Genomic DNA, 57,671 nt, shown 5'->3' with positions numbered 1-57,671 from the left:
GTTGAAAGATCAGTTCTCAGCTTATTTGCTCTCTTTATTGCCAGGACAAGGCCAGGAATACTGCCTGCAGTTCTGTGGCCCTTCGGGCGCAGACGCGGTTGAAGCCGCTCTGAAACTGGCGAAAAAGCACACCGGTCGTTCTGGCGTGATCAGCTTCTCCGGCGGATATCATGGCATGACCCATGGCGCGCTGGCGGTCACAGGCAACCTGTCACCGAAAGAAGCGATTAACGGCATGATGCCGGAAGTTCAGTTTATGCCTTACCCGCATGAGTACCGCTGCCCGCTGGGTATCGGTGGCGAAGCCGGCGTTAAAGCACTGACCTACTATTTTGAAAACCTGATTAACGACGTCGAAAGCGGCGTGCGCAAACCTGCGGCAGTCATCCTGGAAGCGGTTCAGGGTGAAGGCGGCGTCAACCCGGCTCCGGTCGAATGGTTGCAGCGCATTCGCAAAGTCACACAGGAACACGGCATTTTGCTGATTATCGATGAAGTTCAGGCCGGCTTTGCCCGTACGGGTAAACTGTTCGCCTTCGAACACGCCGGTATTGAGCCGGACATCATCGTGATGTCCAAAGCGGTCGGTGGCGGCTTGCCACTGGCGGTATTGGGCATCAAGAAAGAATTTGACGCCTGGGAACCAGGTCATCATACCGGCACCTTCCGCGGTAACCAGCTGGCGATGGCCACCGGTCTGACCACCCTGCAGCACCTTAAAGATAACAATGTGGCCGGTAAGGTCGCTGCACAAGGCGAGTGGCTGAAAGCCAAGCTGGCCGAGCTGCAAAAACGTTATCCGGCCATTGGCCACGTGCGCGGCCTGGGCCTGATGATTGGTATGGAAATCGTTAAACCGGACGAAGCTCAGGATCATATGGGGTGTTACCCGGCAGATCCTCAATTGTCTGCCCTACTGCAGAAGAAATGTTTCGAAGCCGGGTTGATCCTGGAGCGTGGCGGTCGTAACGGCAACGTGTTGCGTCTGCTGCCTTCGCTGTTGATCACCAACGACGAACTGGGCATTTTCCTGGATAAATTTGAACAGGCCCTGTTAGCCGCCGGCGTCAAGCCTGTAGGTATGGAGTGAATTCGATGTCCCGGTTAAACCCGATTCTGGCCGCTTCGGCGCAAAGCACCGAAGCCTACCAGCAAGCGATCGAGCAAAGTAGCCAGGCAGTAGTACAGTGGCTGCAACAACCCGAGATGTATCAGGGGAAAACCGTTGCCGAACTGCGTGAACGCATTACGCTTGATTTTAATCCTCAGGGCCTGGGCAACCAGGCGGCGATCGAACGCGCGATTGAGTACTTTTTAAAGGACAGCCTGTCGGTGCATCACCCACAGTGCGTCGCGCATTTGCATTGCCCAAGCCTGGTGATTAGCCAAGCCGCGGAAGTGCTGATCAACGCCACCAACCAGAGCATGGACTCCTGGGATCAAAGCCCGTCTGCCACCATCATCGAGATGAAGCTGATCGAGTGGTTGCGTACCCAGGTCGGCTATCAGCCAGGCGATGCAGGCGTATTCACCAGCGGCGGTACCCAAAGCAATCTGATGGGGCTGATGCTGGCTCGCGATGCCTTCTTCGCCAAACAGGGCCACTCTGTGCAGCAGGATGGACTGGTCGGTAACCTGCGCAAGATTAAAGTTTTGTGTTCTGAAAATGCCCATTTCTCGGTGCAAAAGAACATGGCGCTGCTTGGTCTGGGTTATCAATCCGTTACGCTGGTGAAAACCGATCAATTCGCACGGATGGATGTAAACGACCTGGCCGAAAAGCTGGCGCAAGCCAAGGCCAATGGCGAACAGATCCTGGCGATTGTTGCCACCGCAGGCACCACCGATGCCGGTGCTATCGACCCGCTACGTGCGATTGCGCAGTTGGCGGCAGAACACCAGATCTGGGTGCATGTTGATGCGGCCTGGGGCGGCGCGTTGTTGCTTTCCGAGAAGTACCGTGACTATCTGGACGGTATTGAATTAGTGGATTCCATTACCCTGGACTTCCATAAACAATTCTTCCAGACCATCAGTTGCGGTGCCTTCCTGTTGAAAGAAGCCCGCCACTATGAGCTGATGCGCTATCAGGCGGCCTACCTGAACTCCGAATTTGACGAAGCTCAGGGCGTGCCTAACCTGGTGTCCAAATCCTTGCAGACCACCCGCCGTTTTGACGCGTTAAAACTGTGGATGGGGCTGGAGGCATTAGGGCAACAGCAATACGCCGCGATCATCGATCACGGGGTGACGCTGGCACAACAGGTTGCCCACTATATCGGCGACCAACCGGCGCTGGAACTGGTGATGCAGCCTCAGTTGGCCAGCGTGCTGTTCCGCTACCGTCCGCAGTCATTAGCCGCTAGCGGCGATGCCGCCGTGGCGTTGCTGAACCAGCAAATTGGTGACGCATTGCTGGGATCCGGCCGTGCCAACGTCGGGGTAACCGAGTTTAATGGCGTAACCTGCCTGAAGATGACGTTGTTAAACCCAACGGTCAGCCTGGACGATATCAAAGTTCTGCTGGCACTGGTGGAAAAAACCGCGCAGCAGCTGCCTGCCGTCTAATCCCCCCTGACCGGCAGCGAAAAGCCGATAACCTTTACGGGTTATCGGCTTTTTATTTATTGATGAATACCCACTGTGAGATCAATGATGCCTATCAGTGAATTATTCTACGCCTAAATGTTCAACCAGCCATTAATCAGCGTGCAACTTTGCCCGCCAATCCATGGCTCATCGTAAATAAAATGAACGCTAAACCGGCCTTGCCGGCGAAAGATTGCGGAATTGCGGAAAGCGCAGCATTTGCACTTATAACATGCAGCAAACGCCTGCTTTCATTGATAGCTCAGGATGCCCGACATGACAGACCCCGATCTCAATTTACTGATTGCTCTCGATGCCCTGCTTACCCTGGGCAGCGTGGCGGGTGCTGCCCGCCGACTTAAGCTAAGTGCTTCTGCGATGAGCCGCACGCTTAGTCGCCTGCGAGCGGTCACCGGCGATCCCTTATTGGTGCGTGCCGGCCGCAATATGGTGTTGACACCCTATGCCGTAGAGATACGCGAGCGAACGCAAAACGCCGTGTTCGAAGCCCGCGCGGTACTTCGTCCTGCGGTATCGGATCTGAGTTTACCCAGCCTGGAACGAACCTTTACCCTGCGCGCCAACGAAGGTTTTGTCGAAGCCTTTGGCGCTGTGCTGATCGCGGCGGCGGCACAGGAAGCCCCTTTGGTGCGCCTGTGTTTTGCCCCCAAGCCAGAGAAAAGTTCCACCCATTTGCGCGAAGGTCTGGTCGATCTTGAGATTGGCGTGCTGGGGGTAATGGGGCCGGAAATTCGCTTGCAGGCCCTGTTCCGTGACCGATTTGTCGCGGTAGTCCGCAAAGGCCATCCGTTTGAACAACAGCCGGAGATTACTGCCCGACAATATGCCGCCTGGGGTCATGTGGTTGCCTCACGCCGTGGGCTATTAACCGGGCCGGTAGACCAGGCGCTGGCCGACCTGGGACTGGAACGCAAAGTCGCCGCAGTGGTACCGAGTTTTCCCGCCGCGCTGGCAGTGGCGCAGGCCTCTGATTTGGTGGCATTGGTCCCGGCCTCTTTCCTGCTCAATCACCCGGTGGGCTGTGACGCTACCGCTACACTCTTTGCTTTTGAGCTGCCGGTTAAAACTCAGGGCATAACCGTCTCGCAAATGTGGCATCCACGTTTGGAAGCTGACGCGGCTCATCGCTGGCTGCGCCAGTTAGTCTTGCGCGTGGTTAAACAGCGTTTTGAAATTCGGGAGTTTTAAGAAGGCGATCTCGGGGTCATTAATACCGGAGGGAACGTTGAGCTTATTGACTAACAATGGGCAATGGAGAAATAGGTTATTAAATCTACCCCTGGATTTTTACCCCTTCACTTTAAAGGGTTTCGGATCGGGGTAGCGTCCACTATGCAGTGCAGGTAAAACGATGACGCCCAATCAATCGAAACACATTACCGCCAAAAAGCAACATATCCTTAACTTGCTAACGAATCAAATGGTACAATGTGATTATTCCGTCGTTTGATCCTCGCTTTGCAACTCCGTTTTGATCGGGAGGACGCTGATCGTGGTCATCGAGGTAAACATGAAGAAAAACATTATCCTGGAGTCTATCAGCCATGCCTGAATCAAATACCCGTCCGGGTATAAAAATTAAACTATGGTGTTGTTTATTGGGAATAATCCTTACTCTGGTCGGCTTATTCTTTACCATTGCCGGTGGCAAACTGGCCTCGTTAGGGGGCAGCAGCTACTTCCTGATTGCCGGTATCGTCACCCTGCTTTGTGCGGTGCAATTCTTCCGCCGTAAATCTTCAGCGGTGGCGCTGTTCCTGCTGGTGTTTATCGGCACGCTGATTTGGTCGGTGTACGATGCCGGTTTCGATTTCTGGCCACTGGTTTCACGCTTAATGGTCCCTGCCGGTTTGACGCTACTGGCCTTGCTCAGTTGGCCGACACTGCGTAAATCGGAAGGCAAGGCACCGCTGGCGAAATTGTCCTACCTGCTCAGCGCGGTACTGGCGGTGTGCATGGTTGGTACCTTTGTGCAGATGTTCCAGCCACACCCTACCGTCGCTTTCAGCGGAAAACCCTTACCGTTGATCCCGGTAGATAAAGCCAAACAGCAAAAAGACTGGGACAACTACGGCAACACCCCAGGTGGCAGCCGCTTCGTGGCCCTGGACCAAATTACCCGCGACAATGTGAAAGAGCTGAAAGTCGCCTGGACCTTCCATACCGGCGATACCCCACTAAGCCCGGACGGCAATGGTGCAGAAGATCAACAAACGCCTCTGCAAGTCGGTAGCCGCGTCTTCCTGTGTACGCCGCATAATAATGTCATCGCCGTCGATGCCGACAACGGTAAAGAAATTTGGAAGCGTGAGATCAACGCGAAATCTCAGGTCTGGAACCGTTGTCGCGGTCTGGCCTACTTTGATGTCACCAAGCCAATACCGGCACCGACGGTGCCGGGTTCAACCCCAGCCATCCCTGCTACTCTGGCGGCCGGTGACAATTGCCAACGCCGTATTCTGATGAACACCATCGATGCGCGCCTGGTGGCGATCAACGCCGATAACGGCGAGTTCTGTCAGAACTTTGGCCATCAGGGTGTGGTTGATCTTAAGGCCGGTCTGGGGGATGCTGCAGATCCCAAATACCAACTGACCTCTGCCCCTACACTGGCCGGTACCACTATCGTGGTCGGCGGCCGCGTAGCCGACAACGTGCAAACCGATATGCCTGGTGGCGTACTGCGTGGTTTCGACGTGATCACAGGTGAAATGCGCTGGGCGTTTGACCCGGGTAATCAAGATCCAAATTCAGCTTTGAAACCGGGGCAGACCTTCGTGCGCAGCACGCCGAACTCCTGGGCGCCAATGTCCTACGATCCGGCAATGAATACCGTGTTCCTGCCAATGGGCAGCTCTTCGGTTGACCTGTGGGGCGCTAATCGCAACGCACTGGATCACAAATACGGTGCCTCTATCCTGGCGCTGGATGCCACCAGCGGTAAAGAAAAATGGGTTTATCAGACCGTTCATAACGACCTGTGGGACTTCGATCTGCCCATGCAGCCGAGCCTGATCGATTTCCCAATGAAGGATGGCACCAGCAAACCGGCGCTGGTGATTGGTGCCAAAACCGGGCAGCTCTTCGTGTTGGATCGCCATACCGGTAAACCCTTGACCGAAGTTAAAGAGCTGCCGGTGAAAACCCGCACCATCCCTGGCGAGCAATACTCGGACACTCAACCCTTCTCTGTCGGCATGCCGCAGATCGGCAATCAGAAACTCACCGAATCCGACATGTGGGGGGCAACGCCGTTCGATCAACTGATGTGTCGTATCAGCTTTAAATCGATGCGTTATGACGGGCTGTTCACCGCCCCAGACACCGATATCTCGCTCAGCTTCCCCGGTTCGCTGGGTGGCATGAACTGGGGTGGTCTGTCGACCGATCCCAACAACCACTATATCTTTGCCAATGATATGCGTCTGGGCCTGTGGGTACAGATGATCCCGCAGAAAACCGATGCAAACGCGCCAGCCAGCAACGGCGGTGAGTCGGTCAACGCCGGGATGGGGGCCGTGCCGCTGAAAGGAACCCCTTACGGCGTGAACAAGAACCGCTTTATGTCACCGCTGGGCATTCCATGCCAGAAACCGCCTTTCGGCACCCTGTCCGCTATCGATCTGAAAACGCAGAAAGTAGTGTGGCAAGTCCCGGCTGGTACGGTGCAGGATACCGGGCCATTCGGCATCAAAATGCGCGCACCAATGCCGGTGGGCATGCCAACGCTGGGCGGCACGCTAGCCACTCAGGGCGGCCTGGTGTTCATTGCGGGCACTCAGGATTACTACCTGCGAGCATTTGATTCTTCCACCGGCGAAGAAGTCTGGAAAGCACGTTTGCCTGTCGGCAGCGGCGGCACGCCAATGAGCTATGTTTCGCCGGTCACCGGCAAACAATACGTTGTGATCTCCGCCGGTGGCGCACGCCAGTCGCCAGACCGCGGCGACTACGTCATCGCTTATGCGCTTGATAAATAAATCCTCCCATAAGTTATCATTACACCAGCCCCCGCTAAATCACGGGGGCTTTTTTATATCCGCCGATATAACGGTTTTAATGATATTTAACAGTGAGAACACTCGGAGAAAATTGGATGAGTTAAAAACATAAATACGAGAGTATTCCTAATGTGTTACTCAGGATTATATCTCATTCTTTCTGGTGGTTTTTTATTGCACAGGCCAGGCTACATAATGATTTCCGCTGGCAAAAAATATTTTTGACGTGGATGCCGAGCGGTTTTCAGAGGAAATGACAAATGAGTGTTTTACCCGAGCGCAGTGATGGTAATCATCCTGTTGATATGGCTAATGAAATATTTGACGGCTTGCCGAATCTCATTGGCGTAGGTAATAGCCTCGGGGGACATTTCAATAGGTTATGGTGTGAATATACCGGCCTTGCTTCATTTGATAACCAGGACGCCTGCTGGTTGAAAGTGCTGCATCCGGATGACTATGCGCACATCGATTCGTTGTGGCAACAGTCGGTAACCTCCATCACCTCGTTCGTTTATCAGGCCCGTCTGCGCCATTGCAGTGGTGAGTATCGTTGGTTTTTACTGTCGTTCGGCGTTAGAAAAGCCCCAAAATCCTCACAGAATCATTGGTTTCTCAGCTGTACCGATATCCATCAGCAAATGCTGGAAAAACAAATCATTGCCGAAAAGCTGGCGGCGCAGAAAAACATGCTTGATGCCAGCGTCGACTGTATCAAAGTGATTAATAATGACGGCTCATTGCTGCATATGAACAAAGCGGGCAGCATCGCTTTGGGCGTAGATGAGAACCGGCAGCAGTTTGGCATGCCCTGGTTGAGTCTGTTACAGCCCGAAGTTCGCCAGCGTGGCAAAAAAGCGCTACGTAAGGTGTTAAGCGGGAGAAATGCCAGATTCGCCGGCCTTAGCGCCACCCCGGATGGCAGATTGCAGCATTGGGATAATATCCTCACTCCGGTGATCGACAAGGACTCCCGGATACAAAATATATTGTGCGTTTCGCGCGATGTCACCTCTCAACGGATAGCTGAAAAACGCTTACTGATCGCCAGTGAATATGACGAACTGACCGGTCTGCCCAACCGGCGGTTATTCAAGAAAAGATTAAAACAGGAAATGAAACGCTCGCTGGCCAATAATAAATCGCTTGGGCTGATTTTGCTGGATCTCGACCACTTTAAGCTGGTGAACGACACCCAGGGGCATGATGCCGGCGATCATCTGTTGCGTGTACTAGCCCGGCGACTCAAGACTGATTTAAACCCTAACTCATTCGTCTCCCGATTGGGTGGCGATGAGTTTGCCGTAGTGATCAGCGATGTAGAAAACGAGCAGGATATTTTCAAAATCGCTAATAACTTTCTGCTGCAGCTTGAAACACCGGTCACCTATGGCGGTAAAGCGCTTCATTGTGGCATGAGTATTGGCGGAGCCCTCTACCCGCAGGATGCCCGTGACGCGTCAGAATTGATGAAATGTGCCGATACCGCCCTGTACGAACTCAAAGACGGTGGCCGTGGCGGCGTTTATATGTTTAATCCGCAGATGATGGATAAAGCCAGGGAACGTGCGACACAGCTTAATCACGCCCGTCAGATTGTGCGTCACAACCAGATCCGCCCCAGCTATCAGCCCAAGGTCAATCTGGCAACCGGTACCCTTGTCGGCTTTGAGGCCCTGCTGCGCTGGTGTTGCCCGCAAAACAGCATCCAGACGCCGGATAGCGTCTGCGAAGCGTTTAACGACTACGAATTGGCAACCAAAATCGGCGAAGCCATGCAGATGAAGGTGTTTGCCGATATCTCGGCCTGGCTTGCTTCTGGCGCCGAAGTTTTGCCAGTGTCACTGAATGCTTCCCCTATCGAATTTTTACGCGATAGCTACGCCGAAACATTCCTGCAGCGCTTGCAGATGTTTAACATCCCTCACCATCTGATTGAGCTGGAAGTGACCGAGCACGCCTTCAATAAGCACGGTTCGAAGTATGTGCTGCGGGCTTTGCAAATGCTCAAGGAAATGGGGATCCGAATTGCGCTAGATGATTTTGGTACCGGGCACTCTTCCTTAACCCACCTGATGAACTACCCACTGGACTGCATAAAACTCGATCGCGACTTTATCCGCCGCATGAACAACGAAGCAGCTATTTTGGGCATTGTCGAAAGTATGGGTATTCTGGGGCAAAAGTTATCCATCGATATCATTGCCGAAGGGATTGAAACCGAACAGCAGCGGCAAACGCTGCGCAACTCCGGATATCATTTGGGCCAGGGTTTTCTTTTTAGCCAGGCCGTTGAGGCGCCCCTTGCGCTCAGTATGTTGTTAAAGAACCCCTCCTCCAAAATAACCGCTTGACCTTCCCGTGGTGGGAAGCTTTAAGCTTTCCACCAACAGACAGCATAAAGGGACAGCTCAATGACTTCCGTTTCTCTCAAACCCGACTCCACCCCGACAATGTCTCAGGTCACCCGACTGAGCCTGCCGGTCGATGGCATGACCTGCGCTTCGTGCGTAGGCCGTGTCGAACGTGCGCTGAAGACCGTACCCGGTGTGGATAGCGCTTCGGTCAATCTGGCCACCGAACGCGCCGATCTCACCTTCAGCGGCGCGGCTGACCCGCAGGCGGCGGTTCGCGCCATTGAGAACGCCGGATATAACGTGCGTGAAGAGACCACCGAGCTGGCAATAGAAGAAATGACCTGTGCGTCCTGCGTCGGCCGGGTAGAAAAAGCACTGAACCAAATACCCGGCGTGCTTGAGGCCAATGTCAATCTGGCGACCGAGCGTGCGCGGGTGCGTCACCTCGCCGGTGTCGTCTCTATTACAGACCTTGAGGCCGTAGTTGAAAAAGCAGGCTACCGACCACGCCGCCTGTCCACCGCCACTGCCAGCACAGAAGATCAGGATACCGAGCGACGTGAGCATGAGGCCCGTGGATTACGGCGCTCGTTACTTATTGCCGCCATCCTCACCTTGCCGGTGTTCATTCTCGAGATGGGGTCGCACCTGATCCCCGCCATGCATCACTGGGTGCTAGGCGTGCTGGGTGAACAAACCAGCTGGTATTTGCAATTTGTTCTCACCACCCTGGTGCTGTTTGGGCCGGGGCTGCGTTTCTTCCGCAAAGGGATCCCGGCGCTGTTGCGTGGCGCTCCCGACATGAACTCGCTGGTGTCGGTCGGCACGGTGGCGGCGTACGGCTATTCGGTGGTGACGACTTTTATTCCCGAGGTGCTGCCGCAGGGGACCGCCAACGTCTATTATGAAGCTGCTGCGGTCATCGTTACCCTGATCCTGCTTGGCCGGACTTTAGAGGCTCGCGCCAAGGGGCGGACCTCACAGGCCATCAAGCGGCTGGTCGGCCTGCAGGCCAAGACAGCCCGCGTCGAGCGTAATGGCGAAACCATCGAAATCCCGCTCGATCAGGTAACCCTCGGTGACATCGTGCTGGTTCGTCCTGGCGAAAAGGTGCCGGTTGACGGCGAAGTCGTCGAAGGAACCTCTTACGTAGACGAGAGCATGATCACCGGTGAACCGGTGCCGGTACAAAAAAGCATGGGCGCCGCTGTTGTCGGTGGCACCATCAACAAAACCGGGGCTTTCAGTTTCCGCGTTACCAAAATCGGTGCCAATACGGTGCTCGCGCAGATTATTCGTCTGGTCGAGGAGGCTCAGGGTTCCAAACTGCCGATCCAGGCGCTGGTTGACAAGGTCACCATGTGGTTCGTGCCGGCAGTAATGGCCGCCGCCGCGCTGACCTTCCTGGTTTGGCTGGTGTTTGGCCCGTCCCCGGCCCTGACCTTTGCGCTGATTAATGCGGTGGCGGTGTTGATTATCGCCTGTCCTTGCGCCATGGGATTGGCTACGCCAACCTCCATTATGGTCGGGACTGGCCGCGCCGCCGAACTTGGCGTGTTGTTCCGCAAGGGTGAAGCCCTGCAGGCACTGCGCGATGTCAGTGTTATTGCCCTCGACAAGACAGGTACCCTGACCAAAGGTCGTCCTGAACTGACCGATCTGGTGCCCGCCGAAGGCTTTGAATACGAGGAGGTTCTGGCTCTGGTGGCGGCGGTGGAAACTCGCTCCGAACACCCGATCGCCGAAGCGATTGTGGCGGCAGCCAGGCAGCAGAACATGACGCTCGCCGCGATAGAAAGCTTTGATGCCACACCGGGCTTCGGCGTCTCTGCCAGCGTCGCTGGGCGCACCGTCGCAGTCGGTGCAGACCGCTTTATGACCCAGCTCGGCCTTGACGTTAGCAGCTTCCAACAGTCCGCTAAGCGTCTGGGTGAACAGGGTAAAAGCCCACTTTATGCGGCCATCGACGGCCGTCTGGCGGCGGTGATAGCGGTCGCTGACCCGATCAAGGAAAGTACGCCAGAAGCAATCAAGGCGCTGCATGCGCTTGGCCTTAAGGTGGCGATGATCACCGGCGACAACACGGCTACCGCTGCGGCGATCGCCAAACAGCTGGGAATTGATGAAGTCGCCGCCGAGGTTCTGCCCGACGGCAAGGTCGCAGCGCTGAAGAAATTTCGCAGCGGCGGTGCCCGGGTGGCCTTTGTGGGCGATGGTATCAACGATGCACCGGCACTCGCCGAAGCCGACGTTGGCCTGGCCATCGGCACCGGAACCGATGTGGCCATTGAGGCCGCTGACGTGGTGCTCATGTCGGGCGACCTGCGCGGCGTCCCCAATGCCATTGCGCTCAGCCAGGCGACCATCCGTAACATCAAGCAGAACCTGTTCTGGGCCTTCGCCTACAACGTGGTGCTGATCCCGGTAGCGGCCGGCGCGCTCTACCCGCTGAACGGCACATTACTTTCACCGATCTTCGCCGCCGCGGCGATGGCGCTCTCCAGCGTCTTCGTGCTCGGCAACGCACTACGGCTCAAAGGCTTTCAGGCCCCGATGGCGGTTGAAGAAAAGATAAGCGCTGACACTCAGTAATCCCCCCTAACCGACCGCCCGGCAATGCTGCCGGCGGTCGGTTTTTTTATTGCAGCATTATTTCCTCTTCAAACACTCAATGACCAGCCCCCGCCAAGCCATCCTGCAACCTGACATTTCTAAAATTGGTTAGCCAATTTTGTTCGTTCACAGATTTAGCGGCATAAAGGATAGTGAGTCGACCGCCCCAACCACCTAATAATGCAGGTAATAATAATGATGTATAGCGCAAAACTCACCGTAGCGGTGGCACTCCTTAGTCTTTCTGCCCTGTCCCATGCCGCATCGGGCATTGACCTGGTTGCCAACGAAACGCCGATCCATACGCAAAAAAGCCCTGAAGCGGCGGCCAGGATCCCGGCCGGGTTTAAATTTGTCGAACCAGGCACGCTAACCGTGGCCGTATCGATACTGGGCAGTGGCCCACCGTTTGGGCTATACGCCCGTGATAATAAAACGGTGATTGGCAGTGAGTCGGATATTGCCCGCTTGGTGGCCGATGGCCTGGGGCTGAAACTCAAGCTGGTACCCACCTCGTGGGAAGACTGGCCCCTGGGGGTCACGTCAGGTAAATACGACGCGGCGATTTATAATATTACCGTCACCCAGGAGCGTAAAACCAAGTTTGACTTCGCCACTTATCGCCAGGATACGCTGGGGTTCTACGTCAAAACCGGCAGCAAAATCACCTCGATAAAATCGGCCCCGGATATTGCCGGCAAGAAGATTATCGTCGATTCCGGCACCAATCAGGAAGCCGTGTTGCTGGCCTGGGATAAAGAGAATCAGGCCAAAGGGCTACCTGCCCTACAACCGATCTACGTGACCGACAAGGCGGCCGCCACACTGGCCATTCAGTCCGGCCGGGCTGACGCAACCTTTGGACCGAACGTCTCTGGGGCTTATCAGGCAAAATTGAACGGTAAAACTACCTTGGTCGGCATTGTGCCGGGCGGCTGGCCACGCAGCGCCAACATTGCCGTTACGGTGAAAAAAGGCAATGGTCTGGTGGATGCGGTGCAGGCTTCGCTCAATAGCGCTATCGCCAATGGCAGCTACCTGAAGGTGTTGGATCGTTGGGCAGAAAGCGACGAGAAAATCGAACATTCTGAAATTAACCCACTGGGATTAGGCGACAAATAACACTCCGTCCAAGGCCCCTTAAATGGGCCTTGGCTTTTGGGCAGTCATTGTACTGTCCGCCCCCGGCTTTTCTCTATTTTGCGATAAAGCGTACTGCGTGAAACCCCCAGCCGTTTCGCCGCCAGGCTGATATTGCCATTAGCGTGACGGATAGCGTCCAGCATCTCCTGCGGCGCAGCGCGGGAGCCAGGGGCGGTCGATAAGACGCCAAACTGTTCGGGCAATGCGTCAGGCGTAATCAGCTCGCCATCATCCGCCAGGGCCAACAGCACCTTCAGCGTGCTCAACAACTGCCGAACGTTGCCGGGCCACGGATAGCGAGCCAGTGCCGCGACGGTCTCCGGCGCCAGCCGGAGACTCCTAGACTCGGCACCCAATTCACGCCACAGATTAAGGATAAAACCATCGACATGCGCTCGCTGACGAAGCGGTAAAATGCGCAGATTAAACTCCTGGATCCGATACATCAAATCCTCACGGAACGCCCCCGCAGCCACCTGCTGCGCCAAATCCTGATGGGTGGCGCAGATCAACGAAAAGTCGACGGCATAGCTGATACGGCTGCCGAGCGGCGTGACCGTTTTTTCCTGTAGCACCCTCAGCAGCCGGGTCTGTAAACTCAATGGCATATCACCGATTTCATCCAGGAACAATACGCCGCCATCGGCCTCTCTGATCTTGCCGAGGTACCCTTTGGGGTTGGCGCCGGTAAAAGCGCCGGGTGCATAGCCAAAAAGCTCGGATTCGATCAGGTTCTCGGGCAAGGCAGCACAGTTGATCGCCACGAAATTACCCTGCCGCCGGTGACTTTCCTCAAACAATCGCTGGCTAAAGTACTCTTTGCCGCAGCCGGTTTCCCCGCTAATGCACAGCGCTAGCCCAGCATTTAAAATACGTAATGCTTTTTGTCTGTCCGCACCGTCACGATCAATGGGAGACAGCAGCGGCCGGAACGTCTGCGAATGCAGTTTAGGCATCTGCAACTGCGAATAATAATGGCGATTATTAACTGCCAGCGTTTGACGTGGCGCGTTCAGCGTTTGCCGCTGCATTTCCGGGAACAGGCTGGCAAAATCCAGAGTGCCAAAACAGGCTGCGGTAAGATTGAACTCTTGCATTGCCAGCCGGTTGGCGGCGGTGAGGATCTCATCACGAAACACCAGTAGCAGCTCATGGGCGCTGCCGAGCATTCGCGCATCGCTGTGCAGGCGCAGCGTCCAGTGTTGAGCGGTGACGCACCCCATTACCCACTGATGCTCTATGTGCCTGACAGCCTGCAAAATCAGAGATCGTGCGTTATCAAAAGGGCGTTGCGCCGGCGTAGAAATGTCCAGCACGCCGGCAATCAGGCCGTCTGGCCGATAAATTGGCGCTGCCGCGCAGTAAAGCCCGGTGTTCTGATTAAGAAAATGCTCGTCGCCATTGACCTCGCACAAAGCACCGAGCGCCAGCGCGGTACCTATTGCGTTAGTGCCACGCTCCTGCTCGCCCCATAAATTGCCCGGTGCCAACGAGATACGCGACGCCTTACGCAAAAAATGGCTATTGCCGCAGGTTTCCAGCACCAGCCCCTTGGCATCAGAGATCACCACTATTGAGGGTTGTCGGTTAATTTCGCCGCCCAGACGCTCGATCAGCGGCTGCGCCAACTGTGCCACCCAGCCATTTTGCCCACGCACTTCATTAAGCAAAGTCGGCCGGATAAAAGGAACCAAATCATCGGCCCGGTTAAGGCCATAACCTTGGCTGCGTAGCCAGGATTCTGACAGTGGGCTGGATGCAGACTGGTTATCGCGCTCAGAGGCAAACCCGGCTTGGGTGGTCTGGTCTTTATGCAACATCCCCAACTCCCGCCAATAAAGTGTTGCATTTTTGTATCATGAATGTGTCGCATGCGTTGCGACATGGAACACAAAAAATAATAGAAATGGAGAGTAAGTCCTCGGTTTTATTGCTACTGAAAGCGTTTTTTAATATTCAACCTACTGATATGAATCATTTTTTGTTTTTACGCTTCGGTCATCGCCGCAATGTGGCACAGGCAATGCTTAGGATTACGATGATGGCGTCACTCAGTCAGGCGTCAACCCTACACAGTCTGTTCCCATAAGAGGTGTTTACATGAAATACGTTCATCCCGGTTTACCTGGCTCGCTGCTTTCATTCAAGCAACGTTATGGCAATTACATTGACGGTAAATTTGTCGCCCCCGTTTCAGGCAACTATTTCACCGACACCTCCCCGATAACCGGCCAGATGGTGGCCGAGTTTCCACGCTCCGACGCGAAAGACATCGAGCTGGCATTGGACGCCGCCCATGCCGCGGCCGAAACCTGGGGCAAGGCCAGCGTGCAGGAGCGCTCCAGCGTGTTACTGGCTATTGCTGACCGTATGGAGTCAAAGCTGGAGTTACTGGCGCTGACCGAAAGCTGGGACAACGGGAAGCCGATCCGCGAAACGCTGAACGCGGATATCCCACTGGCGATTGACCACTTCCGCTACTTTGCCGGTTGTCTGCGTGCGCAGGAAGGCACCGCCGCAGAGATCGACCAAAACACCGTCGCCTACCATATTTACGAACCGCTGGGCGTGGTTGGGCAGATTATCCCCTGGAACTTCCCGCTGCTGATGGCGGCCTGGAAACTGGCCCCGGCGCTGGCAGCCGGTAACTGCGTGGTGCTCAAACCGGCGGAACAGACTCCGCTCAGCATCTGTGTGTTACTGGAAATGATTGGTGACCTGTTGCCACCAGGGGTACTCAATGTGGTTCAGGGCTTTGGTAAAGAAGCCGGTGAGGCACTGGCGACCAGCAAGCGCATCGATAAAATTGCCTTTACCGGCTCCACCCCGGTAGGCCGACATATCCTCGCCTGTGCAGCGGAAAATATCATTCCCAGTACCGTCGAGCTAGGTGGCAAGTCACCGAATATCTTCTTTGAAGACATCATGCAGGCCGAACCGGAGTTTATCGACAAGGCGGTTGAAGGCCTGATCCTCGGCTTCTTCAACCAAGGGGAAGTCTGTACCTGCCCTTCACGCGCCCTGATCCAGGAATCTATCTACCCACAATTTATGGAGAAAGTGCTGGCGCGCATCACCACCATTCGCCAGGGCGACCCCTTCGATACCGACACCATGATCGGCGCGCAGGCCTCTCAGCAGCAGTTCGACAAGATCCTGTCTTATATCGAGATCGCCAAGAACGAAGGTGGGAAAATTATCGCCGGCGGCGAGCGTGCCAGCCATCAGCAGACGTTGCAGAGCGGTTTCTATCTCCAGCCCACGCTGATCACCGGTAATAACAGCATGCGTTTCTTCCGTGAAGAGATCTTCGGGCCAGTGATTGGCGTCACCACCTTCAAAGACGAAGCTGAAGCACTGGCATTGGCCAACGACAGTGAGTTCGGGCTGGGTGCCGGTCTGTGGACACGCGACGTCAACCGCGCTTACCGCATGGGCCGCACCATCAAGGCCGGACGGGTGTGGACCAACTGTTACCATCTCTACCCGGCGCATGCCGCCTTCGGCGGTTATAAAAACTCCGGCGTCGGCCGCGAAACCCACAAGGTGGCGCTATCGCATTATCAGCAGGTGAAAAACCTGTTGGTCAGCTACGATGCCAAACCGCTCGGGCTGTTCTGATTTGTTGTTGTGACAGGAAGGCCTGTTATCAATTAATGCCGGTCACTTAAGGTGATCGGCATTGGCCCAAAAGTGGCCTTAGTTTTGGCAGGATCAAGAGTTGGACAGATCGATAACCATACGGCCACGGATGGTGCCGGACTTCATCTCTTCAAAGATGGCGTTGATATCCCCCAGCGGTCTTTTGGTCACTTTCGGCGTCACTTTGCCTTCAGCGGCAAACTGGAAGGCTTCTTTCAGATCTTCCCGAGTCCCCACCAACGACCCCACCACCTGAATACCATCCAGTACCAGGCGCGGAATGCTCAGATCCATACTCTCTGGCGGCAGACCTACGGCTACCACCTTGCCCCCCGCGCGAACCGCATTCACCGCAGAGTTAAAGGCTGAGCAGGCTACCGCAGTGACCACGGCGGCATGGGCGCCCCCGGCTTTCTGCTGAATAATTTCTTCGGCGTTCTCGGTTTTTGAATTGATAACCAGATCCGCGCCAATTTCTTTGGCAAAATCCAACTGGCCCTGATTAACGTCAATGGCGATCACTTTGGCGTTGAACACGTTCTTGGCATACTGCAGCGCCAGGTTGCCCAACCCGCCCAGGCCATAAATCGCGATCCACTGCCCCGGTTTGATGTCGGAAATTTTTACCGCTTTATAGGTGGTAACCCCCGCGCAGGTGATACTGCTGGCGGCAAAAGGATCCAGGCCATCAGGCACCTTGACCGCATAGTCCGCCACCACAATGCACTCTTCGGCCATACCGCCATCAACACTGAAACCGGCATTTTTGACCGAGCGGCACAGGGTTTCGTTACCGTTGACGCAGTATTCACAGTGTCCACAGCCCTGATAGAACCAGGCGACGCTGGTACGGTCCCCGACTTTTAACGAGGTCACCCCCTCGCCAATGGCAGTAACAACGCCGACCCCTTCATGACCCAGGGTGATGCCGGGGACTTCGCCGAAATCGCCATTTTTGACGTGCAGATCGGTATGACAAACCCCACAACACTCCATCTTGAGCGCCGCTTCGCCATATTTCAGTGGGCGAAGCTGCTTTTCCTGAATATCTACGCTGTGATTTTTGGTGACTACGGCAGCTTTCATAGGATGTCCTTCCTCAGGTGAGTTGAAGTACAGTTGTTAATGTAGTGACTGTCCCCTCTGAGGGCAAGCGGTCTGGCGTTTTCTTTAAAAACAGAAAGTTAATTATTATTTCTTTCGACATAGTTAAACGAAATTCTTGAGCCGAAATAATGATTAACGCTTGGTTTTAGCGATTTTTATTGCCTTGGCGGGGTTACCGGCAACAAATTCCAGAGTGGGCGAATAGTAAAACGGCAACCAGGCGTGGAAACTGCTTTCCCACTCCCATTTGACCGGGCAAGGCCACAGAATATCTTCATGCAGAATATAGTAAACCCAACGTCCGTGTGGGCGACGTGGTTTGGCTGTGCGCATAGACCCTGACTTCTTTGGCACAGGTAGCCGTTTTTCCATATGAAATTCTCTTTGTCATCAGGGGCTACGGAGTGGCAAAGGTCAAATTTAACATGGACGACGGTCGGCAAGCCATCTTTCCCGCAGAGACATTCGCCAGGTACGACATACAACTGCCATTAATTATTCATACCAGATAAGTTCGGCCACTATACGCTGGCACCGGCCAATGAACACAATCTGTGGAACTGCGATGCGCTGGTGGTCCTGCTGTGCCGTTATCAGGTTCGCGACTACTTTGCCTTTGGGGGATTAGGTGCGGGTGGAAAACACCGACTTTATCACCCTAAAGGGCATGGTCGATGGTGACTATCTGCTGCCGTTCCGCCTGGCTGAGCAATCTTTTAAGATAGTGCAGCACCAACATACAGGGCAGTTCATCGGCATGCAGGTGAATTTTTTCGCCTTTACCCGGCTGGCCGAAATGAAAACTGGTGAATTGGCGCTGCCCACCCAGGGCATGTTCAGGTAACTTATGATGTTTACTTTTCATTGGACGCCCTATCTGTGGAAAAGAAAGCCCGGCTTGATCGCATCGACAAAAAAATCCTTGAAATACTGTGCCGGGATGGCCGAATTTCGTATCAGAAACTGTCCGAGCAGGTCAATCTGACTGCCCGCCCTTGCCTTGAGCGGGTTCGTGGGCTGGAACGCGACGGAATTATTCGAGGCTACAGCGCCATTATCGAATTGCCGGAGCCGGAACATGCATTTGTGATCCAGGCGCAGATCGCGTTGGCCGACCACGGCCACTCCCAACCGGCGTTCGAGCAGGAAATGCGCAATACCCCTGAGGTATTGGACTGTTGGCTGGTCAGCGGCAACTTCGATTTTCTGGTGCGTATCGGCTGCCGCAGTATGGAAAACTATCGGCTGCTGGCCGATACCTGGCTGACCAGCAAAAAGTTTCGGGTGGATAAAATCGTCACCCTGACCGAGCTGCAGTCGATCAAACGATCCTGAACGGCATCAATCGCGGCGGATAAAGGCCAGCCAGCGACGCTCCGCCCGTGAGAACATGAAGATCAGCAGGAAAGTACACAGCAGGTATAGCGCTGCCGCCATCAGAAACGGAATAAAGGGTGAATAGGTGGCGGCATAAAAGGCACGAGCCACGCCGGTAATATCCAACAGCGTGACGGTACTGGCCAGCGAGGTGGCATGCAGCAGGAAGACCATCTCGTTATTCAGCGCCGGAATGCCGCGGCGTAGCGTTGCCGGCAGCACAAGGCGGCGGATGATCTGCCACTGGCTCATGCCATAGGCTTCACCGGCAATCCACTCCTGACGCGGGAAGGTCTCCATCATGCCTGCCAACAGCTGGGCTACGTAAGCGCTGGTATTGAGTACCAACGCCAGCGTGGCGCAGAAAGTGGCGTCGCGGAACAGCAACCAGAAAGGCTGGTCGTTCTGCCAGCCCAACTGCACCACGTCAAACTGTGACAGGCCGTAGTAAATCAGCATCAACTGCAGGTAGAGTGGCGTGCTACGGAAAAAGTAAGTCACGCTGCGGATAATCCACGACAACGGGCGCGGGCCATAGACCTGGCCGATCGCCATTAACGCCGCCAGCAGTAATCCCGGCACCACCGATAGCAAAAACAGCCTGGCGGTCATCGCCAGCCCGGTCACGTCGGAACCGTCGCTCCACAAAAAACTCGGTGCCGCCTCCAGCATATTTTGCAGATTCATCAGCGTGCTCCTGCCGAATGTGAGGAAGCCAACGCGTAGCGCCGTGCCAGCCTGCTAAAGCCCCAACTTGAGACGGCGGTAATCGCCATATAAATCAACGCCACCAGGAAATAGAACAGGAAAGGCTTTTGCGTGGCCCGCCCGGCCTGCTCCGCCAGCCACACCATGTCTTCCAGCCCGAGAATTGACACCAGCGCGGAGGCTTTCATCAGCCCAAGCCAGTTGTTGTTGATACCGGGAATGGCAAAACTCAGCATCTGTGGCAACAGCACGCGGCGAAACACCTGGCCCGGCCGCATGCCATAGGCCATTGCCGCCTCGAGTTGACCCCGTTCAACGGTAAGAAAGGCGCCGCGAAAAGTTTCGGTGTAGTAAGCGCCAAACACAAAGCCAATGGCCAGCACGCCAGAGATGAAGGTGTTGAAACGCAGCGGCCCCAATCCCACCAGGCCAAGTAAGCCGTTGACCAGCATTTCGCCACCAAAGAACAGCAACAGCATGATCACCAACTCGGGAATGCCGCGCACTAGCGTGGTGTAACCCGTCGATACCCAGCGCAGCCAGCGCGGACCAAAGAGTTTGATCAGCGCATTGATCATGCCAAGCGCCAACGCCACCGCCAGCGAAACCAGCATCACGCACAGCGACAGCAACGCGCCATGTGCCAGCAACGGTATATACTCTGCGACCATTTATGACCTCCCCTGGATGACTGGATCCGAGCCGGATTAGTTGCCGTAAATGTCGAAGCTAAAATATTTTTTCTGGATCGCCTGATAAGTCCCGTCGGCGCGTATCGCCTTGATGGCCCCGTTTAGCGCATCGCGCAACGCCGGATTATCTTTACCCACTGCAATGCCAACGTCAGAAGAGATAGTGCTGTCTTCAATGACCGGCCCGGCGAAGGCAAATTTCTGCCCGCGCGGGGTATCGATAAAGCTGCTGGCGGCCTGAGTGTTGTCCTGCAGTGACGCATTAATGCGCCCGGACATCAGATCCAGATAGACATTATCTTGGTTGGCGTAAGAGACAATTTTCACCCCTTTTCCTCCCCAGTGCTGTTTGGCATAGGCCTCATGAATAGAACCGGTCTGCACGCCAACGGTTTTGCCTTTCAGGCTGGCGACATCCGGCAGCAACGCGCTACCTTTACGCGCCACCAACTGGGCAGAACTGCGGTAATAACGGTCGGTAAAATCGACCTCTTTCTTGCGTTCATCGGTAATGGTTAACGACGCGATAATGGCATCGAACTTATGGGCGTTAAGCGCGGCAATCATGCTTTCAAAGGGTTGTTTGACGAACACGCATTTGGCATGCAGCTGGGTACACAACGCATTGGCAATATCGATATCGAAACCGGTGATCTCACCGCTGGGTGCCAACACGTCAAACGGCGGATAGCCACCGTCAACGCCAAAGCTGATGGTGTCGAAGGCCTGTGCCGCTGCTGGGCCGCCCAATGCCAGACTGGTCAGTAAAACTGCTAATGTTTTTTTCATGGCTGAGATCCCCGGTGAAAGAAAGTATCAGAAACGCAGTGACAGACAGGTCAAGCCGCCGTCCATTTTTTTAAATTCGCTGGTGTCGAGTTGAACGATGGGCATGCCCAGCTTTTCTATTTGCGCCAGCGTTTGCGGGTAACCCTGCGGAGTGAGCAGCGTATCGTTGATCCACAGCGTATTACCGGCGTAGGACTCCGCTTCCGCAATGACGATGCTGTTAAAACCGCTAAAGGCAGCATGATGCTGGTAGTCTTCCGTCAGCAACAGGGTATTACGCCCCACGTAATTGACGATTGATTTCAAATGCAGCCCGGCGCTCACCTCAATGGCCGTGACCCGGTAGCCATAGGGCTCTACCGCCGCAGCAAATTCGCCGATACCGGCCTCATCAGTGCGAGACGTCAGGCCGACAAAAAACTGGCGATCGACCAGCAGCACATCTCCACCATCAAGATGGCCGCGCTGGCTCATCCGCACTACCGGGCGTTCCCCTTCGAACAGCGGCGCAATGGTAGTCACTTCACCCTGGCGGCTTGGCGCCCCCGGATGGGTGATCACCGCCAGCTCCGGCATCACTACCGCCGTATCTTCAACAAAGTGGGCGTCAGGAAATGCCGGGGCAGCCGGTAACACTGTCACTTTTAACCCCAGGCGGAGCAAAGTGTCCACATAGGCCAAAAACTGGCGGCCGGTGACGGCAATATCCGGCGCCCCCAATTGGGCGGTGGTCTGGCCGCTGGCGCAGCTATCGGCAGGGAGTCTGGCAATGGCTTGAGTAAAGTGCATGGGCGATTCTCTCTGTTGAAGGGACGGTCACTGTTGTTTCGATTATCAAACAGATAGCATCGTCAAACCGGTTGAATCCGCCCGTTGGCACTCTGGATTTACGCTGTTTATTATCGCAGCGACGACCTATTCTGCTGTCAGGCGCCCTTGTACACCACAGGTGCCAGACGCATGCCCACCAGGGTGATCACACAGATGGCGGCACCGGCGTAAAAGGTCGAAGCCGTGCCCCAGGTTTGTCACATAACGTTGAATATAGGGTGAAATGATCGCGGAACTGGTGCAGCGCCTCGGTACTGTCACCGGATGCCCAGCCTTATTGCCGCCACCCATTGGGACCTGGTGCAGGCAGTAGAGACGGGTGCGTTTCGCCGCGATCATTCGCCCCTGAGTGCTCTGGAGAGAAGCAATTTTACGCCTCAGGCATTAAGCCCGGTTATATTTTTGTCTGATTAACGCGTGCTGACAGCTCCTGATGGCTTTCTTTCCGCTCGCTGTATCTGTCTGCGAGATAATCAGTATGCCCCTTCAACAGCAGGGTGACTTTGAATAACTCTTCAGTGACATCGACGATGCGATCATACCAGGACGAGGGTTTCATCCGCCCATGCTCATCGAACTCCTGCCAGGCTTTCGCCACTGATGATTGGTTGGGAATAGTGAACATCCGCATCCATCGGCCAAGAATGCGCATCTGATTTACTGCGTTAAATGACTGTGAACCGCCGCAGACCTGCATCACCGCCAGTGTTTTGCCCTGAGATGGGCGGACAGCGCCTTCGCTTAACGGGATCCAGTCAATCTGGGCTTTCATCACTGAACTCATTGCGCCATGTCTTTCTGGAGAACTCCAGACCATACCATCACACCACCTGACCAGTTCGCGCAGTTCAGCGACTTTCGGATGTGTTTCTGGCGCATCGTCAGGCAGCGGCAAACCCGATGGGTTAAAGGTTTTGACTTCGGCACCCAACGCGGTCAGCAGGCGCCCTGCCTCCTCAGCAGCAAAACGGCTGTATGAACGTTCTCTTACCGAACCATACAGAGTCAGGATCCGTGGTGGTTCTTGCAGATGCAAACGCTCGGCAATGTGCTTGTCAAAGCACTCAGCGTTCAGGACTGGAAATTTATCCACTTTTTCGTTCCTCATTTCGCACTCGGTGATTTAAAATCCAACACATATGAATTATCATATGTGTAGTCTAAGCGCATTGGGGTTCAAAATGCTACAACCCGTTCAGCTTTTCAAAATTTTGTCGGATGAAACTCGACTGGCCATCATTATGCTTCTCAGAGAATCGGGGGAGCTATGCGTTTGTGATATCTGTGGGGCCACTTCAGAGTCACAGCCTAAAATATCCCGCCATATGGCGATCTTACGCAATGCGGGGCTGGTCATTGATCGTCGTGAGGGGAAATGGATCCACTATCGACTCTCGCCACATATCCCTGCCTGGGCGGCAGAAACCATCACGGCATCCTGGCAGTGCCTGCGTGATGACGTTCGCGGCTGGCTGGCACAATCAGCGACATCCTCCTGTTAATCCATACGAAACACATCACTTTAATCATATGTAATGGAGTCTGACATGTTACTGGCAGGGAGTATTTTTTTACTGACGCTGGTTTTGGTCATCTGGCAGCCCAGAGGGCTTGGCATTGGCTGGAGTGCAAGTATTGGTGCCGTGCTGGCATTAGCCTGTGGTGTTATCCATCTTAATGACATTCCTGTCGTCTGGAATATCGTCTGGAACGCCACAGCAACCTTTATCGCAGTGATAATTATCAGTTTGCTGCTCGACGAGTCGGGCTTCTTTGAGTGGGCCGCTCTACATGTTTCTCGTTGGGGCAATGGGCGAGGACGTTTGCTTTTCACCTGGATTATATTGCTGGGTGCGACGGTCGCAGCTTTGTTCGCCAACGATGGTGCAGCGCTAATCCTGACGCCAATAGTCATTGCTATGTTGCTCGCGCTGGGTTTCAGCCAAGGAACAACGCTGGCCTTCGTTATGGCAGCCGGGTTCATCGCGGACACGGCCAGTTTGCCGCTTATCGTTTCAAATCTGGTCAATATTGTCTCTGCTGACTTTTTCCAGCTCGGTTTTACACAATATGCTTCGGTCATGATCCCCGTGGATATTGCCGCTATCGCCGCTACGCTGGGCATGCTGCATCTCTTTTTTCGCAAGGACATTCCGGCGACCTACAACGTAGCGCTACTGAAAACACCGGCCAGCGCCATTAAAGACCCGGCAACGTTTAAAGCCGGCTGGATTATCCTCGTACTGCTGCTGACCGGTTTTTTCGTTCTTGAACCATTAGGGATCCCCGTCAGTGCGATTGCCGCAGTGGGTGCCGTTGTCCTGTTTACCGTGGCGAAAAGAGGTCATGCCATTAATACCGGGCGAGTGTTGCGAGGGGCGCCATGGCAGATCGTTGTCTTCTCGCTGGGGATGTACCTGGTGGTCTACGGGCTGAGAAATGCAGGGCTGACGGAATATCTTTCCGAAGTTCTTAATGTGCTGGCGAATAATGGCCTATGGGCAGCGACATTGGGCACCGGCTTCCTGACGGCAGTACTTTCGTCAATCATGAATAATATGCCTACCGTGCTGATTGGCGCATTGTCGATTGACGGGAGCACGGCCTCCGGTGTCATCAAAGAGGCGATGGTTTATGCCAATATCATAGGCTGCGATTTAGGTCCAAAAATTACGCCTATTGGTAGCCTCGCAACACTGCTGTGGCTACATGTGCTTTCACAAAAAAATATGACGATCACTTGGGGATATTACTTCCGTACCGGCATCGTCATGACCCTGCCCGTTCTGTTTGTCACCCTTGCCGCGCTGGCGTTGCGGCTCTCCGTTACTTTCTAAAGAGATACCGATATGAGCAACATTGTCATCTACCACAACCCGGCCTGCGGCACCTCACGCAATACGCTGGCGATGATCCGCAACAGCGGTAACGAACCGACGATTATTTATTATCTCGACACCCCCCCTTCATATGATGAACTGGTTAAACTCATTGCGGATATGGGAATTAGCGTCCGTGCGTTGCTGCGCAAAAACGTTGAACCCTATGAGCAGCTTGGCCTTGATAATGGATTATTGACGGACGAGGAGTTGATTGAATTTATGCTTCAGTATCCGATCCTGATCAACCGCCCCATCGTCGTCACCCCCATCGGAACCCGATTGTGCCGCCCTTCCGAAGTGGTGTTGGAAATCCTTTCAGATCCGCAACAGGCCGCATTCACCAAAGAAGACGGTGAAAAGGTGACCGACCAGGCGGGCAATAGAATCAAACCGGAGTAAAGGCCTTAAAAAACGGTGGGCTTAGCCCACCGTGACTGATTTAAACAATAAAGTCAGTGGCAGTATTTGCTTGCCCGACAATATTAACCAGGAAATCCGGAGTAGCCTGGCCATTTATATTTAGCGCCAACTCGCTTAAATTACTTTGTGAGTCATAGGTTAGCAATGCCTCCCCCGCCTGACCGCTAAAAGCGTCAACGAAATGAATAAAATCTGCGCCTTTATCGCCATGATTAAAGAACGACAGATCAATTTTGTCGATGCCGGTTTCAAAATCCATAATCTTATCCGGAGACTTGAACGACGAATCACTTACCGCAGAGAAAACAAAGATATCTTTGCCAGTGCCACCGAATAGCTGATCTTGCCCGCCACCACCGTAAATAACGTCATTACCCGCACCGCCATGGATAATATTCGCCGCATCATTGCCGACAATCACATCATTACCTGAACCACCAACTGCATTTTCAATCACAGTGCCCAGAGCGATGGAAACGTTGCCCTTCAACCCACCGACGTCAGAGAAGGATCCCTCCGTCAGATTGATGCGTTGGTTCTGCATATAACCCGAGAAATCAAGCGTGTCGTTGCCGCCTGCATCCCAGACAGAAAACACCAGCTTCTGGTTGCTGTCTGTCAGCGTGTAAAAATCCCGCCCGGTATTGGAATTGAACCCGTACACCGTGTCCCCGGTGCGCGTAGTGGTATTAGCGCCATACAGATGTTGAATAGCGGCAATATCGTCAACCAGCGGCGCGGCGGCAAAATGACCGCCGTTATCACCACCGGTATATGACTCATCCCAATAGCTCATTATGCTGAATTGACGCGTGTCCTCGGCGTAATTCGCCATGCTGTAGTTGGGTGGATTTTTTTCATCCGCATTATATTTACCGGGATGATCCAGTCCCAACGTATGCCCCAGTTCATGGGTAATGCTCAGGCGACCATAGTTACCAAGATTTGGGTGCAGATTGGCGTAAACCCCATAACTGGGATCCGCGTAATCGTAATTGATGTTGAACCAGCTTTGACCATCGGTATTATGCCCACGATAGTCGTTACCCGCCCCACTGAATGGCTTAATTGCATAAGCCTGGCCAGAACCCTCATAATTTCCGAAGGTAATATTGGATTTTTGATCCGGAGCAACTTCAACAAACTTAAGGTTGGCTACATCAGCCCAGGATTGCAGAGACAGCTTGGCCTGAGCTTTTTGCTCTGCGGTAAAGGCGCTAAGGCCGGTATCTTGATTATTAGTGCCAAATCGGAAATTTAAATTACTCTGATTATAATCCCAGTCTGGGAACGAATAAGTGACGGTGGCGCCGTTGCCGATGACATGAGTACCATTCCAAGTCTGTTCACTACGTGCTATTTGCTTCCCGGCCTCTTCCACGCCAAAAGAAGGCTTATTATTGATGATTAAATAATTACCTCTATTATGATATTTCAGCAAATCATTAACATCATCCCAACCGCTGGTCTTTCCATTTAGGGAATTATCCATATCCATCTCCAGTAGGTTAATTCACTTCCGTTATATAGAAATAAAATTTCGATATAAAGAATTACCGCAACATCATATCGCAGCATTTAAATGCTAGTATGATTTTCAGATAGCTCAATATATTTTAATGACATAATTTATCGCGGAGTAATCATCTTTTTAATATCTAATTATCAGGGTGAATAACCCAATCGCACCGATCAGTGATCGGTCCAGGGTGATACCTCCCCTAGTCAAGCGACCGCCACTTGCCATTTGCCAGGCCTCTTGCGTTATACTGTGCCCCACTTTTTGTAACTAACTCAGATAACTATGGAACGCTTTCTAGAAAATGCCATGTACGCCTCTCGCTGGCTGCTTGCCCCGGTTTACTTCGGCCTGTCGCTGGCCTTGCTGGCGCTGTCGATAAAATTCTTCCAGGAGATCATTCATGTTCTGCCGAATATTTTCGCCATAGCCGAGGCGGATCTGGTTCTGACGCTGTTGTCGCTGATCGACATGGCGCTGGTGGGCGGATTACTGGTGATGGTGATGTTCTCGGGCTATGAGAACTTTGTTTCGCAACTGGACATCAGCGACGACAAAGAAAAGTTGAGCTGGTTGGGCAAAATGGACTCCACTTCGCTAAAGAGCAAAGTGGCCGCATCGATTGTCGCCATTTCATCCATCCACCTGCTGCGGGTGTTTATGGATGCCAAGAACGTGCCGGACAATAAGCTGATGTGGTATGTGATCATCCACCTCACCTTTGTGCTTTCCGCCTTCGTAATGGGCTATCTCGATAAGCTAACACGCGACAAAAAATGATCCCCCGTTAGCCGTCGCCCTCTGCTGGCGGCTAACCCCTTCCGTTTAAACCTATTATCAATCAATATATTGCGTTGTATTTTAAACCTCACTTCTTAGTGACGTTGTCACCAATAAGCCTTTACCCACTTATGTACCTAATTTCATTTGGTGCATCCAATGATAATAACATTATAATGTTATTATACTTCGATAGGCACAGACGCCGGCACAAGCTGAACTTTGTCCCGCTGACAGGACCTGAATCAATCATGCCGCTCAATGGTAAACCATTACAGTTTCAGGATGTTCAATCAATCCTGCCCCACCGCTTCCCCTGTCTGCTGGTTGACCGCATTGTGCCTGACGGCACCTCCGTTGCCGAAGGCCGCTTAAGTGCCATCAAAAATATCACGGCCAATGAACCCACCTTCTGGACTGGCCACCACCAGACCACGGTGTTTCCCGGTATCTTAATGGTGGAGGCACTGGCACAGACCACTGGCTTGTTGGCGCATTACTTTCTCAGCCCGCTGTTACCAGGTGAACATTACTATTTTGCCGCCATTCATCACGCTCGCTTCTATCGCTCGGCACGGCCTGGCGATCAGCTTCGCATGGATGTCGCCTTTGTCCGACAGCGCTCCGGCCTTGCCCGCTTTACCGGTCGTGCCACGGTAAATGGCCGCCGCATCTGTACCGCCGAGTTTATGTGCGCTCGTAAATAGACCCGCCGTTTTTTGATGGAGGCTTAAAGAAATTACTATGTCTATGGTTGATAACTTACTCAATAGCCTGGATTTTTCTCCTCGTGGTCAGGTGATTGCTCGCGAGCAAGACCACTGCGGTGAAATTATTGTTTCCGACCACAAGGGCTACCGAACCCTGCGTTTTGACGGCATTTGCGAACAAAGCAAAATGTGCATCGATGCGCCACAAGTTCCGGTTCACAACTACATCAAAACCATGCTGATGGCCGTGGCCTGGCAGCCGCCTTCGGCGGCGCTGATCCTGGGACTGGGCGGCGGTGGTCTGGTACGGGCATTACATGCCTATGACCCCAATATGCTGCTTGAAGTGGTGGAACTGCGCGAGGCGGTGGTCTCTGTTGCACAAAGTTATTTTACCTTACCCACCGACGACAGGGTTGTCTTGCGGGTTGCTGATGCGGGCGATTTTTTACGAGCCCCGGTCACTCGGCTATATGATTTGATTTTTTCCGATCTCTACAGCGCCTTCAGCATGGATCCGCAACAGGGTACGCAAAGCTTTCTTCAGCGGTGTGCCGGAAGGCTTTCACCACAAGGTTGGCTGGTGCTGAACTACCATGAAGTGCCCGATGAAGATTCGTTGCTGTACCACAGTTTGCATCGGGTGTTTAACAGCGTGTTGTATTGTGTTGCGCCCAGCGGCAACGTAATTATCTATGCCACATTGGCTGAAGTCGACACGCCGCTAAATCTGCTGCGTCGCCTTAGCGCCGAAGTCGGGCCGAGTTTTAACTGTGACCTCGGCTATCTGTCACGCAAGATTGAACGCCTGCGCTTTAGCTGAGCCGGTAGGGCCATTTCACTATTATCATTTGATTATTATTCTCTGGAGTCACCATCATGGAAAAGAAAACGGCGCGCCTGACCGTACTCATTGATCCTGATAAGAAAAAAGCATTGGAAGAGCTGTGTTTGCAGCAGGACGTCACTCCCTCCCAGGTGATTCGCCAACTGATACGCGACTATCTGCACAAACACCAGGTTGAATACCCAAGCCAGCCAACGCATTCCAATCCGCGCGTGGATAACGCCTGAATTCAGATGGCGCAAGATTCGCGCCATCTGTAACCGCTACGGTGATTACCCCTTGCGTGCCTCAGCAGAAAAACCATGCCGTTTAGCCACCATCGTGAGCGCCAAACCACCCAGCACTAACGATGCCCATGGGAAGGACACCGCCCCGAAGTGATCAAGCAACAGGCCGCCAAAAAAGCCGCCGACGGCAATGGCTCTGTTCCAAATGACGACGTTCATCGCCAACGCGGCGTCCGCCAGTGCTGTTTGCAATAATGTCGCCGCCCCGCCAAAACTCAACCCCCATAGACTCATCCCGACATAGATCGCAGTCGCGGAATGAATACCGATACCCAACAACAACGCCGTCACGGCATTGATGACGGTTTGGGATGCTAATGCCCAGGCATGAGTGATACCTAATGGTAACGATTCTGGAGTGTTCACCGGCGTCAATCCGGCGAGCACTTTGGCAAATCATCGCCCTTTCATTAGCAAGGTATAAATATCATTTCATAACTATCATGATGACTATTTCAACTGTTTAATTAGTTATTCACAGCCTTTATGATTAAAGAAATTCATACCATTAAACTAATTTCTCAGCTAATGATATGCCCTATTTTAACAATACCGTCCCAAGCGACATAACCGCCATGTACAATTCATTGATTTGTTTTACTTTATAAACTCGGTTTACAAAAACAAAACAATTAACCGTTGTTTATTTGATTCTTTGAATAATTTTTCCATCGTTTGGTTAACGCCGTGATTTTCTTGATTATCTCGAACTCAACAAAAAAATACTTCATTTATTTTTAAGTGTCAGTTGATTTTTTAGTCGCCATTGCTATTGTTGAAGTTGAGTAATTCATCGCTCCAGACCCGAAAAGTAAATTCTATTTTTATACTCATAAATGTATAAGGATCAGATCATGCCCATTAAAAAATACGTCATTCTTGACAGCAACCCAGCAGCTGTTGGGAACGATGACTTTATTCTATTAGGTTTGAAAAATGAAGGTTTTGCCCGAGGTTGTCCGATGCTATTTGGCGGAACTGCTGATGCAAAAGACGGCCCGATTGACGGCAAGAACTTTGCCTTAAACGTTATCAAAAGAGAGACCTGGGAAGAAACCCTGCATAATATTGAAGTTCAGCAAGTTGTTCGCTATAAAGTTTTTCCAAATGATATTACTTTCTACACCAGCAAGGTATTTACCTTCACTGGTACAGTAGCGCTTGGCGGCGAGTTCGCCTGGATACGTAAAGTCAGCAAGGGAAAATTAAAAAATTATTTTAAAAGTAAACCCTCTGCCACCAAAGATATGTTTGCTCAAGAACTGTATGCCATGACATTGGATCCCCGTATAGTTCCTACCGATGCTCAATTCGAAGAGTATCTTGGTTCTGACACTCTGAGTGCTATTTACGCTTATTGCAAAGAAACCTGTAAATAACTCATTAACCGTTTAATTAGCTATGGTTTAATTCATTGCCACCATTGTTTGCGCACGTTTATGTCTGAAACTTATTGGGTACTGATATTATGATCACACAAGGTTATACATCAGACGAGAAGACTATTGTTAAAAATGTCATCGAAAAATATAGCAATACCGGTCTATTTATTATTGAGCCTAGCGATCACTTGCTGGTCAGTTTTTACGATATTCAATTAAAACTTGCCGGTCTTACCACGGGCAATACTCCGCAGTTTACTCAATGCTGGCAACAGACAAAACGGCTTAAACTCAGTGCCGGCCGGTTGAGCGATGCCGGTAATGGTTCCGCTCAACCGGTATACAGCATCGTCAGGTTGGACTCTACCGACGGTCGAAATTATCGCGCCAATGCCATTGGCTCCCTGCCTGTCTCAGCGACTAACGTCACGCAGACCCTTGGGCTATTTGACGGCGAGGCCGGCAATGTCGGGCCGGTTAACTACAACCAGGCCTATGTCTACGCCGCAGACTGCACCCTGAGTGCCGACGGGGTTTATCCGGGTAGCCAGATCGCTGCGGGTTATCCGGTCACGGTGATTTATACCTTTGCTCAAACTATTGGTAACCAGACGGTCTACGGGGCAGAAATCATTACCAGCCAGAGTTATCCAAAAATTATCTATAATGAGTCACCGCGGAGTCTTATTAATCCAAATGAAATCAAGATCTGCTTGACCCGCGATGAGGCCGACTGTGATTACCGCAATAATTATGACGGTTCGGTCAGGGTACCTATCAAAGGCAATATTACCTACCTGGGGAAAATTGAGCTCAACGGCGGGCAGCCGGTTAAAGCCAGTAACACCATTTATTTGATACGTACTCGTGCCGGCGGCGATCCCGTCACCCCTTTCGGCAACTACAACATATTCAATTCAGCCAACACCAGAATTAATGGTGACAATATCTCCTGGGATCTGGACTGGCTAAGGTTCAATCAGGTTGACTTTGAATCAGGCGAATGGGTTTATTATGTTTTCAAAGTTATTCTCAATGTCGATGGGAAAAGCATTGCGACCTTTATCACCAACGCCCCTAAAAGCCTTGAGCCAGACCAGCGCTTTCTAAACACAGAATTATTAAAACCTATGCGTATTGTTTATGGTTGTCTGGCTGAGAACACAAAAATCCTGATGCAGGATGGCAGGGAAAAAATGATTTCCGAGCTTGCTATCGGTGACTCCGTATTATCGAAAAACAATATACCGCTCAGAATTGAAGCTATCACTAATGGCCAGGAACGCAATTTTATCGAAATAACCACAAAAAATAGCAAGGGTGAAATAAAAAAAATCACCTCCAGCCTTGGCCACCCTTTCATCACCTCAATCGGCGTGGTGATTGCTCGCGAATTAAACCACTCAACTAAATTAATCACTCTGGATGGTGAGTGCGAAATTATAAGCATGGTGCAACAGCAAGGAGAATTGAAGGTATATAACCTGCAGCTGGCGGCTGAAACGCCCACTGACAAAGGTCTGTACGATGACAATACCCTGTATGCCAATGGCATATTGGTCGGCGATCTCCAGATGCAACGTATCTATGAAGATGAGTATTACCAGCGCCCAGCGAATATCCTGAGCAAACTGCCAAAAGAATGGCATCAGGATTATCACAACCATCTCAATACGGCGGGTAAATAACTCATGTATCAGGGCTACCCGGATTTTCAGCAGATTATCATTAGCGATCAGCTTAGGTTTATCGCCACCTATCAACAGAATGACGGCTATTTCTTATACCCGGACTCCGTCAGCATTTTGGTTGCGGATCCACTGGCTTTCTCGCTGGATATTGTTCGCAGCCCCAGCACCGACAGCATTTACGGCTGGCTAAATTTCACTACCGAACTGCAGTATGCCGCAGGCCAAAGTCTGGCAAATTTCAAGCAGCAACACCCGGATAAAGCGGTGAAGGTGTTGCCGGTGTTACCCGGCAGCCTGGGGTTTGATGTGCCGATTGAATATCACAGTGCCCTTCGCGGGCAAAGCTATGACGCCACCTGGTATTCGGCTCAGTGTATTCAGTTTATAATTTTGCTGAACTCGGCCAGCACCCAACTGATAGAGAAAACCCTGCTTGACGATACCATCGGTTTTAATGCCCGACTGGACGGTTTTGTCGAGGGTGTGTCACCGCGCCTGGCGTATTCCGTCGAGTTTGATCCCCGCGCGCTGATGCAAGTTCTGGCCGACGGAGCCAAAGGCACGCACCTTGTTGGCGATGACCGGGTAGCGTTTGACTATGGCCTGCTGACGCAATATCTCTACCAAAATCTGGCGCGGTTGCCGTTGCAAATCAGTCCCCCCTTACCGGAGAACCAGCCCGAGGAAAATCTGCTTTTCAGCCAGACGTTCCTTGACCGACTCTACAATCTGTTGGGCTCTCCCTACGCCGGTCCGGCATCCAGCAATACGGCGATGATCGCCCTGCGGATGCCCGCTCAAGGCGGCCGGGTGATCTTTAAACTCGACTCGGTGGTGCTGAGCCAACGCCCGCTGTGTTTTATACTGGATCCTTTTGCCGCCGCACAGCAAATCGCCAAAGTCTCGCCCGATACCATTATTCACCGCACTACCGCCCCGCCAATCCCACAGGGTGAACGGGAGATAGACGTTTTCTACGCCTTCCCGCTGGGGTTGAAAAGCAACGTCACTATAGATATTCAACTTACCGTGCCACCGGGGGATATTTACCCGCTGGAACAGAGCCAAACCAAGCTGCTGCGCCCCGACCAGAGCCGGTTGACCTTCCGTTTTACTACCAGCTCACTGGAGACCGAACCTTTCTTCTACCAAATCCGGGTTAATTATCCGCAAGATGGCGACTGGCGTACCCTAAGTGGTGAACGACAATCGTGCGAACAACAGGCTCTGGTGCTCGATTACGCCGCGTTACCCTGCCAGTTTCTGACCATCAATATTGATCCGGGTTTTGCCCGGGAAAGCCGAATTAGCGGGCTTTATCATTCTGCCGGCTGGCAGCAGGATTTGGCCTTAACCGCCGCCGCTCCCTACTTCAGCTGCCCGATCCTCGGTGACGAAACCTACGCCGAAGCAACCGCCTATCAGCTTGCCGGCAGCGGCGTCGTGCCGCTGCCGATGCCGATTGCCCAGCCCACCACCATCGGGGCTTACAGCTTCCCGCAGTTTGGCTCACAGCGAGCGCGGATCACCGTCATTCTGCCTACTGAAATGCTCAAAGCCACGGTGGTCTTTCAACCCCAGGGCACTGACCGCACTACGGAGCACACCTTTACCCACCAACAAAACAGTTTCGATTACCCGTGGACTGTCACTTCTATCTTTGCCTGCGGATTCCGCTACCAGCCCCCTTCGGGCCAATGGTCGGCGTATGTGACCGGCGATCAAACGATTGATATAAAAGGTGAAAAATGAACGCTGAAGATTTGAACCCTCAACAAACGCTACAAAACTTTTTTCTGCTTGGCCGAGCCTTCGCTTTTCACGACCAAACGCAGCCGCCGGAATACTTTACCTATGGCAGCTTTACCCCGCAGGTAGTGCTGGACGGCAAGGTCAGCGCGTTGCATTTGCTGACCAGCCCAGGTGGCGGTCTGGCGACCTTTATCGCGCCCAATTTGCCGGTAGATACAGCGGCGATTGAAACTTATATCCGCCAGCATTTCATCCCGGCTCCGGGGAAAATAACGCTGCAACAGGGCGAGATACGTCAGTCGCTATTTCTGCGCTTTGTCCACCAGCCGGATTCTGGCAGTTATAACGTCGAATTCGAACAGTCAAAAATGCCGCTGACCCATGAAGAAACCGGCCTGCTGGACAACGCCATTCGCGGAGCAAAGAGCCAAGTTTATCTGGTGACCCACAGCCGGTTTAGCGTTAGCAGCCGCGTTGCTGCCAGGTTGGAAACCGACTGGGTGGCTTTTTTAACCCTGGCCTTTAACCAACAGGCGCGGCAACCGGAAGTTATCGCCGTTTTGCTTAATCAGCAGATCGACGCCGGGGTGATCACCCTGCTGGAACAGTTCGATAATGATCCTTCGCAACAGACCCGCGAACTGGTCAGAAACGCACTGGTGAATACTGCTGCGCTGCTGGTCAGCAATACGCTACGTAACATCCATTCCATCGATGAGATCCCCAGCAAGATCAACTACGACGTCAGCTACAGCAATAGCGTTCCGCAACGCTATTTGCTGGCTCAGCAGCAGGATATTGCCGCCTTGCTTGGCCAACTGCCCGCCGACAGCATTATCACTTTTACGCCGACGCCGTTGCCCGAACCTAGCCGGCCGGATAAGCCAATAAAGCAACGGGAGTGCGTGGTAAGTCTGGGGTTCAACCCCAAGAGTTTTAACATCATGTCGATCGAGCTGCGCTATGCCCAGTCGCAAACGCCGATGCAGTGGCCCAGCTTCCCCCCGGTCACCTTGAAAACCACTGAAGAGGTCAGCGTTATCACCCTGAAAGTGACGTTTTCCGACTACACCAGCTATGAAAGCCAACTCGGCTGGCAAGACAACCTGGCGCTCACCCCGCAAGACCTGGGTTTCTATAGCCTGCTGTTCGAGGCCGAACAACTGAAGGCAAAATTTAAGTCGATTAGCGGCACCGCCACTTATCAGCCGGCAGGTCAGGCAAAAAAACAAAACTTCAGCTTTTCGTTTGCTGCCCAGCAATGGCAGGCCAACTGGTGGATTAATGCCCATGCCGCCGGTTTAAACGGCCGCGTTGACTACCAATGGCAAGGCAAACTCGACTCGATATTCCCCAAAACCTACGACTCTGGCCCACTACAGGCCAGCGCCAGCCCCGTCAAACTGCAATACAACAAGTAACATAAACAAGAGGAACACCCTATGTTAACCACCGCTTTGCAGCAATCGGTCAAGATCGCCACGGATAAGTATCTGGGCATTAAGGAATATGCCTTTACCTGCTATGGCGACAGCATTGATAAGAATACTTTTTATGTGGTACCCGAGATCCCGGTGTTTGTCGCCAGGGATCCCAAAAGCCCCTATTTCATGTTCTACAAGTATCGTAGTGAAGACACCCAGGGCGGCTATGCGCAATTTACCGTAATGCTGCCGCAGCCTGATTCTGAGATGAAAAGCAAGATCGCTATCGAGTTGCTCGGCAAGCTTAAAGATCCGCTGATCGCGAAATCCACCCTGATCGTCAAGTATGTTCAAGCTGAGCAGGCCTCGGTGGCCGATCCCGAAAATGCGACCAAAAAAGCAGCCATGGATACCGCGCTGCGCAATACCGGTTTAAATGATGATCAGGCTGCCAGGTTTGTCGCGTTATATGACAGCAACAAAGGCAATGACCAATTTGTGCTGGAATTGACGCCGACAGAAATCAAGCTGGAAGTCCCAAGACTCACCTCGGCGCAGGCTTCATTGATTCTGGACAGCAACGAAAAATTCTACCGCCAAATCCCCACCACGCTGTCGCCATCAGGCCTGGGTGATAACAATACCGTTTTCAGCCTGTCGTTAACCGGCCAAGGTGCCACCCTGTTCGAACAGGTATTGAAAGGCACCGATAAAAACTCCAGCGTTGGTATTCGTTTTGATTTCAACCTGGATGCTTCCCTGCCAGCGGCCAAAGTTACGGTCAGCTACGACAGTGAAATCACCAAATCGGTGACGCAAAACATCACCTCCCACACCTGGTCGGCCGATGAGAAAAAAATTGAGCGCGAATATATCGAAAAAGGCGCGATCAAGATTGACGTTCAGGTCGGGCTGACCGCCGCAGAAATGGGCATGACAGCGGATCAGTACATTAAATGGAAGGACGGGCTGGCCGCCTGGGGGCAAAAGCAGGTAGAGCAAATTTTAAGTAGCCAAACCGGGTTGGACATGAGCCTCGAATTGCTTAATGAAGCCGACGGTTTTGATAAATTCAAATCCAGCCTCAGCGAAACCAAAAGTTTTACCCGCGTCTATGATGAAAACTCGGTGGTCTCCTTCTCCATCGCCCCCCAGACCCAGTTGCCGTCTATCCAATCTATCGTCGGCGAAGACAATCTGAAAGATTACTTTAAAGAGTACGATCTCAACGATCCTTTCTATCAGTACATTCAGCCCGAGTTTTTTGTCACTCAGGACCTGGCGAAATACAACGTGGCCAATATCGTGGTGACTGCCATCTACGACAAAGACAATCAGAGCACTCTGCATTTTTCCCCTGGCGACAGCGAACCGAAAAAAACCGGCAAATGGTTTATCAACCCCGAGCTGGGCCGGACATTTAAATACTCCTACACCGTCAACTTCACCGGCATGCAGGCCAAGCCCTATCACTCTGGCGAACTTAAGAGCGATCAGGAGCTGGTTATCTCCATCAACGTGGCCGAATGCGGCATCGTTTATGCCGACATTTCCACGCTGCTCGATCCTATGGGATGGAAAGTCTTCAGCCAGGTGGTGATCAAAACGCAATATTCCGATCCGGATAAGGGCATCAAAATCAAAACCGACAGCCAGGTAGTCAAAGAGTCGACGCCTCCTCACCCCTTTATTTACCCGATTGGTGTTGATGTGGATAAGCCGATTTATTTCTCCACCGATTACTATGCCCTGGATGGTGACAGCCTGACCTACATCCCCGACGGTGTTGAGACCAACCCGCAGCTACCGGGTTATGGGCTGATCCGTGGCCACCAGATCCTGGTCGCCAATGCCCTGCCGAAAGCGCAGAAATACACCATTATCTTCAAGCCAAGCCAGAAGGAGATCACGCTGATCACCTATGAAATGGTGGTGTATTACCCGAAATGGGACTTTACGCAATCCCAATCCCTTGCCCTGACCGAGTTTGATTCTAAATCCCTCACCCAGTATCTGACCTTCAATCTGATGCAGGTTGAAAAAGACAACAAGGTGGAGATCAAATACATCGCTACGGTGTATTACGGCGAAGATAACCAGGAAAAAACCGTTGAGAAGGAAGTGACAGGAACCAGCACCATTGTGGTGGTGACTTTCTGATGCGTTGAGCCCCCCAGGGCAAAGCTTCTTTGCCCTGGATCACCTTCACCAAATGGGATAGTCGCTATGAACACTCAGGTCGTAGTGCAAAATATCTGTTTTATCCGAGCCGACCCGGAGAGGCCCATTTATTATTATTGCGCGGCCGCGCCGGGCATTAGCGTTATTAGCGGTGACGAACCGGCAGTCCAGCTACAGATATTCAGGAACAGCAGCCAACCGGCCACGGTTTACTATGCCATGTTGTCGTTGCAAACCCAGTTAACCAGCAGCCCCGAGGCGGCGCGAGTGGCGGCAGCGGCCAGCCCCGACATGCCGCGCGACGCGGTGTTATTGCCCATGCAGGCGATCGCTTGCAGCGCCACGCTGAACATTCCCGGCTTTATCGATGGCCAAACCAGCAAGACCTCACTGAGCGACCAACAAAACTGCTATCTGTTGGCCAAATTACCGGCTGACGCGGATATCGCTCTGCTGGCCAGCCTGATGGCGACCCCCGCCACTACGCCCATCACCATCAGCTACAAAATTGACTATCTGCTGCAGTTGCCGCCAGCCACCTTTGAGCTGGAAGCCCGTTGGGATCAGGTTTATCAATTTCTGCAACAGTCGGTCGGTTTCAACCTGCTGATTTTTTCCGTCGATATCGAGGAAACCTCATCGCAGTTAATCAGCAAAAAAGTGGTGACCCTTAAAGTCAGGGACAATGACCCCGATGGGCATTTCAGGCAGGCGGTGGCCGAGTTGACGCAGATCCTGACCGGCGAGTTCTTTACCCCGGTGTTTGCCGAAGTGCCGCAGCAAGACAAGCCTAAGGCCGGTTTTTATCTGCAAAGACTGTCGGTAGAAGATATTGATCAGCGGCGTTTAAGCGGCAAGCTGAGCGAAACCACGGTGGTCAAGCGTTCGCTTTATCCGCAGGCCCTGTTTGCCGAACTGGTCGCCGGCACCGACTATCAGGCCGACCGGGTGATCAGCCAGACTGACCTGCAGGATGACTTCTTCGCCCACCGTGAAGTTCGGATCAGCCTGCTGTCCGATGAACTGGACGTTAACGTCCAATTGGTGATGGTGCGCCTGCGCTATGGCTCGGACAGCAAGCAATACACCTTCCGCCCGGGTGATATCGGGCCGAAATTATTCAGGTCACCGAGTATTACTGACCCTATAACCGGCAAAATGCTGTGGCCGGTCGAATACAGCTTCACCGTCTATCTCAATCAGGCGGTAGGCGGCGTAAGATCGGTCAGCTCCGGCGTAATGCAAACCGAACTGAACGATGTCTACCTGGATATTGAGTCAGTCTACGGCCGCTACGATTTTGTCATTGAGGCCGCCAGCCTGTTCGACTGGCGTTGGTACCAGTCGGTATTGGTCACCCTGCGCTGCCGCCATATTGGACAGCCGGTAGCCAGCCTGTCGAAAAGCTTTCAGATTAGCCAGACGACGCAGCAGGACAGCTACCCGGTGATGCTGCCCAACCCGGATCAGTATTTGTTTGACGTCACCAAGGAATACAGCAGCGCCGTTAACTCACCCCATATCTCTGCGCTGTTAAACGAACCGACCAGCCAGGATGTGTACCTGGTCTCCAGCCTGTATCACCAACGGGTGTTAATGATTGCCGCCAACATGGACTGGCAACAGGTGGCGGCGGTGCTGGTTTCTGCCAGTTATGCCTATTTGCCCGGTGATGACGCCCCACCTCTGCAGCAAATTTTTCAGTTTACCGCAGTCGATTCCGCCCCTCAGCGTTTCAGTGCCGACCAAATCGACCCCGAACGACGTAGTGTCGATCTGGACATTTGGTTTACCTACCAACCGGACCAAGGCGGGGATAAGCCCGATTACGTCCAAACCGCAACCGTTCAAGACGATATCGATATCGCCAACCTCATTTAAGGAACCATCATGTTATTACTCAGAGCAAGAACTGCCACTATCAACAACATTACCTTCTTTGCCGACGACTCCGATGACAAGCAGTTCTGGTATTTGCCCGGTGATATCCATATCGCAGAAAAAGACGGGAAACCCATTTTTTCATTGATCAAATACACCGGCGACGGCAGCGGTCAGCAAGGGGGATACATCAACTTCGAGGTCAATACCTCGATCGATACCGCCCAGCTGGATGCCACCTTCAACGAATACCTGCGCAAACTCAACGTTGATCCGAAAACCGCCCGCAAGGCTCAGGTGCCGTATGACAAAGGCACGGTAAATTTCTTCGTGCTTGACGTCGGCAGCAATGCCAACGGTGAGTTGATCAGCGCGCAGTGCCCCAGCCTGTTTGGCAACAATAGCGCCATTTTCAGCGCCAAACTGACGCCGCAGCAGGCGGTGATCCTGGAAGCAGCCTTTAACCAGGCACAGGCACCGGCGGCCGTGGCCTATAACCTCAGCTTTACCGGCATCACTCCGGCGTTAAAGGTCGAGGTTGAGGCCAAGTTTGAAAGTATCTACAAAGAGTTCGATGTTAAATTTGGCGCCAATATCCCGATCCCGGTGGAAACCCCGGCCAGTTTTTGGTTGGGCTTTGACAGCGTGATTAAGAAACTGCAGCAGGATCAGAAGTTGATCATCAAGGTCACCGAGAACATACCGAGCGAGGAGGAAGCCAAAGAGAAAGAATGGGCGCTGCAGTTTGTCAAAGAGGAGATCCTGAAAAGCTTCTTCACCGCATCGCTCAAACCCAATGATGACAGCAATACCCAGGCAAAATCAGCCAGCGACTCCATCCTGGAATCTCTGCTCGCCAGCGGCAAAGAAGACGGCGGCAAAGGTGGACTGTTCCCCAGCGCCTCGCTGGAAATAAAACTGGTGCGGATCGAAGAAACCAAAAGCCTGAACTTCAACTACACCTCATCAAAAGCCCTCAGCCAGTCGGCGGTACCGCAAAACTTTATCGGCAGCGACATTCTACGTGCCAAAAAAGAGCCGCCTTACTTTATTGAAGTTAACGTTAACGATCCCTTCTTCCAGAAAATCGACTTTACCGTGCTGGGGCCGGACGGTTTTGCCGAATACGGCATTAAGGCCGCAACCTTCAAAATCGAATATAACAAACAGGTTTATACCGCCGAGCCGTTTATCGCCGATGACGGTAAATGGAGCAAGGTCATCTCTCGCAGCCCTGACAGAAATGAGCTGTTTGTGATCAACAGCGAGTATGCCTTCAAGTCTGCCGCCACCACCGGCTGGGAAGGCAGCACCAGCTACAAGCAGCCGTCGGCTTCAGCTTCGACCCTGCTGAATTTGGATCCTGGAGCGGTGCTGACCTTTAACGAGATCTCCATCTTCCTCGACCGGAAATTCTCCTGGGAGAATTACAATCAGGTGATCGTCGAACTGACTTACCTGGACGACAAACAAAGTCGCAAAACCAAGAAGTACCAGTTTAATCCGGATAAAACTGAAGAGCAGACCTTTAAGTATCGCTGCCTGACCGAGAAGCCCTGGACGGTCGATTACAAAATCACTTACCTGCTGGTCGGTGGTGACAGCGTCACGCGTGATGGCAGCGAGAATCCGCCGGCCATTGTTATTCCGGCCGTGGCATAGGTGACTGGCGATGGTCGAACGCAATACGGTATTACCAGCGGCATGGAACGCCCTGGTAAGCGCCTTGTGTCAGGAGGCGCCCTATTTACGCCACTCACTGGTGCCCGAAATCGCGCGCTTTAGCCAGGCACGCCAGGCTTCAGGCTGTTTGTCCGCGGCCTTTAACACCAGCCTGTTGGGATATAACGGCTGTCCACTGGAGTTCACCGTCTCGTCGTCAAAACCGCAGGCACTTTCCTGCACGCTGGATCCTTTTTTGCCACGCTATGCCGAAAATCGTGGGATCGAGGCTTTTTATCGGCACTACCAACAGATCACGGACTCGCCCGCACAGGACGGTGTAGAGGCATGTTTGGCCAGCGTCAGCCAGATGCAGCGCCAGGCGGCCCACCCCCTGCGGTTTGGCTCTTGGCTGGGGCGAAAATATAGCCCCGAGACGGTTAAAACCAAGGTCTACTCCGAGGTACCACCCGACAGTACGGTAGAGATTGTCTGGCCTGATTACTCCGCCGCGGCCTGCCAGCAGGCCGGCTTATCACTGCTGATGCTGGGTTATTACCCGCAACAGATAGACTCGCCTCGAGAATATTACTTTCAGTGGCACAGTGCGCTAATCACTGAGGCTGATATTGCGGCAGTCATGGCCTTTTTTGACTGTGAACGGCTGTTTCCAGCGTTGGCACCGCTGCTGGAACGTGCCCGGCAACAAACCCTGAGTCGCGAAGGTTTTCCACCCACCACCTACGGTTTTAGCCTGGTCTACGGCCCCGGTGGTGAACTGGAAAGCTTCACGCTGTTCACCATGGCGGCCAGTTTCTTTGGTGATAACCCGCGAGTTTTCCCCGCGCTGCAAGCCTTGTTGTCCCAAAGCCAACAAGCCATGCCCTTGTTGCAATCTGTCATGACCGCGCAGGTTCCTCTGCAGTTCAACGTGGTGGGGTTTTCTGTCGATACCCAGGGACGTCATGCCATCAGCTGTACTTTTAGCCCGCAAAATACTCGTTTCGAAGTGCAGCCGCAGCAACCGATTTCATCCGCCGCCAATAATAATGAGGGTTCCAGTTTAAGCGCCTTACTGAGCCAACAGTGTGCCAGCGGTGCCTTTACCGCCCATGTCAGAACCCCGGACGGACGCTGGCATCAGGATGAAAACGCCTTTGTGACCGCGCAAGTGCTACGCACTCTGGAGCACACCTCGCAGACCGAGCCTTATATCGAGAAAGCGCTCGATTTTTTAATCGCCTGTGAAACCCGCCCGTGCCATTTCAGCTTTTGGCCGCCCACTGCCCATCCGCAGTGGATGGCGAACCAGAGTATCTGCGCCGATATTGACGACACCGCGATTATCACCGAACTGCTGTACAAGTTTGGGCGCATTTCACTGACGCAGGTCAGGGAGACGATTTCGCACATGAACAGCTATCAGCTACGCCGGGTCGATCCCCGTCAGGCCGCCGAGCAGCACCAATGGGCGGAGTGCCAAAGTTTTCACACCTGGATGAAAGATGACAATGACATCCGCCAGTTGGATTGCTGCGTGAACACCAACGCGCTGATCCTGCTCCACCGGCTTGTGAGCGGTAGCGACGCCGTCTTACCGGCTTACCGACGCATTATTCAAATGCTGAATCAGGCGGTGCAATGGAGTGACAACCGTTACGACCGGCTCAGTTCGCTAACGCCCTATTACGCTCACCCCAACGAATGGCGCATTGCCCTGGAGTACGCCAGGCTGGTGGGGATCCCGCAACTCACGCCGCTGATTGATGCATTGACCCACTGGCAATGGCCCGCCGGCCAGTTGGAAAGTCCGCTCTACCGTCGGCATGACGGGCACTTTCTCTGGACCTCGTCCTGCCTGAACCAATTCAGAACTCTGGCCCAAACAGAATGCACTGAGGATAACCATGAATACCTTTCTCAATGACCTGGTAACACTGAACCAAATTATTCTGCTCAATGCCCGTGAGCAGTTTCCTGACGTTGAGGGTAAAAAGCTACGCTACCGGGCGGCAGCGCCAATGCGGGAAGACGACCTGACCGCCGAAGTCTGCACCGAAATCGTTTCAGGGGAAACCCGCTACCAGATTGCCACCAGCACCGACGGCAGCAGTTGGCGCATGCAACTGGACTTTGCCCTGAATCACTCTATCCCGCAAATTCCCTATGTGGTGCTGAGCTACACCCGCTTTGGCAGCGTCGAAGAAATGATTTTTGACCAGGTCTTGCTGACACCACAGGAAAATCGCTATCAGGCACAGCTGGATCTGTACAAACTGGAGCAACGCGACGCCTTGCTGCAGGCCTTGTCGGATTACGATGCGCAAACCACGCTGGTGGTGACCGTCAAAACCGAGCACGGCCTCACCAACACCGTCACCGACCCTAAAGTTTTCTATTTTGCCGAAAACTATTATCCGTATATCTATCAGGGTATTGTGCCGCCACCGCCGCGCCTGCAGCTGATCCTCACGCCATTGCAGTATCAGCAACTCTGGTATAACTACTATCAGGACTACGTGCGCAAGAATTACCTTTATTACCTGCCAGATACCTTCCTGCTGGGCACCGATACCGATGGCAAGCCGATGCTGTCGATATCCTTTTCCGCCGGCGAGCACGCAACCTCGCTGGGGGATATCAAAGTGACCTTTGACTACTTCCTGTCGCCCAAAGTGAATCAGGGGCGCATTGCCGATGCCACGGCACAGTTTTCACAAATGCAACCGGACGCCCGACTGGCGCCCTTCGCCAATGCGGACTCACTGGCGTTGCAGTTGGCGTTGCCTGAAGGCAAAACCGAGGAAAAAAATGCGCTGATCAACCTGCAAAGCGGCATTGTCGATTCATTCACGCTGCCCGCTCAGCAGTTCGCGTTGATCTGGGACGCGCTATTTGATCGATCGCCGCAAAACCTGTTGCTGAAAGGCTATTTGGCGGTGCAGTTTATCGGTTTTAACCCGGATAACCTGCCGGTGGTACTGGCGTTGGATGCCAAATATCAGAGTAAGGTACGGGACTTTATCAAACAGACGGCACCGGTCGATATCTACAAAACCATTGAATTCAGAAGCGATAGCGGAGCTTACGACCCCTCTGGGCCACGGCCGATCAAACGCATTTTGGTGAATATCGATAACCAAACCGTCGAATTGAACAGGGAACACCCCAACCATGACGTCACGGTCAAAGTCTCGGCATTGGATCTGATCCTCAACCCGGATAAAAAGCTGATTTATCATTACGACCTGCAGGTTTTCTACGTCGAAGGCGGCATGACGCCCTACTACGATAAAACCTCCAGCTTTGAGATCATTTACGTCCCCTGAGGAGCGATCAGTCTGCTGTTGGCATCTGCAGCAGACTGCGCAGAGACAGCATAATCAACCGACCCGAGGGATCGGCCCCCCACTGAAAAGAGGCCAATCGTTCTCATTTCAATCACGGCAAAAGTGAACGTGACCTGGGGTTGACATTCCGACCGTTGGAACAAACGCTTCAGGATACGGTGGCCTGGTTGAGCTATCAGCGCAAGCCCGGCTGATCCGCCAGACTTTGTCCATTAAGCCGTTGTGTTTCGAGTTAGTCGGCCCAGCCCGCCGACTAAATCACTACCTGCCGTAATCCGCGTCCGGTTTAAAAGCGGCAGGGTTTTTGATGGTCATCACCAGCGCGATGGCCACCAATACGCCAGCCGCCAGGTAAGTCACCCGCATGCCATGGGATATCACCTCTGCCGTCGCCAACTTGATATCGTCGGTGTTCGCCGCCAGCATAAACAACGCGCCCATGGCAGAAGCGCCGGTGATCAAACCAAGATTACGTGACAGGTTAACCATGCCGGAGATCACGCCGCGCTGCTCAGGGGCTGCGTGCTTCATCAGCGCGGTATTATTGGCGACCTGAAATAGCGAGTAACCCAGCGTAATCAGGCAAAGGGGAGTCACATAACTGAAAACTCCCTCACTTAACGACATCATTGACATCACGCCCGCCCCCAGAGTCATGACGGCCAGCCCCACGGCAGTGATTTTTTTTGCCCCCAGACGATCCACCAGTCGGCCGGCAGGCACACTGAACAAAGCGGCTACCAGCGGCCCGGCTGACATCGCCAGCCCGGCCTGTCCTACCGTCAACCCCAAACCGCGCGTCAGATAAAACGGCCCCACGACCAGCGACGTCATCATCACCGTCATCACCAGTGCGCTCATCATCAACCCACGCCTCAGCCCTGGCTGGCGGAACAGCGCCGGCTGTATCAGAGGAGATGCCGAGTTGTTTTCCAGCCGTATGAACAGCCCGGTTCCCAGCCCCGCGCACAGCAACAACAGCAAATTGATGGCGCCGAAATCACCATGCCCCAGCGTCATCGACAGCGCGTAGCATGCCAGTGTCACACCAAGCAGCAAAGTGCCGGGTAAATCAAACCGGTCGCTCTCCGATTGCGGTTGCGGCCGACCGTGCGGCAGATAACGGTAAGCCAGCAGCAAGGCCAGCAGGCCCAGCGGAAGGGTAACCAAAAACACCGCACGCCAGCCAAAGCCAAAAATCAATGCCCCCCCCAGTGAAGGGCCAAGCGCGGTGCCAATCGCCGACATGCTGCCAAGCAGCCCCATGGCACGGCCGGTATTTTCTTTGCCCAACGTCTCACCAACCAGCGCCATGGTCATCGCCATCATTACTGCCGCCCCCAACCCCTGTGCAATGCGGGCCGTCAGCAGCAGCCAGATATCAGGCGCAATGGCACAGAGTGCGGAAGCGACGCTGAACAGGCCAATCCCCAGCAGCAGCAGGCGGCGTCGGCCAATGCTGTCTCCCAGACGCCCAACAGCGATGATAGAGGTGGTAATGGTCAGCAGATAGACGAGCATCACCCACTGCACCGCCTGAAACGAAGTGTTGAACGCCTGTGCCAACGTGGGTAAACCGATGTTGGCGATGCTGGCCCCCAGTGATGAAACCAGCATCGACAAGGAAAGGCTGGCGAGGATCCCACCGATATGGGGGCTGGGGGCGGTATGCTGAGTAATTGGCTTCATAGTCTGACTCCTGAAAAGAACCTGTCAGTAGCCTATGTCAGCCAATAGCCTGGCGGAAGACGCAGCATATGCAGTTTATTAGTGCATACGACGCCATGTTATGGCCGAGTTAATCGGCTTTGCGCACGAAGTGGCGGATCAAATCGTCTTTGTGGATCAGGGAAAAGCGGTGGAGACGGGGACGGCGCAACCGGTGCTGGATGCACCACAGCACCAAAGAACGCGTGATTTCCTGGCAACGGTACTCTAAAACTGCATCGGGGGCATTGCGCCCCCGATCATTAAATTCAGTCTTTTTTCCGGCCAATGGCAGAGAAAAGATTACACAGCTCACCCAGACCATAAATCGAGCCAAGCAGTACGGCTATCATTACCGGCACCAGGATCACCACGGTTGCCAAACTCTCAATCATTTCTAACATCGTCGTTTCCTGGTTTTAAACAGAGAACCCTCTTCCGAACCTGAGGCCTTCCCCTTGTATATCATAAGGTTATTTTTTGGCTGATTTCAATGTGTGATACAGGTCACAACCAACTTCGCTAATGTAACTTACACAGTTACATTACCACAATATAAAAAAATGCTTTCTTCCATGCTCCTGCGGTCTCCCTGCCGCGCTCACACAACGCCTTCCACAGACTGGCGGTTGCCCATATTTTGATAACGTTAAGTTATCATTTTTTAAGCAAGCATTGAATCAACCAATAGAATAAACATATGTTTTCCAGAAGAGTCTCTCTTGTGTACTGCGTCGATAAGTCGTGAGAACGACTAACTGGCGTAGCGGCAGCGGTATACCTGCGATAGGTCGCTCATCTTGGTTGGTCAGGCTGAGAAACTGTCTGTTTTATCGCCAGCCCAGAACATGGTAACCGCGAAATACAATCCGGTCGCTCAAAATTAAGAATATTTACCTATTCTATTTTCCTGTGCAGGAATACATTCATCTCAACTTTTACCGGCCGATTAACCCGCGCTTTATTTTTCCGTTAATTAGGCAATTTACCAGGAAACTCTTATGAACTTTAAACGTGCCGCAGGTGTGATGGTTGTTGTTATGGCAACCCTTTCTGTAACTGCATGTGGGAATATGTCCCACCGCGATCGCAACACCGCGATCGGTGCCGGCGTCGGCGCATTGGGTGGTGCCGTCTTGACCGACGGCAGCACGCTGGGGACCTTGGGCGGCGCAGCATTGGGCGGCATCATCGGTCACCAGACCAGCCGCTGATCCCACCAGCAAAAATATCCTTCTCAGATCGGTTATTATCTTAAAAATAACCGATCTGAAATGTACACCACTCCATTATTTTACCCATGCCCAATAATTAATATTATCAACATAATTTGAACCCAATAAAATATACTCCACTGATAAAAAAACCTGATACCACCACCACTCCCCTTCGCTTCCCAACGACGCCACAACGGATGTTACTGCTGTTCTTACCCGGCCATTTTTATTTCTTGACTTACATAACTTCAGGATTATAGTTTCAAAATGAAATGTGAAACAAAGTTTCGTATTTGAAACCTTACCAAATTTAAAATAATAAACACTTAACTAAAACTTGTCTCATATATAAAACCTTGCGAGAAATTCCATTATTTTGTGGCGGAATACGCTCGCTTTATTAAACGTCAGGTGTCATCAGGGGAAAGTCATGCGCAAAGTCTTTATCGCATTTTTACTATTTTCACCAATTAGTTACGCCAACACCCTCACGCCAGCCAGTGAGAAGCCTGTCACGAAACCTGAGGTAAAAAAGAGTAGTCCGGCATTCCCCCATCTGCATTGGCAAAATGAGGATAATAATAAAAACATTGATATCGGTGGTGCATTACGCGCCAACTACCGTTATGAAGACTGGGGTAGCAGTAATTACCGTAATCCCCCCCACTTGCGTTTTGATGCCTTCCGCATTGATGCCAATGGCAATTATAACGACGCCTTCTTTGATTCCGGCTTTTGGTTTCAGGACCGCCGAAAATACGCCATCGACCGTGCCTATGTCGGCTATCACCTGAGCGGGAATTCTGACCTGCAGCTCGGCGCACCTTTCAAACCCTTTGGTTTGCAGCCTTATCCCCAGTTCGGCTGGTCCTACGGCATCCCGTTTTATCTCGGTTTCGGGGTCAATAACGGGTTAGGTGCCAAATACCAATTCCATGACCATGGCTGGGCGCTGGATGCCGCCTATTTCCCCCGCATGATGCCGGCAGGCGTGCGCTATGCGCCGGAAGTGGGCAATTTCGACGATCTGAAAAATACCAACTATGGTTCGCAACATTTGCAAACCAACGAGAAGCGCGATCAGGTGAACCTGCGTCTGGCGCGTGAATTCCATCAGGGCGACTGGAACAACGAGCTCGGCGGTTCGCTGGCGGTTTCCCGGCTCTATAATCATGACACCGGGGATAATGGCACCTACTGGGCGACAGGCCTGCATGCTTTGGTGAACTACGAGCCGTGGCATCTGTCGACGCAAATTATCCGTTATTCTTATGACGCCAAAGGGCCTGAAGGAGCCAACAATTCGGTAATTTTAATGGGGGGTAATGGCCTGACGCCAGCCTATTTGATTCCGGCGCAGGCCACCACTGCGTCAATCAATCTGGCGCGTGATGTCGAAGTGGCCTGGGGAGCAGTGAAAAAACTGCGTTTTTATAACGACTACAGCGTGTTGTGGAAGGATAAGGACGGCGGTTCCGACTCTAAAATGAACACCCTTGGAGTGCAGGTCTTTGCCCTGCCGGTGATGGTGTGGGTTGATCTGACCTGGGCGCAAAACGCCAACCCCTGGGGGGGTGCCGAAAACGCCACCGGCTGGACCAGCGCCCAGTCCTCCGGCAGCAATAAATGGTATTTCCGCACTAACCTGAACATCGGCTACTACTTCTGATCCGTTCCCCCTCCATCGAGGGGGAAACATTACATTAGCCCTTAACTTGAGACACCACGTTCAACGGCTGAGCATCAGGCAGAATGTTCATGTGTTCCAGCACCTGAGCCATAATTTTGCCAAATACTGGGCCGGCCACCGAACCACCGAAGTGTTTGCCGGCTTTCGGGTTATTAACCATCACCACCAGCGCTACCTGCGGATCGCTGGCCGGTGCCACACCGGCGGTGTAGTTGATGTAACCGCCGTCGTATTTGCCATTAGGCCCCATCTTCTCTGCGGTACCGGTTTTAATCGCCAACCGGTAGCCAGGCACTGCGGCGCTGAGCCCGCTGCCACCTGGCAAAGCATCGCTTTCCATCATATGCACTACGGTTTTTACCGTATCTTCCGGCAGGATCCGTTGCCCCATTACCGGCGGCGTGACTTTGGTTATCGACAATGGCCGATAAACGCCGTAGGAACCAATAGTGGCATATTCACGCGCCATCTGTAACGGCGTGACCCGCAGACCGTAGCCAAAGGAGAAGGTAGCACGTTCGATATCCGCCCAGCGCTCACGGTGCTGAGGCAAGTAGCCGCTGCTCTCGTTACCAATCCCCAGGTCGGTCGGCAGCCCGAGACCGAAACTTTTGTAAACCGCCGGTAACACGGTAGCAGGCAGTGCCAGTGCAATATGTGAAACGGCGATGTCACTGGATTTTTGCAGTACTCCGGTAATGGTCAGTTTCGTCCAGTGGCCCACGTCCTTGATTAAATGACCATTTACCCGGTAAGGCGTGGTATCCAGCACGGTATCCGGCCTGATTAGGTGGTGCTCCAGCCCGACCATCACCACCACGGGTTTCACCGTGGAGCCGGGTTCGAAACTGTCGCTGCTGCATACGTTGCGAATATCTTTTGTCGGCGTACCTGCAAAGTTGTTTGGATTAAATGACGGGTAGCTGGCCATGCCCAGCACCTCGCCGGTATTCACCTTCACCAACACCGCACAGCCGGAGTCTGCCTGGTTGGCCACCACGCCATCACGGATCTGCGCATACAGCACGTACTGGATAAATTTGTCGATGCTCAACGTGACGTTCGGCGGAGGCACAGGATCGACATTTTTGATCACGCCAATCACCGCTCCGCTGCCATCCTTCTGGTAAACGCGCAGCCCGTTCTTGCCCTGCAGCAGGTGGTTAAAGCCCAGTTCGATGCCTTCCAACCCCTGATTATCCTGTCCGACAATACCGATCAGCCCAGCAGCATCCTGACTCATCGGATAAAAGCGGCTGAAGTCCTGCTCGGTGCTGACACCGGTCAAATGCAGCTTGCTGATATAGCTGGCATTATCATCTTCAACCTTACGTGCCAGATAAACAAAACGCTTGTGGGCATTAGTCTGAATCAGCTTCTGCACCTCGGTCAGCGGCATCTTCAGCACGTTGGCCAGGCTCTGCCAGCGTTCATTGGTGATATCGGTATGGCTATCGAGAATATGTTTGGGATCCAGCACGATATCGCGTGAAGACACGCTCACGGCCAGCGCTTCACCATTGCGGTCGGTGATCATTCCCCGGTTGGTCGGCAACACCTGGGTGCGGATCGAACGCTGATCCGCCTGGTCAGTCAGTTGCTGATGCTCCAACAGTTGTAAATAGCCCACTCGAAACGCCAGCAGGAAAAAGCAAACCAGTATCCCGGCGCAGATCCAGCCAAAGCGAAGGGTTGAATAATTTTTACCGCTTTTTTTTATTAATGGCGCCACTGTTAACCCTGCGTTTTTATTAAAGTTATGTAATGATTTCAGTCTACCCTGACGAAAATCTTTAGAAGATTGCAGTTTGTAAGAAAGTAAAAACAAACGCGTTTACTGTTGCACATCCGCGCTGTCGTTTAACCCCGGCTTAACTTCCTGTCCTTGCTCAGGCTGCGGAGCGTTGGCCGGGTCAAATATATGGTCGAGGATCGCCCGCGCCGTCGGCCCTGCTACCACACCGTCACCACCGCCGTTTTCCAGAATCAGCGCCATCGCTACCCGTGGATTTTTATAGGGGGCAAACAGCGTATAGAAGATATGATCACGCAGCCGCACCGGGATCATTTTGGCGTTATAGGTCTGATTTTCTTTCAGCCCAAACACCTGTGAAGTCCCGGACTTGGCGGCAATTTGGTACGGCGCGGTATGGAACAGCTTGTAGCCGGTCCCGTTTGGCAGGTTGGCCATACCATACATGCCGTTGCGCACAATGCCCCAATACGGCGATTTGGCATCGCCAATCTGCGCGGTCTGCTTCGGCGGTTGATAGAGGCTCACCTGGCGACCCTGGCGCAGGGAATACAGCAAATGCGGGGTTTTCACCTTGCCGTTATTGATAAGCGTAGTGAGTGCCTTCACCATCTGGATTGGCGTGGCGACCCAATATCCCTGGCCGATACCCACCGAGATAGTATCCCCCTGGTACCAGGTTTTTTTATGCACCCGCTGCTTCCATTCGCGGCTTGGTAAGACACCGCGATATTCTTCGTTAAGATCAATGCCGGTAGCCTGGCCGTAACCAAACCTGCTCAGCCAGCTATGAATGCGGTCAATGCCCATTTCATACGCCACCTGATAGAAGAAAGTATCAGCAGACTCTTCAATCGCCTTGGTCACGTTCAGCATCCCATGGCCGCTTTTCAGCCAGTCACGATAGCGGCGCTGAGTCCCCGGCAATGTCCAGGTCGGTGCGCCAAAGAAGGTGGTATTGGGGGTGATCACCCCGGCGAACAGAGCAGAAGTCGCCATGTAGGGCTTCACGGTAGATGCCGGTGGATAAAGCCCCTGGGTTACGCGGTTAATCAGTGGCAAATCGGGGTTAGCCAGCAAGGATTTATAGGCGGAATAACTGATGCCCTTCACGAAAGGATTGGGATCATAGCTGGGGCTGGAAACCATCGCCAGAATACCGCCGTCACGCGGATCCTCGACCACCACCGCCGCTCGCTGCCCCTTCAATACCGACTCGATATACTGCTGCAGCGACAGGTCGAGCGTCAGATAGATATTCTTGCCCGCCTGTGGCGGCTGCTCCTTCAGCAGGCGAATGACCCGTCCGTGGTTATCCACCTCCACTTCCTGATAGCCGGTAGTGCCGTGCAGTTCAGACTCATAATAGGCCTCAATGCCCTGTTTGCCGATATTGTGGTCGGCGGCGTAGTTCTCACTAAGACCGGCTTTATCCAGCCGCTTCAAATCAGCGTCATTGATTTTCGATACGTAACCCACCACATGAGCCAACTCGGCACCGTACGGATATTCCCGTTGCTGATAGGTATCGATGGTTACCCCATCAAAGCGGTACTGATTGACCGCAAAGCGCGCCACCTCAGTCTCGGTCAGTCCGCTTTTCAGCGTCACCGGCTTGTAGCGACCGTTATGGTGCATATCATCTCGAAAGGCAGTGATGTCTTCGGGGCTAAGATCGACAATCGGCGTCAGCTGTTGCAGCAACGCGGTCATGTTTTCGATTTTGCTGGGGACGACCTGAAGTTGGTAAAGCGTAATATTACGCACTAATGGGATGCCGTTGCGGTCGAAGATCAACCCACGACTCGGGGCAATCGGCACCATTTTAATGTCGTTCTGATTGGAGCGAGTTTGGTAGAACCCATGCTGTTTGACCTGCAATCGATACAGGTTGGCGACCAGCACGCCAAAACAGGCGACGACCAGCACCATGGCCACGCCGGCACGGCGAATGAACAGCATTTCCTCTGCGGAATGATCACGAATTTTATCTTTTAATCGGGCCATGCGTGGCGAGTTACCTGTCAGACGTCACAATTTCCCAAGATAAATCAGGGTCGTGAAAAGTCGGCAAGCATAGCGTTATTGGCAAAGTCTCCCCATGAAAAGGTTGCTAATGAAATGGCATAAATGTTTCAGCATGTTGGAATGTTACCAAATGCCGATTTTTCTGCCGCTCAGGGATTGAGACGTAATTTATGCCAGTGCTACAATGTGACGCAGATCACACTAATTAATTTTTGCCCGCACAGCCCCCACCGGTTGCGGATTTTTCCAAGGACCATGTTCGATGAGTGCCATTGCCACAGGTTTTATCATGATGCGCTGGGAATTACTGAGCGCCGTTATGATGTTTATGTCCAGCCAGCTAAACGTCGTTTGCCGTAAGACCAGCCGCAACGGCATGGCATTTATGTTCAGCAGCCTGGGGCTGTTCACCACCTGCTGGTTCGTCATGGGCCTGATGGGCATCAGTTTCAGCCAGGAAGGTTTTACGCAGTTCTGGTCACACGCCTGGGATATTTATGTCGAAGTGGCCAGCAACACCCCCACCAACTGGCCACTGCCGTAAATACCGCTGCCCGGCAGTTGAACTCAACCGCCGGGCCAGAAAGAACTACCGCTATGCCACCTTATGGCAATGCACCGCCGCGAACCCTTAATTTCAATTCTATGACCAGGCTTGCGAAACCAGTGCAAAAGTCTGTGCAAGATGACAATCCTGTCTTTGAGGTGTGCCACGAACCATGATGGTGGGCGTATCAATACAGGGTAAACCCCGTCCAATCAGCCATTCGCCAAGACCGGTATCCAGCGGTGTATCTACCCGTACAAACTGACCGCTGCAAGGCTGGCACAAGGCATCAATCAGGGCAATGGCCCCGGTAAGCTCAGATGCAACCACCGGGCCGATCACACTGCCATAACCAAAACGACGTCGCAGGGCAAAACCCACAGCAATACCCTGTCGTTCCAGCACCAACACCTGCTCGGCATTTGCCAACAATGCTACCCACAACGGCTGACGCTGCAGGCCACTGGCGGCAAAATCCAGCTCAGTCAGTAAGGCAATGTCCGCTGGCAATGCCGGGCGCAGGGTTAAAGCTGGCGGCAAAGGCTCGGTATTGCGCATTGGCAGCTCCCGGCATTGATGTTGCGCCAAGGGCCCCAGATCGATAAACCCCAACTGCCGATACAGCGGTTTTCCTTGATCGCTAGCCACCAGGTGAAGCTGATAATCGCCCAGGGGTGTCATCAGTCGCTGCATCATCGCCCTGGCAATACCTTGCCCACGATGCTGCTCGGCAACAATCACCAACCCCAGCGTGGCACGTTGTTCACCCCACAACCAACGCAGCGCACAACCCACCACCTTATCTTCGGCCTCGGCTATCACACCGGCCCCCAATGACCACGCCAGTTGCCAATCTTCCCCTCGATGAGGCCACTGCGCCTGCTGCGACAGCTCGAACGCGGCCGGAAGATCCTTTTCAAGCATTGGGCGTAGCTTTATGCTCGGTTTTGCCTGGGGCACCTTTATCTCCTGATTCAAATACCGTGAATGTAATACGCCAAACGGCTACCGCGTCATCTATTCCCTCGAAGATTCTCTGGGGAGAACGTTGATTAACGATTAATCACGCAACCAAGGGGTAAAGGTCACGCCGATCAACAGCCCTTCCGGGCTGAGCAAGCGGGTGACGCTCTGGCCCCAGGGTTCTTCACGGTTAGCTACCAGCAGGCGATAACCGCGATCAATCAATCCCTGAGTTGCCAGTGCCATATCGGCAACGTCAAACTCCATCCAGGCCTGTGGTACCGGCAAATCGGCCGGCCATTGCTCACTGCCGAAGCAGGACTGTGCGGCCTGCGCCAACGACCACAGGGCGAAGTGTTTCACGCCCTCCAGCACACCATGTTCAGTCAGCAAATAATCGGCATTGCCGTCCATCGGCTTCAGCGGCAGCCCCAGCGCATCCGCGTAGAACGCTTTACTTTGTTCCGTTTGCTGGGTAATCGGCCCAAATCCGGCGATAAACAACACGCCCAGTCCTGCGAACTGCTGTTCCATGTTCTCTCCTGTTGGCTAACGCCCCCGACGCATTTGTGTCGGGGAAAATCCATAGGCCGCCTTAAAGCGGTTACTGAAATGGCTGGAGGAACTAAAACCGCATTCCAGCGCAATCTGCGTCAGTGGCAGCAGGCTGTGACGCAGCAGTTTTTCTGCCTGCTGCAGCCGCGCGCGCATCACAAACTGGTGTGGTGCCAGACCGGTGTCATGTTTGAACATCCGGGCAAAGTGGAACTCACTCAGCCCCGCCTGCGCCGCCAGGTCTGCCAGCAACAACGGTTGGTCTAGATGCTGCTCAATATATTCTTTCACCCGTCTGGCAACCGCTGGAGACAGGCCGCCGCGGACCTGCGGCAACGCCCATTGCAGTTGGCTGTAGCGCTGGATCAGGTGCGACATCAACAGGGTTGTGGCACTGCTGAGTGCCAGTTGGTTGCTGCGCTCCTGCCAGTTACAGTTAAGTAAAAACTGGCGATACAGCAGTGTGATCTGCGGATCCTCGCCAAAGGCGCATGATTCGAGGTCAATCGCCGCCGGGCTGCGATCCCAGGTTTGCTCTGCCACCTGACGCAAATGACGATCGGTGCAGTAAAGGTGCACAAAAGACAAATCGCTGCGCACGTCCCAGGTAGATTCATACTGACGCGGCATAATACAAAAGCGATCCGGCCCGCCGCCGTTCTTCCAGCCACCGGGGACTTTTTGATAACACTCATAACCGTCGGCAACATACAGACTCAAAGTATGGTGATCGGCGCTTTCCTGGGTAATACGGTCGTTGCAGTTGGACCAAGCGGCCAGTTCCACGCCAGAACCCAGCCGCACGCTGTTGTGCAACCGCGCTTTATGTTCCCGCAGTGTTTCAAACGCCTTGTAGCCGGACATCGCCGCCTCCCTTTTCACCCATCCCTCCAGTGTAGAGAGTGGCGCAGCGCCACACCAGCCGTCAGTCCGCGCTATTGCCAAAAAAAGCGCAAGAATATGCAATTGCCAGCAAAGCACGGAAAGCACGGCGGCGTGCAGTGGCTGATACTGCCTTTCTATTGTTTTCGCCGGAGTTTATTATGAACACGCTGCTGTACCTTGCTGTGGTGCTGATTTGGGGCACCACCTGGATTGCGATTACCCTGCAACAGGAAGGGCCAGTGGCCATTCCCGTGTCCATCAGTTACCGCTTTGTGGTCGCCGCGCTGGTGATGTTGGTCATTCTGCTACTGGCACGTCGCCTGCGCCGCATTGCTCTGGGCGACCATCTGTTTTGCCTCCTGCAAGGCTGCTGCGTGTTCGGGTTTAACTTTTACTGCTTCTACCATGCTGCGGCCTATATCAGCAGCGGGCTGGAGTCGGTGATTTTCTCAATGGCGGTATTGTTCAACGCGGTCAACGGCATGATTTTCTTCCGCCAGCGCCCCAGCCCGAACCTGCTACCGGCGGCGGTGCTGGGTATCACCGGGATCGTCGCCCTGTTCTGGCAAGATCTGGTCGCAACACAAATGGCACCGGAGCTGTTGAAAGGCATTGGGTTAAGCGCGCTCGGCACTTTCGGTTTTTCACTGGGCAATATGATCAGCTCCCGTCACCAGCGGCGCGGACTGGACATTTTGTCCACCAATACCTATGCCATGAGCTACGGCGCAGTCCTGATGGCGCTGATCGCCCTGGCTCAGGGCGCGTCATTTCAAATTGAATTCAGCACCCGCTATATCGGTTCGCTGCTGTATCTGGCAATTTTCGGTTCGGTGATTGCCTTTGCCGCCTATTTCAGCCTGCTGGGCCGTATTGGTGCCGGTGCCGCAGCCTACAGCACCCTGTTGTTCCCACTGGTGGCACTGAGCATTTCAACAATCTATGAAGGCTATCAGTGGCACCTGAATGCGGTGATTGGCCTGTGCCTGATCCTGCTCGGTAATCTGGTGATGTTCGCCAAACCGGGCCGGTTCACGGCTTTCTGGCGACGCCGGGCGGTGTAAATAAAAGCGTCTTTGCTACCCGTTGGTAACACCTGACTAACGACCGACCCGGCTTACCGCCTTAAAAAAATCCCCCGAAATGTTCGGCTCCTTTTACGCGCTTGAGGCTGAGAAACCGCTACAATTTTTTGCGGACAGACTCACCAACTGTGCCGTATTGGGTTTTAGGGAGTAGCGGAACCAGAAACACTGTTAACTGGTCAATTTAAATGGGTATTTATTGTTAAATCATTAAATTACCGTCTAATAGGTGCTACTGATAAACTTTGCTATGCCGAAGAAATAACGCCCCTACATGTATACCCAGATGCCAGAGGCGAGCGTTTAGTCAGATCGGCTACTCATCTTGCAAAAATTTGACGTTAATAAAAATTTCAAAGGGATCATATTGTTGACGTAACTCACATAGTCGTTGCCAGTTTTTCGGCAGATAACAACATTCAACTTGTTGGGCGCGAGATTCAAGATCGAACTCATTGATATAACTGCCGCAAGAGAGTTCAGCCAGTTTGTCATAAAGAGAGAGAAGCCATTGACGATTAGCTAGATCGTCTTGCTCTTCATACCATTGCAAATAAGTAGAGACAAAAAAACGACCTTTCACCGAGTAAGCTGCATCGGGGA

At 53.1% G+C, this 57,671-nt stretch carries 48 protein-coding genes and 3 pseudogenes (2 of these 51 running past the window's edge); 30 read left to right on the top strand and 21 right to left on the bottom strand.

All coding sequences use genetic code 11. The features are described from left to right. Positions 1-1,090: the 3' portion of a diaminobutyrate--2-oxoglutarate transaminase gene (locus tag ACUTQ5_RS12810; protein ID WP_445651684.1), read on the top strand. It extends 302 nt beyond the left edge of the window; the window shows 1,090 of its 1,392 coding nt (coding positions 303-1,392); its start codon lies beyond the left edge, outside the window; the stop codon is at positions 1,088-1,090. 5 nt (positions 1,091-1,095) lie between these two features. After that, positions 1,096-2,568 carry a pyridoxal phosphate-dependent decarboxylase family protein gene (locus tag ACUTQ5_RS12805; RefSeq protein WP_445651555.1) on the top strand — a complete coding sequence of 491 codons (1,473 nt, stop codon included), beginning with the start codon at positions 1,096-1,098 and terminating at the stop codon, positions 2,566-2,568. A gap of 113 nt (positions 2,569-2,681) precedes the next feature. Here ACUTQ5_RS12805 and ACUTQ5_RS12800 read toward each other — a convergent pair. Further along, positions 2,682-2,774 (bottom strand): annotated as a pseudogene (locus ACUTQ5_RS12800) (phenazine biosynthesis protein PhzF family); the annotation flags it as partial. 91 nt (positions 2,775-2,865) lie between these two features. Here ACUTQ5_RS12800 and ACUTQ5_RS12795 point away from each other — a divergent pair. From ACUTQ5_RS12795 to ACUTQ5_RS12775, 5 genes are all read left to right on the top strand, one after another. Beyond that, positions 2,866-3,798: a LysR family transcriptional regulator gene (locus ACUTQ5_RS12795; RefSeq protein WP_445651554.1), complete on the top strand. Its 933-nt coding sequence runs from the start codon at positions 2,866-2,868 to the stop codon at positions 3,796-3,798. 356 nt (positions 3,799-4,154) lie between these two features. After that, positions 4,155-6,590: a glucose/quinate/shikimate family membrane-bound PQQ-dependent dehydrogenase gene (locus tag ACUTQ5_RS12790; RefSeq protein ID WP_445651553.1), complete on the top strand. Its 2,436-nt coding sequence runs from the start codon at positions 4,155-4,157 to the stop codon at positions 6,588-6,590. Between the two features lie 281 nt (positions 6,591-6,871). Then, a complete protein-coding gene (locus tag ACUTQ5_RS12785) occupies positions 6,872-8,965 on the top strand; it encodes a bifunctional diguanylate cyclase/phosphodiesterase (RefSeq protein WP_445651552.1) in 2,094 nt (697 codons plus the stop codon). 60 nt (positions 8,966-9,025) lie between these two features. Then, positions 9,026-11,560: a heavy metal translocating P-type ATPase gene (locus ACUTQ5_RS12780; protein ID WP_445651551.1), complete on the top strand. Its 2,535-nt coding sequence runs from the start codon at positions 9,026-9,028 to the stop codon at positions 11,558-11,560. A 216-nt stretch (positions 11,561-11,776) separates the two neighbouring features. Next, positions 11,777-12,703: an ABC transporter substrate-binding protein gene (locus tag ACUTQ5_RS12775; RefSeq protein ID WP_445651550.1), complete on the top strand. Its 927-nt coding sequence runs from the start codon at positions 11,777-11,779 to the stop codon at positions 12,701-12,703. A 44-nt stretch (positions 12,704-12,747) separates the two neighbouring features. Here ACUTQ5_RS12775 and ACUTQ5_RS12770 read toward each other — a convergent pair whose 3' ends face one another. After that, positions 12,748-14,544: a sigma-54-dependent Fis family transcriptional regulator gene (locus ACUTQ5_RS12770; RefSeq protein WP_445651549.1), complete on the bottom strand. Its 1,797-nt coding sequence runs from the start codon at positions 14,542-14,544 to the stop codon at positions 12,748-12,750. 280 nt (positions 14,545-14,824) lie between these two features. On the opposite strand from ACUTQ5_RS12770, the gene exaC reads away from it, so the two are divergent. Further along, positions 14,825-16,345 (top strand): acetaldehyde dehydrogenase ExaC, encoded by a 1,521-nt coding sequence (gene exaC, locus ACUTQ5_RS12765; RefSeq protein WP_445651548.1) that lies wholly within the window; start codon positions 14,825-14,827, stop codon positions 16,343-16,345. Between the two features lie 93 nt (positions 16,346-16,438). On the opposite strand, the gene adhP is transcribed toward exaC, so the two are convergent. From adhP to ACUTQ5_RS12750, 3 genes and pseudogenes are all read right to left on the bottom strand, one after another. Further along, positions 16,439-17,452 (bottom strand): alcohol dehydrogenase AdhP, encoded by a 1,014-nt coding sequence (adhP, locus tag ACUTQ5_RS12760; RefSeq protein ID WP_445651547.1) that lies wholly within the window; start codon positions 17,450-17,452, stop codon positions 16,439-16,441. A 153-nt stretch (positions 17,453-17,605) separates the two neighbouring features. Continuing rightward, positions 17,606-17,806 carry a hypothetical protein gene (locus tag ACUTQ5_RS12755; protein WP_445651546.1) on the bottom strand — a complete coding sequence of 67 codons (201 nt, stop codon included), beginning with the start codon at positions 17,804-17,806 and terminating at the stop codon, positions 17,606-17,608. A gap of 355 nt (positions 17,807-18,161) precedes the next feature. After that, positions 18,162-18,338 (bottom strand): annotated as a pseudogene (locus ACUTQ5_RS12750) (succinylglutamate desuccinylase/aspartoacylase family protein); the annotation flags it as partial. A gap of 14 nt (positions 18,339-18,352) precedes the next feature. Between ACUTQ5_RS12750 and ACUTQ5_RS12745 the strand changes: the two are divergent. Beyond that, positions 18,353-18,808 (top strand): Lrp/AsnC family transcriptional regulator, encoded by a 456-nt coding sequence (locus ACUTQ5_RS12745; RefSeq protein ID WP_085116755.1) that lies wholly within the window; start codon positions 18,353-18,355, stop codon positions 18,806-18,808. A gap of 6 nt (positions 18,809-18,814) precedes the next feature. Here the strand turns inward: ACUTQ5_RS12745 and ACUTQ5_RS12740 are convergent, their stop codons facing one another. The 6 genes and pseudogenes from ACUTQ5_RS12740 to arsH all read right to left on the bottom strand — a co-directional run bounded on the left by ACUTQ5_RS12740 (position 18,815) and on the right by arsH (position 22,963). Further along, complete coding sequence (locus ACUTQ5_RS12740; RefSeq protein WP_135316531.1) at positions 18,815-19,537, bottom strand: ABC transporter permease; 723 nt, start codon at positions 19,535-19,537, stop codon at positions 18,815-18,817. After that, positions 19,537-20,229, bottom strand: coding sequence for an ABC transporter permease (locus ACUTQ5_RS12735; protein ID WP_445651545.1), 693 nt, complete (start codon positions 20,227-20,229; stop codon positions 19,537-19,539). Before ACUTQ5_RS12735 ends, ACUTQ5_RS12740 begins: the two co-directional genes overlap by 1 nt. Positions 20,230-20,265: 36 nt before the next feature. Continuing rightward, positions 20,266-21,039 carry an ABC transporter substrate-binding protein gene (locus ACUTQ5_RS12730; protein WP_261094860.1) on the bottom strand — a complete coding sequence of 258 codons (774 nt, stop codon included), beginning with the start codon at positions 21,037-21,039 and terminating at the stop codon, positions 20,266-20,268. A gap of 27 nt (positions 21,040-21,066) precedes the next feature. After that, positions 21,067-21,828 carry a dimethylarginine dimethylaminohydrolase family protein gene (locus ACUTQ5_RS12725; RefSeq protein ID WP_445651544.1) on the bottom strand — a complete coding sequence of 254 codons (762 nt, stop codon included), beginning with the start codon at positions 21,826-21,828 and terminating at the stop codon, positions 21,067-21,069. A 137-nt stretch (positions 21,829-21,965) separates the two neighbouring features. Then, positions 21,966-22,067 (bottom strand): annotated as a pseudogene (locus ACUTQ5_RS12720) (hypothetical protein); the annotation flags it as partial. Between the two features lie 197 nt (positions 22,068-22,264). Next, a complete protein-coding gene (gene arsH / locus ACUTQ5_RS12715) occupies positions 22,265-22,963 on the bottom strand; it encodes an arsenical resistance protein ArsH (RefSeq protein ID WP_445651543.1) in 699 nt (232 codons plus the stop codon). An 88-nt stretch (positions 22,964-23,051) separates the two neighbouring features. On the opposite strand from arsH, the gene ACUTQ5_RS12710 reads away from it, so the two are divergent. The 3 genes from ACUTQ5_RS12710 to arsC are packed head-to-tail and all read left to right on the top strand — an operon-like array spanning position 23,052 to position 25,151. Beyond that, a complete protein-coding gene (locus ACUTQ5_RS12710; protein ID WP_445651542.1) occupies positions 23,052-23,372 on the top strand; it encodes a transcriptional regulator in 321 nt (106 codons plus the stop codon). 45 nt (positions 23,373-23,417) lie between these two features. After that, positions 23,418-24,707: an arsenic transporter gene (locus tag ACUTQ5_RS12705; protein ID WP_445651541.1), complete on the top strand. Its 1,290-nt coding sequence runs from the start codon at positions 23,418-23,420 to the stop codon at positions 24,705-24,707. A 12-nt stretch (positions 24,708-24,719) separates the two neighbouring features. Next, the gene (gene arsC, locus ACUTQ5_RS12700; protein WP_445651540.1) at positions 24,720-25,151 is read left to right on the top strand and encodes a glutaredoxin-dependent arsenate reductase; all 432 of its coding nucleotides are present in this window, start codon (positions 24,720-24,722) and stop codon (positions 25,149-25,151) included. A gap of 40 nt (positions 25,152-25,191) precedes the next feature. Here arsC and ACUTQ5_RS12695 read toward each other — a convergent pair whose 3' ends face one another. Then, positions 25,192-26,664 (bottom strand): serralysin family metalloprotease, encoded by a 1,473-nt coding sequence (locus tag ACUTQ5_RS12695; protein WP_445651539.1) that lies wholly within the window; start codon positions 26,662-26,664, stop codon positions 25,192-25,194. A gap of 312 nt (positions 26,665-26,976) precedes the next feature. Here ACUTQ5_RS12695 and ACUTQ5_RS12690 point away from each other — a divergent pair, with 312 nt between their 5' ends. From ACUTQ5_RS12690 to ACUTQ5_RS12675, 4 genes are all read left to right on the top strand, one after another. After that, a complete protein-coding gene (locus ACUTQ5_RS12690) occupies positions 26,977-27,471 on the top strand; it encodes a TIGR00645 family protein (protein ID WP_012145114.1) in 495 nt (164 codons plus the stop codon). Between the two features lie 251 nt (positions 27,472-27,722). After that, entirely contained in the window at positions 27,723-28,178 is a 456-nt protein-coding gene (fabZ, locus tag ACUTQ5_RS12685) for a 3-hydroxyacyl-ACP dehydratase FabZ (RefSeq protein ID WP_153860461.1), read from the top strand. 37 nt (positions 28,179-28,215) lie between these two features. After that, positions 28,216-29,004: a spermidine synthase gene (locus ACUTQ5_RS12680; protein WP_445651538.1), complete on the top strand. Its 789-nt coding sequence runs from the start codon at positions 28,216-28,218 to the stop codon at positions 29,002-29,004. 56 nt (positions 29,005-29,060) lie between these two features. Beyond that, complete coding sequence (locus tag ACUTQ5_RS12675; RefSeq protein ID WP_012145111.1) at positions 29,061-29,255, top strand: ribbon-helix-helix protein, CopG family; 195 nt, start codon at positions 29,061-29,063, stop codon at positions 29,253-29,255. Between the two features lie 45 nt (positions 29,256-29,300). On the opposite strand, the gene ACUTQ5_RS12670 is transcribed toward ACUTQ5_RS12675, so the two are convergent. Beyond that, a complete protein-coding gene (locus tag ACUTQ5_RS12670) occupies positions 29,301-29,681 on the bottom strand; it encodes a hypothetical protein (RefSeq protein ID WP_445651537.1) in 381 nt (126 codons plus the stop codon). A 488-nt stretch (positions 29,682-30,169) separates the two neighbouring features. Here ACUTQ5_RS12670 and ACUTQ5_RS12665 point away from each other — a divergent pair, with 488 nt between their 5' ends. The 9 genes from ACUTQ5_RS12665 to ACUTQ5_RS12625 all read left to right on the top strand — a co-directional run bounded on the left by ACUTQ5_RS12665 (position 30,170) and on the right by ACUTQ5_RS12625 (position 44,617). Beyond that, complete coding sequence (locus ACUTQ5_RS12665; protein ID WP_445651536.1) at positions 30,170-30,694, top strand: hypothetical protein; 525 nt, start codon at positions 30,170-30,172, stop codon at positions 30,692-30,694. An 89-nt stretch (positions 30,695-30,783) separates the two neighbouring features. Then, on the top strand, positions 30,784-32,385 hold the full coding sequence (locus ACUTQ5_RS12660; RefSeq protein WP_445651535.1) for a Hint domain-containing protein: 1,602 nt from the start codon (positions 30,784-30,786) through the stop codon (positions 32,383-32,385). 3 nt (positions 32,386-32,388) lie between these two features. After that, positions 32,389-34,140 carry a hypothetical protein gene (locus tag ACUTQ5_RS12655; protein ID WP_445651534.1) on the top strand — a complete coding sequence of 584 codons (1,752 nt, stop codon included), beginning with the start codon at positions 32,389-32,391 and terminating at the stop codon, positions 34,138-34,140. Beyond that, positions 34,137-35,561, top strand: coding sequence for a hypothetical protein (locus ACUTQ5_RS12650; RefSeq protein ID WP_445651533.1), 1,425 nt, complete (start codon positions 34,137-34,139; stop codon positions 35,559-35,561). Before ACUTQ5_RS12655 ends, ACUTQ5_RS12650 begins: the two co-directional genes overlap by 4 nt. Before the next feature lie 21 nt (positions 35,562-35,582). Next, positions 35,583-37,724: a hypothetical protein gene (locus ACUTQ5_RS12645; protein WP_445651532.1), complete on the top strand. Its 2,142-nt coding sequence runs from the start codon at positions 35,583-35,585 to the stop codon at positions 37,722-37,724. 66 nt (positions 37,725-37,790) lie between these two features. Next, positions 37,791-39,626, top strand: a complete 1,836-nt coding sequence (locus ACUTQ5_RS12640; protein WP_445651531.1) for a hypothetical protein — start codon at positions 37,791-37,793, stop codon at positions 39,624-39,626. 9 nt (positions 39,627-39,635) lie between these two features. Beyond that, positions 39,636-41,288: a hypothetical protein gene (locus ACUTQ5_RS12635; protein WP_445651530.1), complete on the top strand. Its 1,653-nt coding sequence runs from the start codon at positions 39,636-39,638 to the stop codon at positions 41,286-41,288. 10 nt (positions 41,289-41,298) lie between these two features. Further along, positions 41,299-43,215 (top strand): hypothetical protein, encoded by a 1,917-nt coding sequence (locus tag ACUTQ5_RS12630; protein ID WP_445651529.1) that lies wholly within the window; start codon positions 41,299-41,301, stop codon positions 43,213-43,215. Continuing rightward, positions 43,196-44,617, top strand: a complete 1,422-nt coding sequence (locus tag ACUTQ5_RS12625; protein ID WP_445651528.1) for a hypothetical protein — start codon at positions 43,196-43,198, stop codon at positions 44,615-44,617. The genes ACUTQ5_RS12630 and ACUTQ5_RS12625 overlap by 20 nt, the downstream gene beginning before the upstream one ends. Before the next feature lie 282 nt (positions 44,618-44,899). On the opposite strand, the gene ACUTQ5_RS12620 is transcribed toward ACUTQ5_RS12625, so the two are convergent. After that, positions 44,900-46,327: an MFS transporter gene (locus tag ACUTQ5_RS12620; RefSeq protein WP_445651527.1), complete on the bottom strand. Its 1,428-nt coding sequence runs from the start codon at positions 46,325-46,327 to the stop codon at positions 44,900-44,902. Between the two features lie 100 nt (positions 46,328-46,427). Here ACUTQ5_RS12620 and ACUTQ5_RS12615 point away from each other — a divergent pair, with 100 nt between their 5' ends. Then, a complete protein-coding gene (locus tag ACUTQ5_RS12615; RefSeq protein WP_445651526.1) occupies positions 46,428-46,577 on the top strand; it encodes a hypothetical protein in 150 nt (49 codons plus the stop codon). A gap of 37 nt (positions 46,578-46,614) precedes the next feature. Here the strand turns inward: ACUTQ5_RS12615 and ACUTQ5_RS12610 are convergent, their stop codons facing one another. Then, positions 46,615-46,749: an AcrZ family multidrug efflux pump-associated protein gene (locus ACUTQ5_RS12610; protein WP_017892788.1), complete on the bottom strand. Its 135-nt coding sequence runs from the start codon at positions 46,747-46,749 to the stop codon at positions 46,615-46,617. Positions 46,750-47,346: 597 nt separating this feature from the next. On the opposite strand from ACUTQ5_RS12610, the gene osmB reads away from it, so the two are divergent. Further along, complete coding sequence (osmB, locus tag ACUTQ5_RS12605) at positions 47,347-47,559, top strand: osmotically-inducible lipoprotein OsmB (protein WP_017892786.1); 213 nt, start codon at positions 47,347-47,349, stop codon at positions 47,557-47,559. Positions 47,560-47,992: 433 nt separating this feature from the next. Next, positions 47,993-49,231 carry a hypothetical protein gene (locus ACUTQ5_RS12600; RefSeq protein ID WP_445651525.1) on the top strand — a complete coding sequence of 413 codons (1,239 nt, stop codon included), beginning with the start codon at positions 47,993-47,995 and terminating at the stop codon, positions 49,229-49,231. A 34-nt stretch (positions 49,232-49,265) separates the two neighbouring features. On the opposite strand, the gene ACUTQ5_RS12595 is transcribed toward ACUTQ5_RS12600, so the two are convergent. After that, positions 49,266-50,984 carry a penicillin-binding transpeptidase domain-containing protein gene (locus tag ACUTQ5_RS12595; protein WP_445651524.1) on the bottom strand — a complete coding sequence of 573 codons (1,719 nt, stop codon included), beginning with the start codon at positions 50,982-50,984 and terminating at the stop codon, positions 49,266-49,268. A 102-nt stretch (positions 50,985-51,086) separates the two neighbouring features. Further along, entirely contained in the window at positions 51,087-53,012 is a 1,926-nt protein-coding gene (gene mrdA / locus ACUTQ5_RS12590; protein ID WP_445651523.1) for a penicillin-binding protein 2, read from the bottom strand. A gap of 283 nt (positions 53,013-53,295) precedes the next feature. Between mrdA and ACUTQ5_RS12585 the strand changes: the two genes are divergently transcribed. Continuing rightward, a complete protein-coding gene (locus ACUTQ5_RS12585) occupies positions 53,296-53,577 on the top strand; it encodes a YjcB family protein (protein ID WP_445651522.1) in 282 nt (93 codons plus the stop codon). A 99-nt stretch (positions 53,578-53,676) separates the two neighbouring features. Here the strand turns inward: ACUTQ5_RS12585 and ACUTQ5_RS12580 are convergent, their stop codons facing one another. From ACUTQ5_RS12580 to ACUTQ5_RS12570, 3 genes are all read right to left on the bottom strand, one after another. Further along, a complete protein-coding gene (locus ACUTQ5_RS12580; protein WP_445651521.1) occupies positions 53,677-54,540 on the bottom strand; it encodes a GNAT family N-acetyltransferase in 864 nt (287 codons plus the stop codon). Positions 54,541-54,639: 99 nt separating this feature from the next. Beyond that, positions 54,640-55,077 (bottom strand): glyoxalase, encoded by a 438-nt coding sequence (locus tag ACUTQ5_RS12575; protein WP_445651520.1) that lies wholly within the window; start codon positions 55,075-55,077, stop codon positions 54,640-54,642. A gap of 15 nt (positions 55,078-55,092) precedes the next feature. Beyond that, a complete protein-coding gene (locus ACUTQ5_RS12570) occupies positions 55,093-55,962 on the bottom strand; it encodes a helix-turn-helix domain-containing protein (RefSeq protein ID WP_445651683.1) in 870 nt (289 codons plus the stop codon). Positions 55,963-56,141: 179 nt separating this feature from the next. On the opposite strand from ACUTQ5_RS12570, the gene ACUTQ5_RS12565 reads away from it, so the two are divergent. Beyond that, on the top strand, positions 56,142-57,047 hold the full coding sequence (locus ACUTQ5_RS12565; RefSeq protein WP_445651519.1) for a DMT family transporter: 906 nt from the start codon (positions 56,142-56,144) through the stop codon (positions 57,045-57,047). Positions 57,048-57,384: 337 nt separating this feature from the next. Here the strand turns inward: ACUTQ5_RS12565 and ACUTQ5_RS12560 are convergent, their stop codons facing one another. Then, positions 57,385-57,671 carry the final stretch of an FAD-binding oxidoreductase gene (locus ACUTQ5_RS12560; protein ID WP_445651518.1) on the bottom strand. The gene runs 1,087 nt beyond the window's last position, so 287 of the gene's 1,374 nt are visible here — the last part of the coding sequence; its start codon lies off the right edge, out of view — the gene reads right to left on this strand; it ends in the stop codon at positions 57,385-57,387.

The organism is Serratia sp. NA_112.1 (assembly GCF_052691715.1).
This window is presented reverse-complemented; position numbering and strand designations above follow the sequence as displayed.

Excerpts from the sequence above, each read along its gene's own strand:
- ACUTQ5_RS12615 (WP_445651526.1), top strand. The coding sequence starts at position 46,428 with ATGGCCGAGTTAATCGGCTTTGCGCACGAAGTGGCGGATCAAATCGTC.
- fabZ (WP_153860461.1), top strand. The coding sequence starts at position 27,723 with ATGCCGCTCAATGGTAAACCATTACAGTTTCAGGATGTTCAATCAATC.
- ACUTQ5_RS12780 (WP_445651551.1), top strand. The coding sequence starts at position 9,026 with ATGACTTCCGTTTCTCTCAAACCCGACTCCACCCCGACAATGTCTCAG.
- ACUTQ5_RS12635 (WP_445651530.1), top strand. The coding sequence starts at position 39,636 with ATGTTATTACTCAGAGCAAGAACTGCCACTATCAACAACATTACCTTC.
- ACUTQ5_RS12565 (WP_445651519.1), top strand. The coding sequence starts at position 56,142 with ATGAACACGCTGCTGTACCTTGCTGTGGTGCTGATTTGGGGCACCACC.
- ACUTQ5_RS12610 (WP_017892788.1), bottom strand. The coding sequence starts at position 46,749 with ATGTTAGAAATGATTGAGAGTTTGGCAACCGTGGTGATCCTGGTGCCG.
- ACUTQ5_RS12570 (WP_445651683.1), bottom strand. The coding sequence starts at position 55,962 with ATGTCCGGCTACAAGGCGTTTGAAACACTGCGGGAACATAAAGCGCGG.
- arsC (WP_445651540.1), top strand. The coding sequence starts at position 24,720 with ATGAGCAACATTGTCATCTACCACAACCCGGCCTGCGGCACCTCACGC.
- ACUTQ5_RS12600 (WP_445651525.1), top strand. The coding sequence starts at position 47,993 with ATGCGCAAAGTCTTTATCGCATTTTTACTATTTTCACCAATTAGTTAC.
- ACUTQ5_RS12795 (WP_445651554.1), top strand. The coding sequence starts at position 2,866 with ATGACAGACCCCGATCTCAATTTACTGATTGCTCTCGATGCCCTGCTT.
- ACUTQ5_RS12620 (WP_445651527.1), bottom strand. The coding sequence starts at position 46,327 with ATGAAGCCAATTACTCAGCATACCGCCCCCAGCCCCCATATCGGTGGG.
- adhP (WP_445651547.1), bottom strand. The coding sequence starts at position 17,452 with ATGAAAGCTGCCGTAGTCACCAAAAATCACAGCGTAGATATTCAGGAA.
- ACUTQ5_RS12770 (WP_445651549.1), bottom strand. The coding sequence starts at position 14,544 with ATGTTGCATAAAGACCAGACCACCCAAGCCGGGTTTGCCTCTGAGCGC.
- ACUTQ5_RS12675 (WP_012145111.1), top strand. The coding sequence starts at position 29,061 with ATGGAAAAGAAAACGGCGCGCCTGACCGTACTCATTGATCCTGATAAG.
- ACUTQ5_RS12650 (WP_445651533.1), top strand. The coding sequence starts at position 34,137 with ATGAACGCTGAAGATTTGAACCCTCAACAAACGCTACAAAACTTTTTT.
- ACUTQ5_RS12775 (WP_445651550.1), top strand. The coding sequence starts at position 11,777 with ATGATGTATAGCGCAAAACTCACCGTAGCGGTGGCACTCCTTAGTCTT.
- ACUTQ5_RS12680 (WP_445651538.1), top strand. The coding sequence starts at position 28,216 with ATGTCTATGGTTGATAACTTACTCAATAGCCTGGATTTTTCTCCTCGT.
- ACUTQ5_RS12725 (WP_445651544.1), bottom strand. The coding sequence starts at position 21,828 with ATGCACTTTACTCAAGCCATTGCCAGACTCCCTGCCGATAGCTGCGCC.
- ACUTQ5_RS12755 (WP_445651546.1), bottom strand. The coding sequence starts at position 17,806 with ATGCGCACAGCCAAACCACGTCGCCCACACGGACGTTGGGTTTACTAT.
- ACUTQ5_RS12625 (WP_445651528.1), top strand. The coding sequence starts at position 43,196 with ATGAATACCTTTCTCAATGACCTGGTAACACTGAACCAAATTATTCTG.
- ACUTQ5_RS12645 (WP_445651532.1), top strand. The coding sequence starts at position 35,583 with ATGTTAACCACCGCTTTGCAGCAATCGGTCAAGATCGCCACGGATAAG.
- ACUTQ5_RS12695 (WP_445651539.1), bottom strand. The coding sequence starts at position 26,664 with ATGGATAATTCCCTAAATGGAAAGACCAGCGGTTGGGATGATGTTAAT.
- mrdA (WP_445651523.1), bottom strand. The coding sequence starts at position 53,012 with ATGGCCCGATTAAAAGATAAAATTCGTGATCATTCCGCAGAGGAAATG.
- ACUTQ5_RS12640 (WP_445651531.1), top strand. The coding sequence starts at position 37,791 with ATGAACACTCAGGTCGTAGTGCAAAATATCTGTTTTATCCGAGCCGAC.
- ACUTQ5_RS12730 (WP_261094860.1), bottom strand. The coding sequence starts at position 21,039 with ATGAAAAAAACATTAGCAGTTTTACTGACCAGTCTGGCATTGGGCGGC.
- ACUTQ5_RS12585 (WP_445651522.1), top strand. The coding sequence starts at position 53,296 with ATGAGTGCCATTGCCACAGGTTTTATCATGATGCGCTGGGAATTACTG.
- ACUTQ5_RS12790 (WP_445651553.1), top strand. The coding sequence starts at position 4,155 with ATGCCTGAATCAAATACCCGTCCGGGTATAAAAATTAAACTATGGTGT.
- ACUTQ5_RS12575 (WP_445651520.1), bottom strand. The coding sequence starts at position 55,077 with ATGGAACAGCAGTTCGCAGGACTGGGCGTGTTGTTTATCGCCGGATTT.
- ACUTQ5_RS12660 (WP_445651535.1), top strand. The coding sequence starts at position 30,784 with ATGATCACACAAGGTTATACATCAGACGAGAAGACTATTGTTAAAAAT.
- osmB (WP_017892786.1), top strand. The coding sequence starts at position 47,347 with ATGAACTTTAAACGTGCCGCAGGTGTGATGGTTGTTGTTATGGCAACC.
- ACUTQ5_RS12805 (WP_445651555.1), top strand. The coding sequence starts at position 1,096 with ATGTCCCGGTTAAACCCGATTCTGGCCGCTTCGGCGCAAAGCACCGAA.
- ACUTQ5_RS12710 (WP_445651542.1), top strand. The coding sequence starts at position 23,052 with ATGCTACAACCCGTTCAGCTTTTCAAAATTTTGTCGGATGAAACTCGA.
- ACUTQ5_RS12655 (WP_445651534.1), top strand. The coding sequence starts at position 32,389 with ATGTATCAGGGCTACCCGGATTTTCAGCAGATTATCATTAGCGATCAG.
- ACUTQ5_RS12785 (WP_445651552.1), top strand. The coding sequence starts at position 6,872 with ATGAGTGTTTTACCCGAGCGCAGTGATGGTAATCATCCTGTTGATATG.
- ACUTQ5_RS12705 (WP_445651541.1), top strand. The coding sequence starts at position 23,418 with ATGTTACTGGCAGGGAGTATTTTTTTACTGACGCTGGTTTTGGTCATC.
- exaC (WP_445651548.1), top strand. The coding sequence starts at position 14,825 with ATGAAATACGTTCATCCCGGTTTACCTGGCTCGCTGCTTTCATTCAAG.
- ACUTQ5_RS12665 (WP_445651536.1), top strand. The coding sequence starts at position 30,170 with ATGCCCATTAAAAAATACGTCATTCTTGACAGCAACCCAGCAGCTGTT.
- ACUTQ5_RS12630 (WP_445651529.1), top strand. The coding sequence starts at position 41,299 with ATGGTCGAACGCAATACGGTATTACCAGCGGCATGGAACGCCCTGGTA.
- ACUTQ5_RS12690 (WP_012145114.1), top strand. The coding sequence starts at position 26,977 with ATGGAACGCTTTCTAGAAAATGCCATGTACGCCTCTCGCTGGCTGCTT.
- ACUTQ5_RS12740 (WP_135316531.1), bottom strand. The coding sequence starts at position 19,537 with ATGAATCTGCAAAATATGCTGGAGGCGGCACCGAGTTTTTTGTGGAGC.
- ACUTQ5_RS12735 (WP_445651545.1), bottom strand. The coding sequence starts at position 20,229 with ATGGTCGCAGAGTATATACCGTTGCTGGCACATGGCGCGTTGCTGTCG.